Below are 57,671 nucleotides of genomic sequence, written 5' to 3'. Positions count from 1 at the left end.
GCCCGTGACCTCCGACAGCACGCTCTGTCGTAGAGCTGTCAGGTCCTGCACGTCGAGTTCGTGGAGCAGGGATCCCGAGGCGATCGTGCGGGAGTACACGTAGCGCGGGCCGCCCACCACCGCGTCGTAGGCGGAAAGGACGAAGGAGAAGAACTCCTCGTCCACGTTGTTGAAACCCGCACGCCCGGCGGACACGAAGCCCTCGCTCACGAACGCACCGAGCAGGAAAGCCTCGGTCGCCCCCGACACGGACCAGACCGCCGAGTCCTCCCGCGGGGTCCGCTGAAGTGCCACCCGGTCACCCGGACGGATCTCCTCCATCAGCTTCCACAGCAGCGTGGGCACGCCCAGCACGTCGACGAGGCAGAGCACCGGGTGGTTGTGCGTGCCGGTCAACTCGTAACCCTCGACCGTCGACACCCGTAGCGTCGGGTGCTCCCCGGAGTGGAAGAGCGTGTCGGCCCTGACCGGATCGCCACTACGGTCGAGCACCTTGAGGTCGATGGGGTTGTCAGTGTGCGGCGCGGCATCCGCAACGACGTCGCCGATGCGGACCGAGGAGCCGTCGGCCATCCGAACGCGGCTCTGGCTGACGACGCAGTACCGCATGGCGGCGGCCGGGTCGTTGCCCCGCGACCCGAAGTTGCCCTGCCCGTCGATCAGCGGGTAGCGCATCGACCAGGGCTGGGCCAGCCGCACGAGGGCGTCGTAGATCGAGCTGTCGCCGTGCGGGTGGTAGTTGCCCATCACCTCGCCGACCACGCGCGCGCACTTGACGTACGAGCGGTCGGGGCGGAAGCCGTTCTCCCCCATCGAGTACAGGACGCGCCGGTGCACCGGCTTGAGCCCGTCCTCGACCAGCGGCAGAGCGCGACCGACGATCACGCTCATCGCGTAGTCGATGTACGAGCGCTGCATCTCCTGCTGGATGTCGACCGGCTCGATCCGGTCGCCGCCGCCGGTGGCGGGGGGCGAGCCCGGTACGGGCGGCACGGGCGGGTCCAGGGTGTCCGTCACGAAGACCTTCTTCTTCTACGGGGGGAGCGAGGCGAGATCGGGGACCGGGACGTCAGACGTCCAGGAACCGCACGTCCTTGGCGTTGCGGGTGATGAACGACCGGCGCGAGTCGACGTCTTCCCCCATGAGGATCGAGAACAGCTCGTCCGCGGTGGCGGCGTCGTCCAGCGTGACCTGCAGGAGCACCCGGTTCGCCGGGTCCATCGTGGTCTCCCACAGCTCCTTGGCGTTCATCTCGCCGAGGCCCTTGTAGCGCTGGACGCCCTCTTCCTTGGGCAGCTTCTTGCCCGCGGCGCGGCCGGCCTCGATGAGACCGTCGCGCTCGCGGTCCGAGTAGGCGAACTCCGGCTCCGAACCCCGGCCACCCCACTTGATCTTGTACAGCGGGGGCTGGGCGAGGAACACGTGGCCGGCTTCGACCAGCGGACGCATGAAGCGGAACAGCAGCGTCAGCAGCAGGGTGCGGATGTGCTGGCCGTCGACGTCGGCGTCCGCCATCAGCACGATCTTGTGGTAGCGCAGCTTCGTCAGGTCGAACTCGTCGTGGATTCCGGTGCCCAGTGCCGTGATGATGGCCTGGACCTCGGTGTTCTTCAGTACGCGGTCGATCCGCGCCTTCTCGACATTGATGATCTTGCCGCGGATCGGCAGGATCGCCTGGTACATCGAGTCGCGGCCGGACTTGGCCGAGCCCCCTGCGGAGTCGCCCTCCACGATGTAGACCTCGGAGCGGACCGGGTCGCTGCTCCGGCAGTCGGCGAGCTTGCCGGGCAGGCCGCCCAGGTCGCCCGCACTCTTGCGACGGACCAGTTCGCGGGCCTTGCGCGCCGCCGCCCGAGCCTGCGCCGACTGCACCGACTTGTTGACGATCGTGCGGGCCTCGGTGGGGTTGCGCTCGAACCAGTCGGCCAGCCATTCGTTGCTGACCCGCTGCACGAACGACTTGACCTCGGTGTTGCCCAGCTTCGTCTTGGTCTGCCCCTCGAACTGGGGCTCCTTGACCTTGACCGAGACGATCGCGGCGAGGCCCTCACGGATGTCGTCGCCGGACAGCGCCGGGTCCTTGTCCTTGAGCAGCTTCTTGTCGCGCGCGTAGCGGTTCACCGTGGAGGTCAGCGCCGAGCGGAAGCCCTCCTCGTGGGTGCCGCCCTCGTGGGTGTTGATCGTGTTCGCGAACGTGTAGACCGACTCGGTGTAGCCGGAGTTCCACTGCATCGCGACCTCGACGGCGTGCCCCTTCTCCTCGCCCGAGAACGAGACGAGCTTCTTGTGGATGGGGTCCTTCGTCTTGTTGAGGTGCGCGACGAAGTCCTCCAGACCACCGGGGTAGCAGAAGACGTACTCCTTGATCTTCGCCACGAAGCCCGCCGCGTCCGGCTCCTCCGCCTCGGCGGTGTCGCCGTTGCGCTCGTCGCGCAGCACGATCGTGAGGCCCTTGTTGAGGAAGGCCATCTCCTGCAGCCGGCGCCGGATCGTCTCGAGGTTGAAGTCGAGCGTCTCGAAGATGTCGCCGTCCGGCCAGAACGTGACCGAGCTGCCGGTCTTCTTCGTCGCCTCACCCTTGCGCAGCGGGCCGGGCACCGAGCGGGCGTAGTGCTGGCGCCAGACGTGGCCGTCGGTGTGGATCTCCACGTCCACCGCGGCGGACAGCGCGTTCACCACGGAGACGCCGACGCCGTGCAGGCCGCCCGAGACCGCGTAGGAGTCGCTGTCGAACTTGCCACCCGCGTGCAGGACGGTCATGACGACCTCGACGGCGGGCTTCTTCTCCACGGGGTGCATCCCGACCGGGATGCCGCGGCCGTCGTCCACGACGCGCACGCCGCCGTCGTCCTGCAGCGTCACCTCGACGCGCGTGGCGTAACCGGCCATCGCCTCGTCGACGGCGTTGTCCACCACCTCCCAGATCAGGTGGTGCAGACCGCGCTCACCGGTGGAGCCGATGTACATGCCGGGGCGCTTGCGCACCGCCTCGAGACCCTCGAGAACGGTGATCGACGACGCACTGTAGGCGTTCTTCTGGGCAGCCACGGACAGCCTGTCTCCTCATCGAAGAGGGCGCCTCCGCACGACGCGGTGACGCTTGTCGGCCGGTCGGCAGTAGTCACTCCTGAGGGAGCCCGCTCCGGCGCACCCCTCCATGATACTGGTGCGCGCCGACAGAAGTGCAGGAAGGACACCCCCAGCGTCGTCGCTGGCGGCCGATCCGGGCCGAAATCAGGAGCGACCGGCCGATCGGGGGGTCACAGCGGGTTCAGCGGCAGTCATGGCGCGCTGTACGGCCGCCTGCCCGCTCGTGGACCGGAGGCACGTGTCGGAGAGCGGACCCGGGGGTCGTCAGCCGTACGTGTCGCGCGGGCCCCGTCCTCGGACGTGCCGCGGACCGTGCCGCCAGCTCGGCCCGCTGGGCCCGACCACCCGGATGCGCCGGACGACGTCCTTCCCGACGCCCACCGCCAGCCGGTGCAGCAGCTGGCGCGACAGGGTCCGCAGCTGGGTCGCCCACGCCGTCGACTCGGCCTGCAGCACCAGTTCACCGTCGCGCAGCGATAGAGGCGTGCAGTGGTCGGCGATGTCCGAGCCGACGAGCTGTGGCCAGCGTCCGAGCACCGTCGCGTCGGTCAGCCGGGGCGACCAGCCGCGATCCAGGGAGACCCGGGAGACGAGCCGACCGAACGGCTGGGGGTCGCGATCGTCCGGTCCGGGACCGGACCACCGGCGCCGCCTACCCTTCGCCCGGCGTGCGACGCCCGACCGTTCGGCGGCTCGCTCGGCGGCACGAGAAGACGACGCCTCGCGGGCGGCACGCAGCGCCTCACGGGCGAGATCCGCCCCTCGGGCGCCGCTGTTCGCCCGATCGGGCGTGGGGACAGGGTTTACGACTGCGTCCGAACGGGAATGCTGTCGGCCAACGGTCGACGCACCGCTGTCCCCAGGCCTGGGGACAACTGCCCCCGATTCGCCCGCGACGGGCGGTCGGCGAGGGTCGGCGGACGGTCGTCTCTGCTGCTCATCACCAGTCGGGCCGAAGTTATCCACAGTATCCACAACCTTGTCCACAACCGTGGGTGATCATGCTCGAGGCGCTGACGTGGTGCTCTGCGGCGGAACGTCCACGAGATGCTCGATCCGGCCGCCGTTCACCGCAAACCGGACACCGGTGAGGCCGGCCGGTACATCGTCGGCGACCGCGGCGGTGACCAGCACCTGCTCGGCGCGGGCGGCCACTCCGGCCAGAGCCCGGCGGCGCCGGTCGTCCAACTCCGCGAAGACGTCGTCGAGGATGAGTACCGGCTCGGCGCCGTCCGCGCAGAGCAGCCGGTAGGACGCCAGCCGCAGCGCCAGGGCCAGCGCCCACGACTCCCCGTGGCTCGCGTAGCCCTTCGCGGGCCCCTCGCCGAGGCGCAGGTCGAGGTCGTCGCGGTGCGGGCCGACCAGACACACGCCGCGCTCCACCTCCTGGCGGCGCACCCGCAGCAGGGCGTCGAGCAGCATCGGCTCCAGGTCGTCGGCATCCGCGGGCAGATCGCCCTCGAGGGAGGACCGGTAGACGAGCGCGATCGGCTCGGACGACGGCGCCACCTCGGCGAACGCGTCGACGGCCGGTGCTGCGAGACCGGCCACCAGCTCCAGGCGCCCGGCCAGCAGCGCGGCACCGTGCCGGGCGAGGTGGCCGTCCCACACGTCCAGGGTACGGAGATCCGCCCCCGTGGAGGACCGGGCGCCGTTGCGGGCGGTCTTGAGCAGCGCGGATCGCTGCCGGAGCACCCGGTCGTAGTCGGCGCGCACCGCCGCGAACCGTGGTCGGCGGGCCACCAGCAGGTCGTCGAGGAACCGGCGGCGCTCGGCCGGATCGCCGCGCACGAGTGCGAGATCCTCGGGGGCGAAGAGCACGGTGCGGAGGATGCCCAGGACGTCGCGGGGCCGGGCCACCGGTGCACGGTTCACCCGTGCGCGGTTGGCCCGGCCCGGCGCGATCTCCAACTCGACGGTCAGCTCCCGGCCCTCGTTCACCACGGTCGCGCGGACCACCGCGCGCTCGGCGCCCCGCCGGATCAGCGGGGCGTCGCCCGCGACCCGGTGCGACCCGAGCGTCGCCAGGTAGCCGACCGCCTCGACCAGGTTGGTCTTCCCGACCCCGTTGGGCCCGACGAGCACGGTGACGCCGGGCTCGAGATCGAGCTCGGCGCGCTGCCAGGACCGGAAGTCGGCGACCGCGAGACGGCGCAGGTGCACGCGTGGTTTCTACGCCGGGTTCGGGGTGGAGCCGGTACCGGAGCTCGGGCCGGCGAGCTGGCCCGGAGTGCCGGACGGGCCGACCTGGTGCACCGCGTGGCCGCCGAACTGGTGGCGCAGCGCGGCCACGGCACGCATCGCCGGCGACGACTCCTGCCGCGAGGTGAACCGGGCGAACAGCGCCGCGGAGATCACCGGCAGCGGGACGGCGTGCCGGATGGCCTCCTCGATCGTCCACCGACCCTCGCCGGAGTCGTCGACGTAGTCGCTCAGCTGGGTCAGCCCCGGGTCGTCCTTGAGCGCCAGCACCAGCAGGTCCAGCAGCCAGGAGCGCACGACGGTGCCGCGCGACCAGGCCTCCATCACCCCGGTCACGTTGGTGATCAGCTTGGTCGCGGCCATGAGCTCGTAGCCCTCGGCGTAGGCCTGCATGAGGCCGTACTCGATGCCGTTGTGCACCATCTTCGCGAAGTGCCCGGCGCCCACGGGGCCGGCATGGGCGAAGCCCTCCTCGCGCGGACCCTCCGGACGCAGTGCATCGAAGATCGGCAGGGCGCGCTCGATGTGCTCGTCCGCGCCTCCGGCCATCAGGCCGTAGCCGTTCTCCTTCCCCCAGATGCCACCCGAGACCCCGCAGTCGACGAAACCGATGCCGCGCTGGTCGAGCAGCACGGCGTTCGGCTCGTCGTCCGTGTAGCGGGAGTTGCCGCCGTCAATCACCAGGTCGCCGGGCGAGAGCACCTCGGCCAGCTTGCGGACGGTCTCGCGGGTCGGGTCGCCCGACGGCACCATCACCCAGACCACGCGCGGCGCCTCGAGGGCCTCGGCCAGAGCCTGCAGCGATTCGACGTCCGTGACCTCCGGCCGCGGGTCGTAGCCGATGACCTCGTGGCCGGCGGCGCGCACACGGTCGCGCATGTTGCCGCCCATACGGCCGAGGCCGATCAGTCCGAGTTGCACGCTCGCCCTCCAGGGGTGGGTAGGAGCCGGGCGCCGTCCACGACGACCACAGGTCAGCCGGGCAGGCGCACGGGCATCAGGAGGTGCAGGTACCCGGAATCCGGGGTCTCGTCACCAGTCTCCTGATCGATGTTTCCCGCCGCCTCGTCGCTCGACCCCGCGTCGGTCGCCGGCGGCGGGACGGGCCGCATCAGCGCGGGGCGGTTCGGCGTGGTGAAGGTCATCCGGGCCCGCGGGGTGTGCAGCGCGCCGAGCGCGTCGAGCAGGTAGCCGGGGTTGAACGCGATGACCAGGGGAGCACCGACGAGCTCACACGCGAGCTCCTCCTCGGCGCTGCCGACCTCGTCGCCGCCCGCGGACAGGCGCAGCCCGTCGTCACCGAACTCCATGCGCACCTGGGCGACCCGGTCCGTGACGAGCTGGACGCGCTTGATCGCCTCGACGAGCGCGGCGGACTCGAGGATCGCGGAGCTGGTGTGCTCGGTCGGGATGAGCTGGCGGAACCGCGGGAACTCGGCGTCGAGCAGGCGCGTGGTCGCCCGGCGGCCACCACCGGTGATGCCGAGCATGCCGTCGCCCGCCGAGAGCGCCAGCTCGACCGGCCCCGCGCCGGCGAGGGATTTCGCGACGTCGGCGAGGGTGCGTGCCGGGATCAGCACCGACGTGGTCAGGCCGGTGTCCTCCGGGCTCCACTCCAGCTCCCGCACCGCGAGGCGGAACCGGTCGGTCGCCGCGAGGGTCAGGCGGGGGCCGTCGATCTCCAGGCGGATCCCTGTGAGCATCGGCAGCGTGTCGTCACGCCCCGCGGCCACGGCGACCTGCTGGACGGCCTGGGCCAGGACGTCGCCCGGCACGATCCCGGCGACCTGCGGCATGGCCGGCAGCTGCGGGTAGTCCTCGACGGGCATCGTGGGCAGGCTGAACCGGCTGTTGCCGCACGAGATCGTCGCCCGCGCGCCGTCGACCACCACGTCGACGGGCTTGGCCGGCAGGGCCTTGGTGATGTCGGCCAGCAGCCGCCCGGAGACGAGCACCCGGCCGGGATCGCCGATCGTCGCGTCCAGTTCGACCCGGGCCGAGGTCTCGTAATCGAAGCCGGAGACGGTCAGGCGGTCGCCCGACGGGCCGGAGGTGGCCTCGAGGACCACGCCGCCCAGGACCGGAACCGGGGGACGGGCGGGCAAGCTGCGGGCCACCCACGCAGCTGCGTCGGCCAGGACGTCGCGTTCGACCCGGAACTTCATGGCGGGTGCTCCTGCCGGATGGACTCGTGCTGGGGCGGGGATCGTGCTCGTCGGGCTGGGGGTCAGCGGTCGGCGTATCGGCTCTGGGCACGGGCCGAGCTGGTCCGGTCACCGTAGAGCCTCGGCGCAACCAGGGCCATCCCAGGTCCGGGTCCCGGTCGGGGGGTTCCGGACGCCCCGCTCCGCTTCATCCACCGCCTTGTTCTTCTTCGTTCTTCTGAGAGAGAGACATCAAGCAGTAATAGAAGGGCCTGTGGATGGTGTGGATGGACGTCGTCCGGGCAGGTCGCAGGGCGTGGCGTGCTGTGGGTGGAGCTCGGGACCGGTCCGTGGACGGGTCGGTCCCGCGGTGGACAGCTCGGTTCCCCCGACAGTTGTCCCCGGACGGTCCACGAGTTGTCCACGGATCCGTCCCCGTTCATCCACCGCCCCTGAAGTAACTGTCCACAGAGTTGTCCCCAGATGTGGGTGAAGTGTGCGCGCACGACGACGCTGGGCGACCGATCGGTGACGTCGGGGTGGTGACTCGGGCGTCGGTCAGTCGTTGGACATTCCCCGCCGCAGGTAAGACCACACGCAGGGTCACCGGATCGGGGTCGATGACGATCACCGGGGTGGGTGGCGGTGCGTCGAGTGTCGCGGCGGACACGATGAACGGCTGCGTGTCGCAAGAGCTGTGGAAGATCGTGTCCTCGCGACGGACCGTCAGCAAGCCTGTGGACAACTCGGCGACGGCACGCGCCGACGTGTCGTGCGGACTTCGCTCGCCCTCCAGGGCGCCGCGCACGTTCTGACCCGTGTGCCGCACCTACGCCGCGCGATGTCGCCGACCCGTCGAGACGGGTCGTCAGTGTCGGGCGCGCTGCTTGATCCGCGCCGTCAGCTCCTGGACCTGTTCGAAGGTCTTGCGGCGCTGGGCGATCTCGTTGCGGATCTTCTTGTCGGCGTGCATCACGGTGGTGTGGTCGCGGCCGCCGAACGTCTGCCCGATCCGGGGCAGCGACAGGTCCGTCAGCTCACGACACAGATACATGGCGATCTGACGCGCCTGCGCGAGCGCCTTGGTCTTCCCCGGCCCGCACAGCTCGTCCATGGAGACGCTGAAGAAGTCGGACGTGACGGCCATGATCGTCGGGGCGGTGATCTCCGAGGCCGAGGAGTCGGGGATGAGGTCGCGGAGCACGATCTCCGCGAGCTGGGTGTCGACCGGCTGCCGGTTGAGCGAGGCGAAGGCCGTGACGCGGATCAGCGCGCCCTCCAGCTCGCGGATGTTGCGCTCGATCCGCTCGGCGATGAACTCCAGGACGTCGCCGGGGACGGCCAGCCGGTCCTGCGCGGCCTTCTTGCGCAGGATCGCGATCCGCGTCTCCAGCTCGGGCGGCTGGATGTCGGTGGTCAGGCCCCACTCGAAGCGGGTGCGCATCCGGTCTTCGAGGGTCTCCAGCCGCTTGGGTGGCCGGTCCGACGACACCACGATCTGCTTGTTCGCGTTGTGGAGGGTGTTGAAGGTGTGGAAGAACTCCTCCTGGGTGCCTTCCTTGCCCTCCAGGAACTGGATGTCGTCCACCAGCAGCACGTCGACGTCGCGGTAGCGGCGCTGGAACGCCACCTTGCGGTCGTCGCGCAGGCTGTTGATGAAGTCGTTGGTGAACTCCTCGGTGGAGACGTAGCGCACGCGCATGCCGGGATAGAGGCGCTGGGCGTAGTGCCCGACGGCGTGCAGCAGGTGCGTCTTGCCCAGGCCGGAGTCGCCCCAGATGAACAGCGGGTTGTAGGCACGCGCGGGCGCTTCGGCGACGGCGACGGCCGCGGCGTGGCTGAACCGGTTCGACGCCCCGATGACGAAGGTGTCGAAGATGTACTTCTCGTTGAGCCGGCTCTGCGAGGACTGCGAGGACTGCGAGGACTGCGAGGACTGCGAGGACTGCACGGCGTCGCCGCCACGCGGCGGGGTGGATGCCGCGGCATACCCCGGCCATGCCCCGTTGCCGTTCGAGCGCGGGTCGTCGGAGGCGTCGGCCGGCTGAGCGCCTGCGGGGACGAGCAGCTCCTCGTCCGTGGGCTCGGGGTCACCGGAGCGGGTGGCAGGGAACATCGCGCCGTCCGGTTCGGTGAAGCCCGGCGGGGCCGGGGCGGGTGCGGGTTGCGGCCGGACGGCGCCCGGCGGATCGGGCACCTCGGTACCACCTGAGGCGGCGTCGACGTCGACGACGACGGCCAGATTGACCGCGAAGCCGAGGTGACGGCCCAGCGCGTCGCTGATCGGCCTGCGCAGGATCCGCTCGATGGCGTCCTTGGCGAACTCGCTAGGGGCGGCGAGCAGCGCGGTGCCGTCGATCAGGCCGAGGGGGCGGGTCAGGCGGAGGAACGCGCGTTGCTGCGCCGACAGGGAGGTGCCGGACCCGGCCGAGGTGCCGGACAGGTCGGCGATCACCCGGTTCCACACGTACGCGAGCTCGCCGGGTTGGTCCGCCACGTCCGCACCCCCTTCGGCAACCCGGGCGGACAGCCGTGACGGACGCCGCGTTCTCGACAGGGCCCGGGGCGGCAACCATCCCCAGACCTGTCCACACCTGTGCGCAAACGGTACGCGGACGCGCGCGACGTTGAGGTCGCGGGGCCCGGCGGCTGCCGTACGGGCTGAAGATCCCCCCGGATCGAACTGTGAGGGGGCACGCTAACCGACATCGGCCTCCACTCACAAGCCGCCGACGGGCCGCAAGATGCAGGGGGGTGATCGGGTGGTGGCGTCGGCCACGGACGGCGATCGGCGGTTGCGCCACCGGGCTGTACAGGGGCGGTTTGACCCTCTCTCGCGGCGCTGCGTACCCTGATATGAATCGTGTCCGTCGACGGTCGCGCGCTGCGCGTGGACCGCCGAGCACCATCGCGGACCAGCATGTTCCGTCCAGAGCACATTCAGCAGACCGGCGGCCGGTTTCGTTCCGTGCCGTCGACCGGGAGAGTCGACCGTGAGCAAGGGCAAGCGCACCTTCCAGCCGAACAACCGCCGCCGGGCGCGCACGCACGGTTTCCGGCTGCGGATGCGCACCCGGGCCGGGCGCGCCATCCTCGCCGGTCGCCGCCGCAAGGGCCGCGAGCGGCTCTCGGCCTGACGCGGCCGCGCCGGTGCTGCCGGCCGGCTCCCGGCTCACCCGCCGGGACGAGTTCGCCTCGGCCGTGCGCCGGGGCCGACGCGTCGGCCGCCCTCGACTGGTCGTCCATCTCTTGGTGCCTGCCGCCGTCCCCGACCCCGCCGACGCTCCGCCGCGAGCGGGTTTCGTGGTGAGCCGGGCCGTCGGCGGCTCGGTCGTGCGACACCGCGTCGCCCGGCGCCTGCGCCACCTGGTCCGCCCGCATCTGGCGAGCCTGCCTCCGGGATCACGTCTGGTCGTCCGGGCGTTGCCGCCTGCCGCCGAGGCACCGTCGTCCGTCCTGGGCGACGACCTCGACTCCGGCCTGCGAGCGATCCTGCGCAGGACCGGACGACGGCCGTGAAGGACATGGCGACGGACGACGGTCCCCAGGGCCGCTCCGTCGGCGCCTCCTGGGGCGCGCGGCCGTTCATCGCCCTGGTGCGCGGCTACCAGCGCTGGATCTCTCCCGCCCTGCCGCCGACGTGCCGCTTCTACCCGTCCTGCAGCGCCTACGCCGTCGAGGCCCTGCAGGTCCACGGCCTGTTCCGGGGCGCGGCCCTGGCGGCGTGGCGGTTGCTGCGGTGCGCGCCGTGGCACCCTGGCGGTGTGGACGAGGTCCCGCCGGCGTCCCCTGCCCGTAGAACGTCTCCGGACGGGTCGCGCGCCGACCCCCGGACCCGCCCGGCCGAGAACCACGAGGAGCAAGCGCCGTGCTGAACTTCATCTACTACCCGGTGTCGGCCATCATGTGGTTCTGGCACAAGGCCTTCGGGTACGTGTTCGGCGAGGCCAGCGGAGCCGCGTGGGCGCTCTCGGTCGTCTTCCTCGTGTTCACCCTCCGCGCGCTGCTCTACAAGCCGTTCGTGCACCAGGTGCGTTCCATGCGCAAGATGCAGGAATTCGCGCCGGAGATGCAGAAGCTCAAGGCGAAGTACGGCAACGACCGGCAGAAGCTCACTGCCGAGATGCAGAAGCTGCAGAGCCAGCAGGGGGTCAACCCGCTGGGCGGCTGCCTGCCGGTACTGGTGCAGGTCCCGGTGTTCATCGGCCTGTTCCACGTCCTGCGCGAGTTCGAGCCGGGCAAGACCGAGAACTACATCTTCGGTGCGCGTGAGGTCGAGTCGTTCAACGCGGCCAGCCTGTTCGGGGCCAAGCTCGGCGCCTGGGTGACGATGGGCGCCGACCAGCTCGCGGCGCTGGGCACGTCGATCACCAGCATGCTCATCGTGATGATCCCGCTGATGATCGCGGCGGGCGTGTTCACCCACATCACGGCGCGACACTCGGTGGCGCGGCAGACCGAGGCCCAGGCGGCCAACCCGCAGTCGGCGATCATGAACAAGCTGATGCTGTACGTCTTCCCCATCGGTGTCGTCGTCGGAGCGCCGTTCCTGCCGTTGGCGGTGCTGCTCTACTGGGTGGCGAACAACCTCTGGACCCTCGGCCAGCAGTACGTCGTCTACAAGAAGATCGACGCCGAAGAGGCCGAGAAGAAGACGCAGGCCATCGCCGAGCGCCAGGCCCGTGCGCCCCGGCCCGGCCAGAAGCCGGCCCGTCCCGAGACCGTCGTGGCCCCCGAGAAGACCCCGGGTGGCAAGCCGATCGTCCGGCGCACCCCGGCGGCCGGCGGCGGGTCCGCCGGACAGGGCGACGCCACGACCACGAACGGCGAGGCGAAGCGCACCGACGTGCAGGGAACCGGTGCGAACGGATCGGGATCGAACGGAGCCGGAGCGAAAGGCGCGGGGACGAACGGCGCGGGGACGAACGGCGCGGGGACGAACGGCGCGGGAACGAGTCGCCCGGCGGCCGGCGGTTCCACCCGGCCTCCGGCCCGCCGTTCCCGGAAGCGGCGCTGAGCCCATCGACCACCGGCGGCCCCGATCGACGGCCGCCGCGGCGGGTGCCCGGGAGTGAACCGGAACCCGTCGACCCGAGAAAGGAGACGATCGTGGCCAAGGCTGCAGAAGACGGATCGGTGGACACCTCCGGCGGACGGTCGACGTCGGTCGAGGACCAGTTGGTCCGCGAGGGCGACGTGGCGGGCGACTACCTGGAGCGCCTCCTGGACGTGCTGGACTACGACGGCGACATCGACCTGGACGTCGAGGCCGGGCGCGCCATCGTGAGCATCGACGGCGGCGAAGACCTCGACAAGCTCGTCGGCGACCGCGGGGCGGTGCTGGAGGCGTTGCAGGAGCTGACGCGCCTGGCCGTCCAGCAGTCGCTCGGCAACCGCAGCCGGCTGATGCTCGACATCGCCGGATGGCGCCGGTCCCGCCGCGACGAGCTGACGGAGCTGGGCACGCGCACCGCCAAGGAGGTGCTCGACAGCGGCGAGCCCGTGCGCCTGCGGCCCATGACCCCCTTCGAGCGCAAGGTCGTGCACGACGCGGTCGCCGGCATCAAGGGCGTGGAGAGCGAGAGCGAGGGCGAGGAGCCGCGGCGCCAGGTCGTCGTCTCGCGCAGTGCCTGAGGTCATGGCAACGACGACGCAGAGCCTGATACAGAGTGTCTGACTCCACCGCTCCGGGCCCCGGTTCGCCGGGGCCCGACGTGTTTCACGTGAAACATGCGTCGGCCGAGGAGACCGACGTGGAACACGACATGTTTCACGTGGAACCACCGCCGGAGGCTGCAGCCGTCTTCGGCGACCGGCTCGCGCTCGCCCGGCGCTATGCGGTCCATCTCGTCGGCTCAGGGGTCGAGCGCGGCCTGCTCGGCCCACGGGAAGCGCCCCGGATCTGGGACCGCCACATTCTCAACTGCGCGGTCGTCGCGGAGTTGCTCCCGGACGGCGCACGGACGGTGGATCTCGGGTCCGGTGCCGGACTGCCCGGGATACCGTTGGCCCTCGCCCGACCGGATCTCTCGGTGGTACTCGTCGAACCGCTCGCGCGTCGCGTCGACTGGCTGCGCGAGGTCGTGGAGGATCTGGACCTGCCGGTGACGGTCGAGCGAGGACGGGCCGAGGAGCCGGGTGTCCGCGCGCGATGGGAGGGGGCCGACGTGGTGACCGCCCGGGCTGTCGCCCCGCTCGCGCGCCTCGCCGGCTGGGCACTCCCCCTGCTGCGGCCGGGTGGAGTGATGCTCGCCCTCAAGGGCGCGTCGGCGGACGCCGAGGTCGCCAGGGACGCGGTCGCCGTGCGCAAGCTCGGCGGAGGTGAGCCGCGGACGGTGCGGTGCGGCACAGACCTGATCGACCCCCCGAGCACGGTGGTGGTCGTTGAACGAGCGCGCGGTGCCACCGGGCCACGGCCCGGACGCCGGCGCCGTAGAGAGGAACGAAGCTGATGGCCGACGGCCGGACGCGCGACATCACATCGGACGAGGTCTCCAGCCCCGGTGTTCCACGAGCCGATGTTTCACGTGGAACATCGGCCTACGCCGACTGGACGCCGATCGCGGAGGAAGCTGCCCGCGCCGCCCGTGTGCTGCACCCCGACAAGCACCGCATGCCGAGGCCGCAGCAGCGTCGCGTGCTGACGGTCGCGAACCAGAAGGGCGGCGTCGGCAAGACCACCAGCACGGTCAACGTCGCCGCTGCGCTGGCCATGCACGGCGTCCGGGTCCTCGTCGTCGACCTCGACCCGCAGGGCAACGCCAGCACCGCACTGGACGTCGAGCACCGGTCGGGTACGCCCTCGGTGTACGAGCTGTTGCTCGGGGAGATCCCGCTCAGCGAGGCCGCGACGCAGAGCTCGGCGTCGGAGAACCTGTGGTGCGTGCCGGCCACGATCGACCTCGCGGGTGCGGAGATCGAGCTCGTGTCGATGGTCGCGCGCGAGCAGCGGCTCAAGCAGGCGCTGTCGCCTGCGGCGTTGGACGAGCTGGGCGTCGACTACGTGCTGATCGACTGCCCGCCCTCGCTCGGCCTGCTGACGGTCAACGCGCTCGTCGCGGCCGAGGAGGTGCTGATCCCGATCCAGTGCGAGTACTACGCGCTGGAGGGCCTCGGGCAGCTGCTGAGCAACATCGATCTGGTCCGTAGCCACCTCAACCGGGACCTGCACGTCTCGACGATCCTGCTGACGATGTACGACGGTCGCACCAAGCTCGCCGACCAGGTGACCAACGAGGTTCGCAAGCACTTCGGCGACACGGTGCTGCGCACGGTGATCCCGCGGAGCGTCAAGGTCTCGGAAGCGCCCGGCTACAGCAAGACGGTGCTCGGCTACGACCCCGGCTCCCGGGGTGCCATGAGCTACGTCGACGCGGCCCGGGAGATCGCCGACGCCGGAGCGCGACGCGGGCGGAACGGTCGACCGTGAAGAACGGAACCGGGGGGGCCGCGCATCCGTCTGTGTCGGCATGTTCAAGCGAGGAGCGGGCGTGATCGAGCGGAAGGTCGCCGAGCGGAGGGGCGGGCTCGGGCGTGGCCTCGCCGCCCTGATCCCGACCGGTCCCCCACCGACGGAGTCGGCACCTCCGCCGCCGCCCCCGCCCCCGCCGGTGCGCACGCCCGCACCGGACCCCACCGCCATCCTGTTCGGCGGACCCCGGCCGGCCCCGCGCCCACTCACGCCGGATGTTCCACGTGAAACAACGGCGCGCGCGGCCTACTACCGCGACATCGACGTCGACGCGATCGAGCCGAATCCACAGCAGCCGCGGACCGTCTTCGACGAGGAGGCGCTTGCGGAGCTCGAGCACTCGATCCGGGAGTTCGGGTTGCTGCAGCCGGTCGTCGTCCGTGAGGCGGGGGCCGGGCGGTACCAGCTCGTCATGGGCGAGCGGCGCTGGCGGGCATCGCAGCGGGCGGGTCTCGCGCGCATCCCTGCCATCGTGCGGCGGACGGGCGACGACATCCTGCTGCGCGACGCGCTGCTGGAGAACATCCACCGGGTCCAGCTCAACCCGTTGGAGGAGGCTGCCGCCTACGAGCAGCTGCTGGTCGAGTTCGGCGTGACGCACGCCGAGCTGGCCGACCGGCTCGGGCGCAGCCGTCCGGTCGTCACGAACACCATCCGGCTGCTCAAGTTGCCGGTGACCGTGCAGCGCCGCGTGGCGGCCGGAGTGCTCTCGGCCGGACACGCGCGCGCGCTCCTCGGCCTGGAAGACGCGGGGCAGCAGGAAGACCTCGCGATGCGGATCGTCGCGGAAGGGCTGTCCGTGCGGGCGACCGAAGAGGCGGTGCTCGTGGCCCGGCGCGAGGAGCCGGCCACTCCGCGCCCGCCACGCCGGAAGTCGCCGGCGGATCCGACGACACATGAGCTGGCCGAGCGCCTGTCCCACACGTTCGACACCCGGGTCCGGGTGGAGATGGGGCAGCGCAAGGGACGAATCGTGGTCGAGTTCGGGTCGGCGGACGACCTGGAGCGGATCGCCGGTCTCATGGGCGGCGCGCTCGGCTGAATCGACCCGTCGAACAACAGGGCCGGTGTTCCACGTGGAACACCGGCCCTGTTTCACGTGAAACACCGCCTCGCGCATGTTCCACGTGGAACATCGGGCGACTCAGCCGCGAGCGACCGCCCGGTCCACGAGCCGGGCGAACAGGGCGCCGAGGTCCGTGCCTTCCGTCGCCGCCGCGGTCGGGAGCAACGAGGTGTCGGTCAGGCCCGGGGAGACGTTGACCTCGAGGATCTGCACCCGCCCGGCGGCGTCCACGACGGCGTCCATCCTGGACACGTCGCGTAGGCCCAACAGGCGGTGCGCCGCGAGGGCGGTCTCCTGCAGCGTGGCCAGGACCGCGTCGTCGAGCCGTGCGGGGCAGTGGAAGGTGGTGGCGCCCGGCGTGTAGCGCGCGGTGTAGTCGTAGACGCCGCCTTTCGCCTCCACCTCGACGGGCGGAAGAGCACGCGCCTCCGCGCCGTCTTCCACGACGGACACCGCCACCTCGGTGCCCTCCACGAACCGCTCCGCGAGCACGGTGTCGGCGTAGGCCAGGCAGCTCACCATCGCGGCAGGAAGGTCCGCCGACTCCGTGACCACCTGCGCGCCGAGGGCCGAACCGCCCTGGTCCGGCTTGAGCATCAACGGCAGTCCGAGCCGCTCCACCATCGCGTCGAGCACTCCCCGGGCGCCCAGCTCGCGGAAGGTCGCGTGCGGGAGCGCCACCCAGTCCGGGGTGTCGAGCCCGGCACGGGCGAACTCGGCCTTCGCGGTCGGCTTGTCCCAGGCGCGTCGGCAGGCCGCAGCCGACGTTCCGACGAACGGCACTCCGAGCAGTTCCAGTACGGCCTGGACCGAGCCGTTCTCCCCCTCGCCCCCGTGCAGGGCGACGACGACGGCGTCCGGCCGGTCCGTCCGCAACCGCTCAATCAGTGCTGCGTCGGCGTCCCACTCCCGCACGGACATCCCCACGCCGCGCAGTGCGGCCGCGAGCCGCATCCCGGAGCGCAGCGACACCTCGCGCTCGTGCGACAGCCCACCGGCCAGCACGGCCACCGTCCGATCGGTCCGTGGCTCGGTCGTCGGACTCGGGAACGCGGGATCCGCGGGGTGGTTCGCCGGAGGGTTCACCACGGCATTCGACTCGGTCACCGGCGCATTGTCGCCGGGCTCAGTTGGTGTCCGGCGACGGGGCCTGCGGCCCGCGGAGCGACGGCCTCGGCCGTGACGCGCTGCCGAACGTGCGCATCACGTCCAGCTCGGCCTCCAGGACCGCCGCCAGCCGCCGCACGCCCTCGGTGATCCGCTCGGGCGTCGGGTAGCAGTACGACAGCCGCAGCTGCCGGCTACCGAACCCGTCGGCGTAGAACCCGGTACCCGATGCGTACGCCACGCGCGCCGTCACGGCCCGCGGCAACATCGCCTTCGTGTCGACGCCCTCGGGCACCGTCAGCCAGACGTAGAAGCCGCCGTCCGGGATGTTCCACGTGGAACCTTCGGGCAGGTACGTCTCCAGCGCCGCGAGCATCGCGTCGCGGCGCTCGCGGTAGACCTCGGTGAAGGTCTTGATCTGGCCACGCCAGTCGTGCGCCGTCAGGTAGCGCGACACCAGCAGCTGGTTGAAGGTCGGCGGGCACAGCGTCGCCGACTCGGCGGCCAGCACCAGTCGGTCGCGGACCGCGGGCGGCACGAGCGCCCAGCCGACCCGCAGGCCCGATGCGAACGTCTTGGAGAACGAGCCGAGGTAGAGCACGTTCGGGTCCATCGACCGCAACGCGGGATAGACGCGCCCGGTGAACCCGAGCAGGCCGTACGGGTTGTCTTCGAGCACGGGGACGCCGTACTCGGCGCAGATGTCGAGCACCTCGCGGCGACGCTCGACGGCCAGCGTCACCCCGGCCGGGTTGTGGAAGTTCGGGATCGTGTAGAGGTACTTCGGCACGACCCGCTGGGCCGCGAGCGTCCGCAGTGCCTCACGCAGCAGCTCAGGGACCAGCCCGTGGGCGTCCATCGCCACGTGCACGACCCGGGCCTGGTACGCGGCGAAGCTGCCCAGGGCACCCACGTAGGACGGTCCCTCGGCGAGCACGACGTCGCCCGGGTCGCAGAAGATCCGCGTGATCAGGTCCAGCGCCATCTGCGAGCCGACGGTGACCACGACGTCGTTCGGGTCGGCGTGGATCCCCTCGAGGGCCATCACCTCGCAGATCTGCTCGCGCAGCGCCGGCACACCCTGCGCCGAGCCGTACTGCAGCGCGACCTGGCCGTCGCGGGAGACGAGCTCGGCGACCTCGTGGGCGAGCGTGTCGAGCGGCAGAGCGGCGAGGTTCGGCATGCCTCCGGCGAGCGAGACCACCTCGGGACGGCTCGCCACGGCGAACAACGCCCGGATCTCGGATGCGGTCATGCCCGCCGTCCGCGCTGCGAACCGCTCGACCGGCCGCCCGTGTTCGACGTGGATCTCGGACGGCCGGAGCGGCTCCGGGACGGGCATGAAAGGTCCTCCGATGGGGGTGTCCGATGGCCGACCGCTGGGCGGACGGCCGCTGCAGCGACCGATCGAGTGTAGCCAGTTCGGTTGATCTTCCCGCCCTTCGTCGAGGCTGAGGCCCCGGTCGCAGCACAAAGGGTGTTTTCGCGAGCTGGATCGATCTATCGTCGTTCGTCGGCGGGAGCACCCGCCGCACGATCTGCACCGAGCCGTCCGCCGGAGGTTGCTCTTGTCCTGGCACATGGCGGCGATGACGCTGGACAACCTCGGCGACCTGCCGAAGCGCTGCCGCTCCTGCGTGTTCTGGGAGCTGTCGCAGCAGGCCGGCGAGCAGGCGACCCGGTTCGGCTCGCCCGAGCTGGAGAAGGAGGCGTGGGTCTCCGAGGTCCTGCTCGAGTGGGGCTCGTGCGGCCGGGTGGTCTACATGCGCGGCGCCCCTGCCGGTTATGTGATGTACGCCCCTCCGGATGCGGTGCCGCGGGCCGCCGAGATGCCGACCGGCCCCGTCAGCGCCGACGCCGTCCTGCTGACCACGATGCAGGTGATGCCCGAGTTCTCCGGCGAGGGCATCGGCCGCATGCTCGCCCAGGCCGTCGTGAAGGACCTCACCCGCCGCGGCGTCAAGGCCGTCGAGGTGTTCGGCGACGCCCGGCCGGGCACCGAGCCCAGCTGCATGATCCCGGCCGACTTCCTGCGCAGCGTCGGGTTCAAGACCGTCCGCCCGCACCCGCGGTGGCCGCGGCTGCGGATGGAACTGCGTTCGGCGATGACGTGGAAGGAGGACGTGGAGGCCGCGCTCGAGCAGCTGCTCGGCTCCATCAGCCTTCCGCTGCAGTCCACGGGTATCGGCGAGGTGGCCCGCCGTCCGGTACGTACCCCCGCTCCGACAGGCCTCAGCGGCGCGCTCAGGGCGCGCTCAGAAGGCCGCTGCCAGGTGATCAGGAGCGGGGCGGAGTAATCCCCTAGCTGCGGCGGGAAATCGCCGGAGCGGTGTCCTCGCGCGCCAGTTCGCGGGCGAGGACGTCCGAGAAGGTGAACGTTCCGGTCGGCTGGTCGTCCTGCCCCTGCAGGTACAGCCGCTTGACCCCGACGAGCACGCCTTCGGCCACCACATCGCGGAACGCGGGATCCAGCAGCCGACGCCGGTCGCCCAGGTTCGTCAGGTAGCCGATCTCCACCCGCACCGTCGGCATCCGGGTGAGCCGCAGCAGCTCCCAGGTGCGGGCCTGGGTGCCGAGGTCGAGCATCGCCGTCCGGCTGGTGAGCTCACGATGGATGAAGCCGGCGAGCGCCTCGCCGACCGTCGACGTGATGCCCGAGCCGTTGCCGAAGTGGAACGTCGCGAGCCCCTGGGCGTGCATGCTGCGGTTCGCGTCGACGTGCAGGGACAGCACGAGATCCGCCCCGGCGGCGTTCGCGAACGCCGCCCGCTCGGCCTCCGTGGGACAGGTGTCCTCGCGCCGGGTCAGAAGCGCCTCCATGCCGGTTGCGGCCATCCGGCCCTCGAGCCGGCGCGCGAGGTCCCACATGAGGTCCGCCTCGGTGACACCCGCGACGGTCACGCCGCGGTTCGGGCCGCCGTGCGCCGCGTCGATCACGATCCGCTTGCCGCGCAGCCGGGGGCCGGCCTGGCGGAGCAGCTCCTGCTCGCGCAGCAGGTGCGGGCGACCGCCCTTCACCCGGCGCGCACCGAGCTGGCGCAGCGCCCGCAACGTCGACGGCCCGCAGACGCCGTCCGAGATGTCGCAGTAGTCGCGCTGGAAGGCGCGCAGGCCCCGCTCGGTCTGCTCGTCGAACACGCCGCTGGGACGGCCGGTGTCGTAGCCGAGCTCGAGCAGCTGCTCCTGCAGCGCCACGACGTCGTCACCGCTCATCGGCGTCGAGATCAGCAGAGCGAGCATGCGGTCGCCGAGCGTCCAGCCGGCCTCGCGCAGGGCGCGGTAGGTGGCAGGCCCGACGATGCCGTCCGTGATCAGCCCACGCTGCTGCTGGAAGGCGCGCACCGCGTGCTCGACGACCTGGTCGAAGTGGTCCGCAGGCCCGTCCGTCGCGTCGCCCAGCAGCCCGAACTGGCTGAGCATCCTGTGGATCTCGACGACCGCCGGACCGGTGTCCCCTCGGCGCAGCGGCTGCATGCACTCCTCGCTCGATCTGCTCGTCTGACGGTCGACCGGGCCGCTGGGCGGCGCAGGGTGATCGACGCAGAAGGTCATTGTGCCCTGTCGCCACCCGACCGGGGGTCGGAGGGCGCACCCGGGCGTGTCCCCCTGCGTGACAGCTACGTTATCCCGTGCAGCGATCTGCTCCGGTCGGACCCCGACCGGAGCAGATGGTGTGCTGGTCAGCCCAGGTAGTCGGCGAGGTCGCGGAGCAGCGCGGCCTTCGGCTTGGCGCCGCGGATCTCCTTGACCACCTCGCCCTTCTGGAAGACCATCAGCGTCGGCACCGCCATGATCCCGTACTTGCGCATGGCGTCCGGGTTGCGGTCGATGTCGACCTTGGCGACGGTGATCGTGTCCTTGTTCTCGCCGGCGATCTCGTCGAGGACGGGGGCGACCATCTTGCAGGGGCCGCACCACTCCGCCCAGAAGTCGACCAGCACGGTCTTGTCGCTCTCCAGCACGTCCGTGCTGAAGCTGGCATCGGTCACGTCGACGGTGTTCTTACCCATGAGAAATCTCCTGTTCGCGCGAAAGGGACGGGGTGTCAGTGGAAGACGGCCGCGACCTCGTCCGCGGCGGTGCCGTAGCCGCCGCCCGCGAGCTCGGGCTCGACCGGGCCGTCGGCGAGCCAGCGCTCGGCGTCGATGGCGGCCGCACATCCGGAGCCCGCGGCCGTGATGGCCTGACGGTAGGTGTGGTCGACGAGATCGCCACAGGCGAAGACACCAGGGATGTTCGTCTGCGTGCCGGGCGCCTGCGTCAGCACGTAGCCGGCGTCGTCCGTGTCGACCTGACCGTGGACCAGCGCGCTGCGCGGGTCGTGCCCGATCGCGACGAACATGCCGGTGACGTCCAGCGTCGACTCCTCGCCGGTCTTCGTGTCACGAAGACGCAAACCGGAGACACTGCCGTTGCCGAGCACCTCGCTGACCGTGGCGTTCGTCCGCCAATGCATCTTCGGGTCGTTCTTCGCGCGCTCGATCATGATCTTCGAGGCGCGGAAGTCGTCGCGGCGGTGGACGACCGTGACGGAGCGGGCGAACCGGGTGAGGAAGGTCGCCTCCTCCATCGCGGAGTCGCCGCCGCCGACCACCGCGATGTCCTGGTTGCGGAAGAAGAACCCGTCACAGGTCGCACAAGCACTCACACCGCGGCCGAGCAGCTGCTGCTCGCCGGGGACGTCGAGGTACCGCGCGGCCGCGCCCATCGCGAGGATCACGGCGCGGGCCCGGTAGGTGCGCCCGTGCGCCGTCACCGTCTTCACGGGGCCGGTCAGCGACACCTCCTCGACGTCTTCGCTGCGCAGCTCCGCACCGAAGCGGATCGCCTGGTTGCGCATCTGCTCCATGAGCTCGGGGCCCATGATGCCGTCGGTGAAGCCCGGGTAGTTCTCCACCTCCGTGGTGGTCATCAGGGCTCCGCCGAACTGCGTGCCCTCGAACACCAGCGGCCGCAGCTGCGCCCGGGCCGCATAGACCGCTGCCGTGTAGCCGGCCGGCCCCGACCCGATGATGATCAGCTCGCGCACCTCGTCGGTGGTCACCGTGGTCCGTCCTCCTTCATGAAGCCTCTCTGACCCGTGGAACACGATCCCATCAGCAGTCATTCCCGGCGTCGCCGACCTCACTTCCGGCTGGTCAGCCAACCGTCACCCGCGCGAGCAGGGTTCCTCCGGCAGGCCCGCACCCCGGATCGACGGTGACGACGTCCAGGCCGCCGCGCGTGCCCGTGGCGAGCACGAGCAGCACCCCGGGACGCCCGTCGAGAACCACGCGGCGGCCCCCCAGCAGCCGCAGGCCCGCGGCGTCGGGCAGAACGGCGCGCAGACAGGCCTGCCGGCGGTCGGGATCGGCGAGAGCGCCGACGTCGACGGTGCCGACCGCCGCGGTCGCGACGGCGACGAGGTCGACCCGGCCGACGGTGAGCACGGGCGGCCCGGGACGCGGGGCGCCGACGACGACCACGGCGACGGCGGCGGCCGCGGCCAGCACGGCGAGCAGGACCCGGGAACGGGACCGCCGTCCTGAGGGCCGGCTGGAGAACTGCTCCGGGTGCTCCGCCGCCACCGCGGCCGCCCACCGCGCGGCCACCGCCGGGGGCACCTCCGGCTCCGGGAGCGCGGCCAGATCCGCGCGCGTCGTCGAGAGGGCGTCGAGCACCTCCGCCGCGCGGGGGTCGGTCCGCGCGGCCCGGCGCCGCTCCGCCGCCTCGGCCGCGTCGGGCAGGTCCGCATCCAGTGCGGCGAGTGCGGGGACGTCGACGGGATCGGACGGCCGCTCGTTCATCGGCTCTCCTCCCTGAGGTGCCCGAGCAGCACGGCCAGTCGCGCCCGGCCCCGCGCACAGCGGCTCTTCACGGTGCCGACGGGGATCTCCAGGATCGCCGCGGCCTCGGCCACGGGATAGCCCTGCACGTCGACGAGCACCACCGCGACCCGTTGTTCCACCGGCACCATCGCCAGCGCCTCGCCGACCGCCAGCCGGGTGACCAGCTCGACGGCCGGGTCGGGGCGCCGGGACGGGAGGTCGCGCTCCGGCCACGGCACCGTCCGGCGCACCCGCTCGTGCCGGATCCGATCGATGCAGGCGTTGACGACGATCCGGCGCAGCCACGTGCGCACCGCAGCGTCGCCACGGAACGTCGAGGCCCGCCGGTAGGCGGACACGAGCGCCTCCTGCACGGCGTCAGCGGCGTCGTCCGGGTCGCCCAGCGTCCGCAGCGCGATCGCCCACAGCTCGCGCGAGTGCCGCTCCGCCAGCTGCCCGAAGGCGTCGGCGTCGCCGGCGCGATGGGCCGCGAGCAGTTCCGCATCGGAGGGTGGGGCGGCGGACACGCCCGGACACTAGGTCGGGGCCCGGTCCGCCCGAGGCCGTTTGGTGAAGTTGCCCCGCAGCCGACGGAAACCGGATGGATCAGTCGGCGACGCGGCGGAACGAGACCTCGCGGATCTCGGTGCTGTTGTCGCTCCCACCGCCGCCGAGGTGCGTGATCCACAGCAGCACGTACTGGACGGGCTGGCTGTCGGTCAGCGCCACCGTCGTGTCGCCGTCGTCGAGCGTGGTGCGGGTGAGCAGCACGGTGTCGCCGAGCCGCGCGTCCGACGACGGTGCGGAGCGGATCTCGATCTCGGTCCCGGGGCTCGGCGACTCGATCACCAGGCTCGACAGCTGCACCGGCGACGCGAACGACGTCATGATGCCGACGCCCGGCTTGAGCGCAGGAAACTGCTGCTTGTAGTTGAAGGTCTTCCAACCCGTGTCCGGATTGCCGTCGATGACCCGCGATACCCGACCGGCGTTGTCGCGGTCCCCCGCGTCGTCGTAGACGTCCGCCCCGACGGCCTTGACCGCCGCGTCCGTCACCGGCGCCCCGGACCCGTCGCCCGACTGCTGCGGCGCGGCCTGACCGCCTCCCGCGCTGCTGCCGACCACGATGCGCGGGGTGGGATCGCCGAACAGCTCGCCGAGCTGCACGCTCATGTACCCGGCGACGGCGAGCACGCACAGGGCCAGACCCGCCAACCCGATGGTCAGCTTGCGCCGCCTGCGCGGGTCGGGCTGCTTGGCCAGCGCGCCGCGCGGCTGCCAGACGTCGCCCGGCTCCGGGGGCACCCCGTCGTGCTCGGGCGGGAACAGGACGACGCGGTCCGCCTCGGCCACGACCTCGTCGACGACGCTGCGCACCGCGGCCGCGGTGCGGACGCGGCCCGTGTCGGAACCGGTGCCGAGGGTGCCCACGACCAGCGTCTCCAGCTCCACCGGCACGCCGGGGCGGACGACCGACGGTGGCAGCGGCGCCCCGTCAGGACCGCGGTCGGCGGCCCGGAGCCCGGCGCGGGCGGCATCGGATGCCGAGAGCGGCCACAGCCCGGTGAGCAGCGTGTACAGCGCGGCACCGAGGCCACGTACGTCGTCCGCCGGGGTCAGCTCCGGGCGTGGCAGTGCGAAACCGAGCTGCAGGCGGCCGTCGTGGTTCAGCCGGATCCGCTGCGGGTGGTCGCAGCCCAGCACGTGGCCGTGCCGGTGCGCCGCTTCGGCGGCGGCCGCCAGCGGCTGCAGGGCGCGGGCTGAGGCCAAGGGCTTGAGCATGCCGTCCGCGACGGCCTCGGCCAGGCTGCGACCGGGAACCCATTCGGCCACGGCGGCGCCCAGCACCCCGTCCGGCAGGCCGGGAGCGCCTGGGGCGAGCACGTCCAGCAGTCGTGCGCAGCCGGGATGCTCGAAGCTGCCCGACCGCAGCGCTCTCGCGATGATGTCCTGGGCGCGGCCGGCGCCCCCGTCGTCGTCGGGATCGGTGCCCGCGCCGAAGCGACGGAGCACCGTGGCGGCGACGTCGCGGCGCAGCACGGTGTCTTCCGCGCGCCAGAACTCCGCCCCGGCGGCGGCGTCGGAGCCCACGCGGCTCCCCAGCCTGTACCGGCCGGCCAGCAGGGAACCCGCGGCGGTGGTGGTCTCCGCGTGGCCGTCGGAGTCGGCGGCGGGGCCGGGTTGCGCGGGGACGAACGGCGCGGGCTCGACGAGCCGCGGCTCGGTCTGACCGGTCACGAGACACCGCCGCACGCCGCGACCGCCGGTGCCGTGCCGAACGCGGATTCCGCGCGCTCAGTCACGTCGCCTCCTCGATCACGACGCGACCTCCCCCGGGCCGATGAAAATGACCCCTGCAGGACGCCGAGCCTACGGCAGGGGAAGGCCTACCGCCCGGATTCGCCCCGCTCGGTGGGGTGCGCCACCTTACCCGTCACCCGACGGCGCAGAGCCGCCACCTCCGGTATCCGGAGCGCCAGCATCACCGCGACGACGACGGGCCCGCCGATCACCGCCGCGATCGCCAGTTCGATCCACGACCCTGCCACGGGACCGACGGCGGGCAGCGCCGGGCCGACCAGCAGCACCACCCCGAAGGCGAGCCCGGCGCCGACCACCGAGGCGACGGCCATCCGGAGCAGCGCTCCCAGCACGGGGCCGGTGCCCAGCGGACCCAGCCGCCGCCGCAGCAGCACCTGGCCCAGGACCCAGCCCACCAGGAACGACAGCCCGTTCGCCGCCGCCAGCCCCAGCACGACCCACTCCGGAGGAAGCACGAACGGGGCGGCGAGGAGCAGGGGGATCTTCACCACGACGATCACCAGCTGCAGCAGCGTGGGCGTGCGGCTGTCCTTCAGCGCGTAGAACATGCGCGCCTGCAACATCATCACCGCGAACGGCAGCAGGCCGAACGCGGACGCAGCCAGGGTGGCACCCAACCGGGTCGAGCCCTCGCCGGCCGATCCCGCGCCGAAGGAGAACAGGGCCACGCCGAGCTGGGTGCCGAAGAGCGTCAGCAGTGCACTGACGGGCAACAACACGACCGCGGACAGCCGTGTGCCCAGTGCGAGGTCGGCGACGACGTCGGTGATCCGTCCCTCTGCGGCCGCCCGGCTCATGCGTGGCATCAGCGCGGTCAGCAGCGAGACGCCGAGGACGCCGTAAGGCACCTGGAGCAGCAACCAGGCGTTGGCGTAGATCGCCACGCTGCCCGGCGCGGCGTCGGCGGCCACGCGGGTGGTCACGATGTAGCCGGCCTGCCCGATCAGGACGTACGCGACGACCCAGACGGCGAGGCCGCCGGTCTCGGAGAGGCGCCGGTCCCAACCCCACAGCGGCCGGTAGCGGAAGCCGGTGCGGCGCACCGACGGGATCAGGATCAGCGCCTGGACGACGATGCCGAGCGTCGTGCCGATCCCGAGGACCAGCAGCTTCGGGTCGCTCAACCGGACGGGCTCCAGGCTGATCTCGCCGGGGACGGCGACGAAGGCCGCCAGCACGCCGAGCACGACGACGTTGTTGAGCACCGGCGCCCAGGCGAACGGCCCGAACACCCCGCGGGTGTTCAGCAGCGCGCCGAGCATCGCGCCGACACCGTAGAAGAAGATCTGCGGCAGCAGCAGCCAGGCGAAGGCCGTCGCGAGCTGTGCGTGCGCCGATCCGCTGCCGCCGAGGTAGAGCCGGGTGAGCAGCGCCGCGGTGGCCATCGCCACGAGGGTCGCGACGGCGAGTGCGGCACCCGCCATCGTGAGCAGGCGACGGGTGTACGCCTCGCCCCCGTCCGCGTCCTCGGTCTGCGCGCGGATCAGCAGGGGCACCATCACGCTGGTCAGCACGCCGCCGAGCAGCAGCTCGTAGACGATGTTCGGCAGGGTGTTCGCGACCGTGTAGGAGTCGTTGACCACGCCCAGGCCGAGCACGGCGACGAGCGCGAGCTGGCGGAGGAACCCGGTGATGCGGCTCACCAGGCTCGCGACCGCCATGAGGCTGCTCGCCCGACCCAGCGACGGACCGCGGCGGGGCCGGTCCGGGTTGGTCACGGGCGGCGGGCCGGTACCGGACGCGTCGGGGGCTCCGGGTCGCGCGGCGTGCCGAGCGGTGTCGTCGGCGGCTCCGGCACGGGCGCCGGGGGGTTCGTCGCGACCGGCGGTGGGGGGTCCCGTTCCACGGTCCGGGAGTCCGAGGTCGGGGGTTCGGGCACCGGCGGACCGAGGGTGGCCGGGGGGCCCACCGAGGGACCCGTCCGGTCGCGCGGGCTCGGTTCGCCGCGGATCCGGCGCACCACCCGGTACGCCGCCAGCACGACGAGGAGCACCGCCGCGGATCCCGTCAACCACACCGTGATCGTGCCGTAGGCGGTGGAGCGCACCTGCAGGCGGCTCGGCGGACCGAGCGCCCGGCCCGCCGGGCTGTGCACCGTCGCCTCGACGGAGAACTGCCCCGACCGCACGACCTCCGCGCTGACCTGCACCTGCCGTCTGCCCAGCGGGGGGATCCGCTGCGGCGGGATCGGTGCGACCCGCAGACCGGTCGTGCTCGAGATGCTCAGGCGCACCTCCATCGTCACCGGGAGCCCGTTCGCCACCGTCAGGAGCAGCGGCGCGTCGGTCGTCCCGAGCGAGTACGGGCTGGGCGGAGGCAGTACCCGGATCGACTCACGCAGCTCCTCGATCCGGGCGGCCGCCGCCGTGGCCGCCGCCGTCGCGAGATCCGGGCGGCCGTGCCAGGTCGCCGACGCGGGCCGCAGCACGGCCTGCAGCAGCGGCGTGAACGTCGCGTCGACCGAGGCGCCGACCCCGGTCTCGGGCACGGCGGCCGAGCGCAGGTCGAGAACGTCGGCACGCATCTCGCGCACCGACTCGAGGACGGTCGGCGGGATGTCGCGGCTGCCGGCCTGCAGCGGGTCCGCCGCCTGCCGCGCGGGGCCGGGCGTCGTGGGTCCGGCGGAGACGACGTCGGCGAGCCCGCGTGCCCGCAGCCGACCGGAGTCGAGCAGGAGGTCGACCGTGGCGAGCAGCGCACGGGCGCCCGTCTCGTCGGTGTTCCAGACGTGCGGAGGAGCGAGGACGATCGGGGGACCGCCGCTGACCGGCTGCCCCTGACGGGCCAGGGCGCGGAACACGAGGGTGGCGGCCGCGTCCTGGGTGGCGAGCGGAGGGCTCGTCGCAGCAGCGGAGACCGTGGTTGCGGTGCCGCCTCCCATCGAGGCGGGCGTGTCCGGGGCGGCCGTCGCCCGCGTCAGCAGGGTGTCGGTGAGCACGGCGACCAGCGAGGTCGGGCCGACGGTCACGGGGACCGCACCGCCCGTCTCCCCGGCTTCACCGCCGGCCACGGCGTCGGCGTCCAGCACCACGGTGCGCGTGCCGGCGGCGGCGACACCGGCCAGCGCCGCCTCGTCGAGCACACCGCCGCTCGGCCAGGTGGTGGCGTCGAGCACCGGTGTGCCGAGGATCTCCGCGACGACAGCCCGCCCGTCGGCGACCGCCGGCCCGGTGAGGTCGGTGAGCTTCCCGCGGGCGAGCGCGACGAGGTCCGCGTCGGCGAAGGGCAGGGCGACGACACAGCCGCCGCGCGCGGCGGCCGACAGCGTGTCCAGCCAGGTGCCTGCCACCTCGGCGCCCGTGCCCGGCACCGTCCCGTCCGGCCCGCGCACCGCGTAGCCCTGCCGCATCGCGGCGGCGGTGGCGACGAGGTCGGGATCCACGGCCAGGCAGGTCGCCCCGCGAACGGCCGAGCCCGACGGGGCCTCCTTGCCGAACGCTGTCAGCAGGCCGCCGAGGCGGCCGTCGGGTGCCAGCGATCGGGCGAGGTCGTCGTCGGTGAGGAGCGTCTGCTCCCCGGGGACCGCCGGCAGCCGGTGCGGGCTGTCGACCAGCGGGTAGAGCACGGTGACACCGGCGGGGCCGCCCGGCTTCGGGGGATCGACCGGGACGTCGGCGGGACCCGGACCGGCCGGCAGCGACAGCACCGGCAGCAGCAGCCGGGCGGCGGCGACGCGGGCACGCAGGCCGTCGCGCGGCACCCCGTTCACGTTGACGAGCACCTCGTACACGCCCGGCTGGGCGAGCGCGAGGCCGTCGGTCGGGGCGCCGCGCAGCGGAACGGTGAGTTCGACGGGCAGCGATCCGCCCGGGGCGAGCGTGCCGGGCAGCGGGGTGAACGCGGGGGTGGCGGCGTCGACGCGGCCGTCGCCGGCCAGGGCGTCGCGCACGTCGCCGTCGGTGCGCAGCGCCTCCCCACGCTGCAGCCGGACCTCCAGGTCGTCGACCGGGCGGTCGCCGGTGTTGCGCAGGGTTCCGGTCACGGTGACGGTCGACGGGCTGTCGGAGGTGACGACACGGGGCGTCAGACCGGCCAGCTCGAGCCGCAGCGGCCCGGACGCTGCCGGGGCGGGAACGGTGGCGGCCGGCTGCGCCGCCGCGGTGCCCGGAGCGGAGAAGAGGCCCGCGAGCACGAGGAACAGAACGGCGAGCAGGGCCGCGAGTGGCCGGCCTGCCACCGCGGGCGGCCGTGTGGCGACGGCCGCGGCACGGGTCACGCGCTGTCCGCCAACAGTTCGGTGGCGCGCCGGATCAGCCGCCGTTCGTCCGCGTAGGCGAGCCGCGACTCCAGCTCGCCGAGGGGCACCCACGCGACCTCGGCGACCTCGACGTCGTCGTCGCACAGCTCCCCGCCCAGCGCACGCAGCAGGAAGTGGTGCACGGTCTTGTGCACGCGACGGTCTTCGGCGACGAACCAGAAGTCGATGGTGCCCAGCGGCGCGACCACGCGACCGATGATGCCCGTCTCCTCCTCGACCTCGCGCACCGCGGCCTGCTCGGCGGTCTCCCCCACTTCGATGTGCCCCTTGGGTAGCGACCACAGGAGCCGGCCGCGCCGGTCGAGACGGCCGATCAGCGCGGCCCGGCGACGGAGGTGGTCCACCACGAGGCCTCCCGCGGAGGTCTCGTCGACGGTGCGCAACCGGCGTCGACGTTCGACCGAACGGCCCGCGCGGCGCCCGCCGGAGCGACCGCGGGAGGTGGACATGCGGCGATGGTAACGATGCGGCCACCTCGCGGCCGGGTGCACGTCACGCGCGCGCCACCGGGCCCCGGTCGCGGCCCGCGGGCGCCGCCTAAACTGGTTCGCCGTGCCTGTCCCCGTCGTCCCCCCCGATCTCGTGCGCGCCCAGGAGAATGCGGCGGTGGACCTCGTCCCGATCCACCCCGTGGCCGACGAGCTCGCCGTCCGGTTCGCCGCCGCCGGCCACCGGCTCTACCTCGTCGGCGGCAGCGTCCGCGACGCGCTGCTCAGCCAGATCTCCTCGAGGGCCACCGAGCAGACCGACCTCGACTTCACCACCGACGCGCACCCGCCCGCGGTCCTCGCGGTGCTCGAGGGCTGGGCCGAGGCGGTGTGGGACACCGGCATCGCGTTCGGCACGGTCGGCGCGCGTCGGCACGGCACGACCGTCGAGATCACCACGTTCCGGGCCGACGCCTACGACCGCGTGAGCCGCAATCCGGTCGTGGCGTTCGGCGAGACGATCGACGACGACCTGGTCCGCCGCGACTTCACCGTGAACGCGATGGCCGTCGAGCTGACGGGTGGTGAGCAGGGCCGCGACCGGCGGTTCGTCGACCCGCACGGCGGCCTCGCCGCCCTGGCCGCCGGAACGCTCGACACGCCGGCCACGCCCGAGGAGTCGTTCGCCGACGACCCGCTGCGGATGCTGCGCGCGGCCCGCTTCGTCTCCCAGCTCGGGCTGACCCCCGCGCCGCGGGTGGTCGCGGCGATGACGGCGATGGCCGGGGAGCTGGCGCGCATCACGAAGGAGCGGGTGCAGGTCGAGCTCACCAAACTCGTCCTCGGCCGGCATCCGCGGCGCGGGATCGAGCTGCTCGTCGACACCGGCCTGTGCGAGTACGTGCTGCCCGAGGTCCCCGCGATGCGCCTGGCCATCGACGAGCACATGCAGCACAAGGACGTCTACACCCACTCGCTTGTGGTGCTGGAGCAGGCGATCGACCGGGAGACCGCGGGGCCCGACCTCGTGCTCCGGCTCGCGGCGCTGCTGCACGACATCGGCAAGCCCGCGACAAGGCGCAAGGAGTCCGACGGGCGGGTGAGCTTCCACCACCACGAGGTCGTCGGCGCGAAGCTCACGCGTAAGCGGCTGCGCGACCTGCGCTACTCCAAGGCCGTGATCGACGAGGTCACGCAGCTGGTGTTCCTGCACCTGCGCTTCCACGGCTACGGCACCGGCGAGTGGACGGACTCGGCGGTGCGCCGCTACGTCACGGACGCGGGCCCGCTGCTGGACCGGCTGCACGCGCTCGTGCGCTCCGACTCGACCACGCGCAACCGGCGGCGGGCGGCGGCGCTGCAGCGCAGCTACGACTCGCTCGAGCAGCGCATCGCGGCCCTGCGTGCGCAGGAGGAGCTCGACGCGATCCGTCCCGACCTCGACGGCAACGCCATCATGCAGCTGCTGGGCGTCCCGCCGGGCCCGCTCGTGGGGAAGGCCTACAGGTACATGCTCGCGCTGCGGATGGAGCGCGGCCCGCTCGGTGCGGAGGAGGCGGAGGCCGAGCTCCGACGGTGGGCGGCGGAGAACGGGATCGGATAGGCCCCCTCATCGGACGAGTGGGCCGTCGTCGGAACCTATGCGGCGAGCGGCCCGCTCGTCCGGTCCTCGTCGGGTTCCGTCCGGCGGCGGCGGGCGCGGCGGAGCACCCGGTCGTGGGCGAGCAGGCCGAGCAGGTACACGCCCGCCGTCGCGGCGATCAGCAGCGGGGCGACGCCGGTCGGCGGGGCGAGCAGCGCGGCGACCGCGATCGCGAGCACGTAGCAGACGTTGAACACCGCGTCGTAGAGCGCGAAGACCCGGCCGCGGACCTCGTCGCCGACCTCGCTCTGCACCCCCGCGTCGGCGCAGAGCTTCACCACCTGCCCTGCGGCGCCGAGCAGGAAGGCCGCCCCGAGCACGGCGGGGAGCGTCAGCCACGCCGCGAGCGCCACCTGGGTCCCGGCGGCCGCGAGCAGCGCGATCCGCACCGTCCACGGCCGCCCCAGCCGGTGCACCAGCCACGGGGTGAGCAGCGCGGCGACGCCGAGCCCGGCCGCGGTCAGCACGACCGCTTCCCCCACGCCGCCCATCCCGCCGCGCAGCACTCCCGTGCCGGTGAACGTGTGCCGGAACAGCATCAGCATCAGCAGGGTCGACACACCGAACGCCAGCCGGTGTGCGGCCAGCGCGAGGAACGACGCCGCGACCGTCGGTGTGCGCGCGGTGGCCCGGGCACCGTCGACGAGGCCGTGGGCGACGGCGACGAGCGTGCGGTCCGGCTCGTCGGTGCGGTCCGGACCGAGCAGCCGGGCCGCGAAGCCCGCGGCGAGCACCGCGGCCAGGACCGATCCCACCGCGGCCACCGCAGTGGTCAGTGCCGAACCCGCGTCGCCCGCACCGAGCAGCGCGCGGGCACCGATCGCGGTGGCCCCGCCCAGCGCGGCCACCCCGGCCCCGGCCGTGGCGGCGACGACGTTGGCCTCCACGAGGTGGCGTCGGGTGACGACGTGCGGCAGCGCCGCGGACAGCCCGGCCAGCACGAACCGGCTCACCCCGGCGACGGTCAGCGCGGCGAGGTACAGCGGCGCGCCGGCCACGCCCGCGAACACGATCACGGCGACGACCAGCGTCAGCACCGCACGCAGGCAGTTCGCCACGAGCAGCACCCGGCGGCGGTCCCACCGATCCAGCAGGGCCCCGGCGAAGGGCCCCACCAGCGAGTACGGCAGCAGGATCACGGCGAGCCCGGCGGCGACGGCCAGCGGATCGGCCTCCCGTTCCGGGTTGAACAACACCGCCCCGCCCAGCGCGGCCTGGAACATGCCGTCGCCCCACTGCGCCGCGAAGCGCACGGCCAGCAGCCGCCGGAAACCCCTCTCCCGGAGCAGCCGCAGCCAGCCCAGCCGCTCGGTACCCACCGCCGTCGGCGAAGCCGGCGGGGTCGTCGACGGCTCCTGGAGCCGTCCGGGTGGCGGGGTCGACACGGCTACGAGGCTACGACAGGACGATCACGGCACGGGCGCACGCCGGTGGGCCCGGTACCCGGTCGCGGATGCGACGATGGAGCCGTGGACGACCGCTCTGCGACCCGGGTGGGCCCGGGCGCGCTGCTCGTGGCGGCGCCGGGGCTGCTCGACTCGAACTTCCGTCGCACCGTCGTCTACCTCATCGAGCACCGCGAGCGGGGCAGCCTCGGCGTGGTGCTGAACCGGCCGAGCGAGGTGGCGCTGAACGACGTGCTGCCGGGCTGGGCGCCGTTGTCGTCGCGGCCGCCGTCGGTGTTCGTCGGCGGTCCGGTCGACGGCAAGACCGCCCTGTGCCTGGCCGCCCTCCGCACCGGGCACCGCGCCGACGGGATCTCGGGGCTGGTCGCGGTGAACGGCCCCGTCGCCCTGGTCGACCTGGACGGCGATCCCGAGGCCCTGGCACCGCGGCTGCGCGGTCTGCGCGTGTTCGCCGGCTACGCAGGCTGGGACGCCGGCCAGCTGGCCGGGGAGATCGCGCGCGGCGACTGGTTCGTCGTCCCCGCACTGCCGGACGACGTGCTGGCCGGCCAGGGCCAGGACCTGTGGTCGCGGGTGCTGCGGCGCCAGGGCGTCCCGCTCGCCCTGCTGGCGACGTTCCCGGTGGACGCGCGGCACAACTGAGCGCTCGTCAGGCGGGCTGGGCGGGGCTCTCCGGCACGTCCGCCGCGGGGCGGCACCCGGCCACGAGGTCGCATCCCGCACACGTCCCCGCGCATCCCGACGTCGGGGCCTCCACGCGGGCCGCCGCCCGGTCGCCCACCGCGCCGCCGAGGCCGGTGAGCCCCAGCATCCCGGCCGTGGCCACCAGGAGCACCGTCCAGACGACCGCAGCCGGGCCGCCCACGATCAGGCTGACGCCGCCCAGCAGGGCGACCAGTCCGGCGGCTCCGAGGGGGGCTGCCGCCACCCGGTTCGCCATGGTGAACGCCTCGTCCGAGGCCAGGGTCCGGCTCGTCCGCACGCCCGCCCAGGGGTTGCGGCGGAGCCGGCCGCGTGCCCCGAGCACGGCGACGGTCAGCAGCACGGCGGCGGCGAGCAGCAGCGCGCAGCCGAGGACGAGACGCGGGGCGGCGGACACCGCTCCAGCGTAGGTCAACCCCGGTGCGGGGCTCCTCCCTGCGGGGCTACGCTGGCCGCATGGCCCGCGAGCTGCTTCTCGCGTAGCCGCGCCGGTCGACGACCAGCGTCCCGGCGCGGCGACCCCTCCTGCCCGAGCGGCGCGAGGGGTCGGTTGTTTTCCGGGCCCCGAGCACCAGAGGTGAAGTATGAGCACGGACACCGGCGCGGAGACGCGAGACGCGGCGCGGAGCACGGAGACCCCGTTCCGCTACGGCGCGGCGCTGGCCGAGGAGATCGAGCTGCGCTGGCAGGACCGCTGGGAGCAGGAGGGGACGTTCCGCGCGCCCGACCCCGGCGAGCCGGGCAGCGAGCGCGAGAAGGTGTACCTGCTCGACATGTTCCCCTACCCGTCGGGTGCCGGGCTGCACGTCGGCCACCCGCTGGGCTTCATCGGCACGGACGTGCTGGGCCGCTACCTGCGGATGACCGGCCGCAACGTGCTGCACGCGATGGGATTCGACGCCTTCGGCCTGCCCGCCGAGCAGTACGCGGTGCAGACCGGCACGCACCCGCGTGCCACCACCGAGGCCAACATCGCCCGCTACAAGGCGCAGCTGCGCCGGCTGGGCCTGGCGCACGACGACCGCCGCTCGGTCGCGACCACGGACGTCGACTTCTACCGCTGGACCCAGTGGATCTTCTTGAAGATCTACGGCTCCTTCTACGACGAGCAGCAGCGGCGCGCGCGGCCGGTCGAGGAGCTGGAGGCCGAGTTCGCCTCCGGCACCCGCCCCACCCCGGACGGGCGGCCGTGGGCGGAGCTGTCGAAGGTCGAGCGGCGCGACGTCGTCGACTCGTTCCGGCTGGCCTACATCTCGGAGGCGCCGGTCAACTGGTGCCCCGGGCTGGGCACCGTGCTGGCGAACGAGGAGGTCACCGCGGACGGACGCAGCGAGCGCGGGAACTTCCCCGTGTTCCGCCGCAACCTCAAGCAGTGGAAGATGCGGATCACCGCGTACGCGGACCGCCTGGCGGCGGACCTGGACCGGCTCGACTGGCCCGACTCGGTCAAGGCCATGCAGCGCAACTGGATCGGCCGGTCCGAGGGCGCGCGGGTCCGGTTCGACGTCGTCGGCGCCCGAATCGAATCCTCTCAGGCCGCGATCGAGGTCTTCACCACCCGCCCGGACACGCTGTTCGGCGCCACCTACATGGTCCTGGCACCCGAGCACCCGCTGGTCGAGCAGATCGTCCCCGGCGCCTGGCCGATGGACACCGACCCCCGCTGGGCCGGCGGTGCCACGACACCTGCCGACGCGGTGGCCGCATACCGCGCCGCCGCCGTGCGGAAGTCGGAGCTGGACCGCCAGGAGAACAAGGACAAGACCGGCGTCTTCACCGGCGCCCTGGCCGTCAACCCCGTGAACGGCCAGGCCGTGCCGGTGTTCGTCGCCGACTACGTGCTGATGGGCTACGGCACCGGCGCCATCATGGCCGTGCCCGCGCAGGACCAGCGCGACTGGGACTTCGCCACCACGTACGGCCTGCCGATCGTGCGCACGGTGGCACCGCCGGAGGGCTGGGACGGCGAGGCGTACACGGGCGACGGACCGGCGATCAACTCGCACAACGACGAGATCAGCCTGGAGGGCCTGGGCGTCGCGGAGGCCAAGCGGGCGATCACGGACTGGCTGGTCGGCAGGGGCGCAGGCGAGGCCGTCGTCCAGTACAAGCTGCGCGACTGGCTGTTCTCCCGGCAGCGCTACTGGGGCGAGCCGTTCCCGATCGTCTGGGACGACCACGGCCCGGTGCCGCTGCCCGACGACCAGCTGCCGGTCGAGCTGCCCGACATCGCGGACTACGCGCCGAAGGCGTACGACCCGAACGACGCCGACACCGAACCCGAGCCGCCCCTGTCGCGCGCGTCGGAGTGGGTGAACGTCGAACTGGACCTGGGCGACGGCCTGCGGACCTACCGGCGCGAGACCAACACGATGCCGCAGTGGGCCGGCTCGTGCTGGTACTACCTGCGCTACCTGGACCCGCACGACGACAAGTACTTCTGCGCGCCCGAGATCGAGCAGTACTGGATGGCGAAGGACCCTGCTCGTCCGGGCGACCCCGGCGGGGTCGACCTGTACGTCGGGGGTGTCGAGCACGCCGTGCTGCACCTGCTGTACGCCCGGTTCTGGCACAAGGTGCTCTACGACCTGGGCGAGGTGACGTCGGAGGAGCCCTTCCGCCGGCTGTTCAACCAGGGCTACATCCAGGCCTTCGCCTACACCGACGCCCGTGGCAGCTACGTGCCGGCCGAGGAGGTGGTCGAGGCTCCCGGCGGTGGTTTCACGTGGAACACCGAACCCGTCACCCAGGAGTACGGGAAGATGGGCAAGTCACTGAAGAACGTGGTGACCCCGGACGAGATCTGCGAGCGCTACGGCGCCGACACCTTCCGCCTGTACGAGATGTCGACCGGGCCGATGGACGTCTCCCGGCCGTGGTCGACCCGCGACGTCGTCGGGTCGCAGCGCTTCCTGCAGCGGGTCTGGCGCAACCTGGTCGATGAGACCACCGGCGCGTCACGGGTCTCGGACGACGAGCCGGACGACGCGACGCTGCGGCTGCTGCACCGCACCATCGACGGGGTGCACACGGACCTGCAGGCCCTGCACTACAACACGGCCGCCGCGAAGCTGATCGAGCTGAACAACCACCTGACCAAGCGCGGCGGCGCGGTCTCGCGCTTGGTCGCCGAGCCGCTGGTGCAGATGCTCGCCCCGCTGGCTCCGCACGTCGCCGAGGAGCTGTGGTCCCGGCTGGGGCACGACGCCTCGTTGGCGCACGGCCCGTTCCCGGTGGCGGACGAGCGGTGGCTGGTCGCGGAGACGGTCGAGTACCCGATCCAGGTCAACGGCAAGGTCCGATCGCGGGTGACGGTGCCCGCCGACGCGGACGCCGCCGCCGTGCAGGCCGCCGCGTTGGCGGACGAGAAGATCGTCGCGGCCCTGGACGGCCGCGATCCGCGGAAGCTGATCGTGGTGCCCGGCCGGTTGGTGAACGTCGTCGTCTGACGCCGGTCGAGCAGGCGGCCGCCCGGCCTCACCGGGCGGCCGCCTGCTCGGAACTGACGGGCTAGACGCGGCGGGCGGAGTTGAACGGCATCCGGCTGATGTCGGAGATCTTCACCGGGCTCTTGCGGCTGCTCGCGTGAACGACCTTGCCGTTGCCGATGTAGATGCCCACGTGGCTCACCGGCTTGTAGAAGAACACCAGGTCGCCGGGCTGCAGGGCCGACTTCGACACCGGGCTGCCGACGCGCGACATGGCGTTGCTGGTGCGGGGCAGCGACTTGCCCGAGCTCTTGAAGGCCCACGTGACGAGGCCGGAGCAGTCGAAGGCGTTGGGGCCCGTGGCGCCGTAGCGGTAGGGCGAACCGATCTTGCCGAGGGCCTTCTGCATCGCCGACCTGCGCGCGGCGGCGGGCGCGGCGGCGGCGACGGCCTGCGGGTCGAGCGTGATGGTGGCCGACCTCGCGGCGAGCGGCACCACGGTGGTGCTGACGGTGACTGTCGGGCTCGCGGGCGGGGCCGCCGGTGCGGCGGCCGGAGCTGCCGGCACCGTGGCGAACAGGGCGGCGGCCGCGGCGGACCCGGCGACGACGGCGGCGCGGCGGGTCAGCGCGGGCCGCAGGGACACGGGTTTGGGGGACACAGCGTCGTCCTTCGTGAGCACCGCCGTCCCGACTGATGCGTCGGATCGGAGGGCGGCGCAGGATGCGCTCGCACTCCCGTGCGGTGACCCCATGCCCGCCGCTCCGGGTGAGCTGCGGTCCATCGGGGCCGCCTACAACATTACGAACGCATTTCGATGCTTTGCCATGATGTAGATAACAGAAAGGTCTACTTCTTTTAGTGAGCCTCTTCACGGTAAATCATGCCCCGAGTGGTGGAGTCACACGCTTGTTGTTCCGGATAGTGGCAGCGGATATGGGACTCATCAGAGTGAGCGCGGTCACCAAACCCGCGATTCGGGGCGAGATCGGGTCGTGATTGAGCCGGTGGAGTGAAACACCTTCCAGACCGGAACTGTGCAAGCGTTTCCGCACTGGAAGGAGTTCTGCGGGCGAAAGCATTTCCAGAACGGAAAGGAATCCACAGTGGAACGAGCGTCGGCGCAGGCAGGCGGCCACGAAAAAAATCGGCCCCGGATACGGTGGATACCGTGCCCGGGGCCGACGACCGATGAACGACCTAGTTCTCTCGCTCCCCGCGGATGAACTCCTCGACGGCACGCCGTGCCTCGTCGTCGCTGTACTGCTCCGGAGGCGACTTCATGAAGTAACTCGACGCCGACAGGATCGGGCCGCCGATTCCCCGGTCCTTGGCGATCTTTGCGGCCCGAACGGCGTCGATGATGATGCCGGCCGAGTTCGGTGAATCCCAGACCTCGAGCTTGTACTCCAGGTTGAGCGGGACGTCGCCGAACGCCCGGCCCTCCAGCCGCACGTAGGCCCACTTGCGGTCGTCGAGCCAGGCGACGTAGTCCGACGGCCCGATGTGCACGTTGTCCCGGCCGATGGGATTCTGCCGGTCGCGGTCGACCTGTGAGGTGACGGCCTGGGTCTTCGAGACCTTCTTCGACTCGAGCCGCTCGAGCTCCTTCATGTTGAGGAAGTCCATGTTCCCGCCCACGTTGAGCTGCATCGTGCGGTCGAGCTGCACGCCGCGGTCCTCGAACAGCCGGGCCAGCACCCGGTGCGTGATGGTCGCGCCGACCTGGCTCTTGATGTCGTCGCCGACAATCGGCACGCTGGCGGCCCGGAACTTCTCCGCCCACACGGGATCCGACGCGATGAACACCGGCAGCGCATTGACGAAGGCGACCCCGGCGTCCAGCGCGGCCTGGGCGTAGAAGCGGTCGGCCGCCTCGCTGCCCACCGGCAGGTACGACACGAGCACGTCGGCGTGGCTGTCGCGCAGCACCTGGGCGACGTCGACCGGCTCGTCGTCCGACTCGGTGATCGTCGCCCGGTAGAAGCGGCCCAGTCCGTCGAGGGTGTGGCCGCGCTGCACCGGCACGTCCAGCGGCGGCACGTCGGCGATCTTGATGGTGTTGTTCTCGCTGGCGGAGATCGCCTCGGCCAGGTCGCGGCCGACCTTCTTCGCGTCGACGTCGAACGCCGCGACGAAAGTGATGTCGCGGACGTGGTAGCCGCCGAAGTCGACGTGCATCAGGCCGGGGACCCGGACCGCTGGGTCCGCGTCGCGGTAGTACTGGACGCCCTGCACGAGCGACGCGGCACAGTTGCCGACGCCGACGACGGCCACCCTGACCTGATGGTGGCGTGTGGTCGGTTCGCTGGTCATATTTCTCCCGGGTTCTCATTCGTGGGTTCGGTCCGGATCGTCCGGTCGTTCGCCGCCCGCTCCTGCTGGATCAGCTCGTTGAGCCACCGCACCTCGCGCTCGCTGGTGTCGAGGCCGAGCTGGTGCAGCTCGCGGGTGTAGCGGTCGATCTGCTCGCCCGCCCGGGCGAGCACCGCACGCAGGCCCTCCCTGCGCTCCTCGACGGCACGCCTGCGGCCCTCGAGGATCCGCATCCGGATCTCGGCGGGCGTGCGGGAGAAGAAGGCGAGGTGCACGCCGAAGCCGTCGTCGTCGAACGACTGGGGGCCGGAGTCGGCGAGCAGTTCGGCGAAGCGCTCCTTGCCCTCGGCGGTGATGCGGTACACGCGCCGGGCGCGCCGGGACCAGGAGGCGTCGGCGGCCGGGGCGGTGTCCTCCACGATCAGCCCGGCTCTGGTCAGCCGACGCAGCGCTGGGTACAGGGAGCCGTAGGAGATCACCCGCAGGCCGCCGAGCCGCGTGCTGAGCTGCTTGCGGAGCTCGTAGCCGTGCTCGGGGGCCTCGTACAGCAGGCCGAGGATCGCCAGCTCGAGCATCGGGACCCTTCCTGCCGCACTCCGATGGGTGACGTCAGCATATCGATCCGATACATCCGGAAGAGGGACGGCAGGCGTCGTCACCCACCTGGCGGCAGGACGCGCAGGCGGTCCGGGCCGGGGCAGGTGCCACCCCGCGTACCCTGACGCGGGTGCGTACCCAGCGACAGGTGGTCGACTACGCGTTGCAGCGCCGTGCGCTGCTCGCGGACGTCCACGCCGGTCGCGTCGCCGTGGAGGAGGTCTGCGATGCGGGGCCCTACCTGCTCCGCGCCGCCCGCTTCCACGGTGAGCCGACGGAGCAGGCCTGCCCGGTCTGCCGCAAGGAGCGGCTCACGCTCGTCTCGTGGGTCTTCGGCGATGCGCTGCGGCATGCGGCCGGCAGTGCCAGGCGACCCGACGAGCTCGAGCGTCTCGCCGCGCTGCACGCCGACTTCTCCGTCCACGTCGTGGAGGTCTGCAACAGCTGCCGGTGGAACCACCTGGTGCTCTCCTACGTCATGGGTAGCGGCGGCGATCCCGACACCGGCACCGGCCGTGCCCGCGAGCGACGCCGGACCGTCGCCGAGTGAACCCCGACCTTCCGGCTCCCCCCGGATCGACTCCCCCCGGAGAGTGCGTTGACTGACCAGCGCGAGTACCCCCCCGGCCCGGAGCATCCGGTCGGCCGTCCGCCGGCGGCGGTGCCGCCCGGTCGTCCCGTAGCCCGCCCGGTCCCGCCTGTCTCGCCACCCTGGCCGGCGCCGATCCGGCAGCCGGGGCCACGCCCCCAGCCCGCCGGCGGCGTTCCCCTGCTCACGCACGACGCCACGGGCGGCGGGTGGACGACGGCGGGCTACCCGCCCGAGCCGGTCGCGGCGCCCGGTCCGGTCGGTGCCGCCGCTCGCCAGGCCGCACCGCCCCGCAGGGGTTACGGCCCACCGCCGGGACCCCCGCCCCCGGGACGCGGCCCCACCCCACCCGACGACCGTCCCGGTCCGTCCGCGGGCGACGGCTCGGGAGGCGGCCGCCGCTGGTCGCGCCGGGTGCTGTGGACGTCCGTGGGGCTGGTCGGCCTGGGCCTGCTCGCGCCGGTGGTGGCGTTCCTCGTGGGCTGGGTGGTGTTCGACGTGCCGTCGGCGAACCAGACCGCCGTCACGCAGGTGGCCACGTTCAAGTACGCCAACGGCCCCGCGCTGGCCACCATCCGGCCCGACAACGTCAACCGCACGATCGTCACGCTCGACCAGGTCCCCGAGCACGTGCGGCAGTCCGTGCTGTCGGCCGAAGACCGGTCGTTCTACTCCAACCCGGGCTTCGACCTCACGGGTATCGGCCGCGCGCTGTGGAACCAGGCCACGGGCGGGGTCGGCGGCGGCTCGACCATCACGCAGCAGTACGTGAAGGTCTCGACCGGGCAGGACTCCGTGTCGCTGCTGCGCAAGTACAAGGAGATCGTCCTCGCGGTCAAGATCTCCCAGGAGCAGAGCAAGGACCAGATCCTCGAGAACTACCTGAACGTCATCTACCTGGGCCGCGGTGCGTACGGGATCCAGGCGGCGAGCCAGGCGTACTTCGGCAAGGACGTCAAGGACCTCACGGTGTCCGAGGGCGCGATGCTCGCCGGCACCATCCAGTCGCCGTCGCGGTGGGACCCCGCGAAGAACCTCGAGAAGTCGACCGAGCGGTGGAACTTCGTCCTCGACGGCATGGTCGCCCAGGGCTGGCTGCCGGCCGCTGACCGGGCCCAGGAGCAGTTCCCGAAGTTCCTGCCGGAGGCGCCACAGGCCGGAGGCATTCCCGGCGACGCGGGCGGCCACGTCTACAAGCTGGCGATGGACGAGCTCGCAGCCCGCGGGATCACCGACCAGGAGATCAACACCGCGGGCCTCACCATCGACCTGACGATCGACTCCAAGCGCCAGGAGCAGGCCGTCGCCGCGGTGACGAAGGTGCTCAAGGGGCAGCCGGCCAACCTGCGGGGCGCGCTGGTGTCGGTCGATCCGAAGACCGGGGCGATCCTGGCGTACTACGGCGGCTCGAACGGGGTCGGCGTCGACTACGCCCAGGCCCGGCGGCAGCCCGGCTCGTCGTTCAAGCCGTTCGTGCTCTCGGCGGCGCTGCAGGACTCCCGCCAGGACGTCGGGCTGGGCAGCACCTACGACGGGTCGTCACCGCAGGACTTCCTCGGGGTGCGGGTCGGCAACTCCGAAGGGTTCAGCTGCAACCCCTGCACGGTTCAGCAGGCGATGACGAAGTCGGTCAACACCGTCTTCTACAAGATGGGCATCGACACCGGTCCGCAGCGCGTGGTCGACGCCGCCCACCAGGCCGGGATCCCAGGCGACGAGCTGCCGAACCCGACGGCGGGCATCTCGCTGGGCGACAAGGAGGTCCGCCCGGTCGACATGGCCTCGGCGTTCGCCACGTTCGCGGCCGACGGGATCCGGCACGACCCGTACGTGGTCGCGAAGGTGACGGCGGCCGACGGCCGGGTGATCTACGACCGCGGCACCGAGACCGGCCAGCAGGTCGTGCCGCAGCCGGTGGCACGCAACGTCACCGAGGCGATGGTCGACGTGGCCGCCTCCGGCGGGATCGCCCCGGCCGGGCGGCCGGTCGCCGGCAAGACCGGCACCGTCCAGCACCCGACGCTGAACGGGCAGAACAAGGACGCGTGGATGGTCGGCTACACCCCGTCGGTGTCCACGGCCGTCTGGGTCGGCACCGACCAGAGCGATCCGATCAAGAACTCGGCCGGGCGCCCCGTGTTCGGGCGGATGCTGCCCGGCTCGATCTGGCAGACGTTCATGACCGGAGCGCTGCGCGGCACCCCCGTCGAGCAGTTCTCCCCCTTCGTCGCGCTCGGCGCGCCGCCGGTCGTCGTGACGGAGTCCGACGGCTCCGACGACGAGGACTCCGACGAGAAGTCGGACGAGGACAAGGACAAGAAGGACTCCGACTCCGACAGCGACTCCTCGAGCAGCGGATCGGGTAGCTCGAGCGACTCCGACAGCTCGGGCGACTCGCGCGGGAGCGGCTCGGACAGCGGGTCCGACGGCCGCTCGAGCAGCGACGACTCCTCCGACGAGGGGGCTGCGTTCGACCAGAGCCCGTTCGACGTTCCGGGTCTGCGCAGCAGCAGCCAGCCGGTGTCGCGGACGTCGGGCCGGCAGCCCCTCACCGCCGGGACACCGTAGACGGGATGAGCCGCCCGCCGGGACCGCACGCCTCCCCGGAGCCCGTGGGCCGGGTGATCCCGACCTGGACGGAGCCGCTCGCGGCTGCCGCGAGCCGGGTCGTCGGTGGCCCGCTGGGGGCGCACGCGGTCGTCGGGCGCAGCCGGTTCTGGACGCCGCTGCGCGCGATGCTCCTCGTCGCGGTCGCCCTCCTGGCACTCGGCTGGCTGGGCAAGGCGCCGTGCCTCCAGCAGTACAAGACGGACGACGGGCTCGCGCTGGACTGGCGCAACAACCGCCAGTACGTCGCGATGTGCTACTCGGACACCGTGCCGCTCTACGGCATCGAGCGCCTCGACAGCGGGGCCGTGCCGTACCGCGACTCGTGGGTGCAGGACCCGGGCACGGCCACCGAACAGGTCCAGTACATGGAGTACCCGGTGCTGACGGGCTTCTTCCAGTACGCGAACGCGCGGCTGACCGCCGGATGGCTTGCGCTGGTCGCGCAGCACCCGTGGCTGCCGAGCGGGCTCCCGGTCGTCGTCTACTTCACCGTCGGCGCGTTCTGGCTGGCGTCGTCCTGGCTGGTCACCGTCTGGGCGGTGTGCCGGCTGCGTCCCGCGCGGCCGTGGGACGCCGTGCTCGTCGCCGGCTCGCCGCTGGTGGCGGTGCACGTGTTCACCAACTTCGACGCGCTCGCCGTCGCGTTCGCGACCGCCGGGCTGCTCGCGTTCCCCCGACGCCGGCCGGTGCTCGCCGGGGTGCTGCTGGGTGTGGGCGGCGCCCTCAAGCTCTACCCGTTGCTCCTGCTGGTGCCGCTGGTGCTGCTGGGCATGCGCCGCCGCGATCCGGGCACGGTGGTGCGCACCACCGTGGCGGCGCTCGGGACCTGGGCGGTGGTCAACGTGCCGGTCGCGCTGGTCTGGACCGCGGGCTGGTGGGAGTTCTTCCAGCTCAACAACAGCCGGACCGCGGATCCCGACTCGCTGTGGTACGTCGTCTCCTACTTCACCGGCTGGCCTGGGTTTGACGGCGATCTCGCGTCGGGGGAGATCCCGACGCTGCTCAACGCCGTCGTCCTTGCACTGTTCGTGGCGACGTGCGCGGGGGTGGCCCTGCTCGTGCGCCGCGCCCCGCGGCCCCCGCGGCTCGCGTCGCTGGCCTTTCTCGTCGTCGCAGCGTTCCTGCTGGTCAACAAGGTGTGGAGCCCGCAGTACTCACTGTGGCTGGTGCCGCTGGCCGTGCTCGCGCTGCCCCGCTGGCGCCTGCTGCTGGCGTGGATGACGCTCGACGCGCTCGTGTGGGTGCCGCGGATGTTCTACTACGTCGGGCCCGCCGCGCGGGGGCTCCCGCCCGACTGGTTCCTCGGCGCCGTCGTCGCCCGCGACGCTCTGGTGGTGGTGCTGATGGTGCTGGTGGTGCGCAGCATCCTGCGACCGGACACGGACCCGGTCCGCGCGGCCGTCGGCCCGGCTGCGCCAGGTGTGGACGACCCGGAGTGGCCGGCCCCGCCGTCCGGGAGCGGGCAGCTCGTCGCCCGCCGACCGGTGCTCAGCTCGTCCGCACCGCGGTAGCGGGGGCGAGCCGATCGCTGACCATCGTCGTCGGCACCTTCAGCATCACGATGAACAGCCCCACCAGCAGGGCGGCGCGGCCCCACACCCCGATGGCCACGGCCTGGGCGGCGAACCCGCCCCCGACGCCGACGTCCATCCCGGCGTTGAGCAGGTAGAACAGGCGGAAGATGCCGACGTACATCGCGAGGTCGGCCAGCAGGTAGGCGACGATCCACCCCCAGCGCACCCGCAGCAGCACGAAGAACGGCAGCAGCCACAGGGTGTACTGCGGCGAGTGCACCTTGTGCAGCAGCAGGAAGCCGCACAGCATCGCGGCACTGACCCCGATCCACGGGTAGTGGCTGTCGCCGCGTCGCCACCGCCGCCAGCCCACCGCCAGCGCGATCGTGAACGACGCCAGCACGAGGACCGGCGAGAGCCGGTCGACCGTCGCCTGGAAGTCGAGGTTCGTCGGCTCCGACCAGGGCCGGAAGCCCCAGTACCAGACCGAGTTCGTGGTGATGTCGACCTTCCGCAGCTCCTGGAAGGTGAACGACGCGCGCCAGCCCTCGTAGCCCGCGATCGCGAACGGCAGGTTCACCAGCACGACCGTGAGCACGGCGGCCGCGACGACCCGCGCGGCGCCCCGCCAGTCCGGTGGCGCGCCGCGTCCGGGTGCGGTGAGCACCAGCAGCGCGAGCGGGGCGACGAACGCGCCGGGGTAGAGCTTGAACGCGAAACCGAGCCCGAGCAGCACCGAGGCGACCACGGCCCGGTCGGCCAGCGGGCGCGGGGTGCGCCAGCAGTGCACCGCGTACACCGCTCCCACCGCGCAGGCCACCACCGGGAGGTCCCAGTTGTGGAAGGCGTAGAGCACCAGCGGTGGCCCGAGCGCCCACAGCAGCGCCCGCCAGCGGGCCATGCGACCCAGCATCCAGCCCGTCAGTAGCCCGAACGGCGCCATGAGCAGCGCCGACCAGACCAGGAACTCCCCGTCGGTGTGCGACGGTACGGCCGCGACCCACATGAGCAGCCCGGAGAGCACCGGGTACTCGACGGTGCCGCCGCGCAGCTCGCCCTCCGGCGTGATCGACCCCGTGAGGTAGGGGAACACGTGCAGGTCGATGTCGCGGCCCAGCCACAGCTTCTGGATGTCCGAGTAGCAGACGTCGCGGTTCGCCCGGACCGTGAAGTCGGGGGCGCTGCGGCCCTGCGCGTCGAACTCCGGGCCCACGCAGCGCGCCTTGTTCGCGTACCCGGCGACCAGGGTGAGCCCGGTGAGTATGACGACGACCGCGAGCAGCAGTCGGCCGGGCCCGGGCGCGCGCCCCCTCGACGCCCGGGCGTCGCCTGCGACGTCCGGGGTCAGGCCGGCGGCCACGCCCGTCACGGGGTCACGAACCGAGCCGCTCGCGCAGGAACGCGATGTCCGCCGCCTGGCCCTCCGCCGGGGTCTCGACCACGACGGGCGCGCCCGCCGCGGCGCAGACCGCCACGAGGACGTCCGGCTCGATCGTGCCGTCGCCGATGTTCGCGTGCCGGTCGCGGGCCGAACCGAACTCGTCGCGCGAGTCGTTGAGGTGCACCAGGTCGATCCGTCCCGTGATCGCCTTGATCCGGTCGACCGCGTCGGTGAGGTCCTCCCCGGCGGCGAACGCGTGGCAGGTGTCGAGGCAGAAGCCCACGTCGAACTCGGCGACGGCGTCCCAGAGGCGGGCCAGCGCGTCGAACCGCCGGGCCATCGCGAAGTCGCCGCCCGCGGTGTTCTCGATCAGTACGGGCACCGGGAAGCCGCCCTCGTCCGCCTGGCGGGCGAGGAACTTGCGCCAGTTCTCCACGCCGTCCGCGGGGTCGTCCTTCGCGGTGACGTGCCCGCCGTGCACCACGAGCCCGATGGCGCCGACCTCGGCCGCGCCCACGGCGTGCTGCGTCACCAGCTTGCGGGAGGGGATGCGGATCCGGTTGTTCGGCGAGGCCAGGTTGACCACGTAGGGCGCGTGCACGACGACCGCCAGGGGGCCCTCGCGCAGCTCCGCCGCCTGCGGGTGCGCCGGGGGCTTCTTCCACCCCTGCGGGTCGGCGAGGAACATCTGCACGATCCCTGCGCCACGCTCGGCCGCCGAGGCGACCGGGTCTGCCTCTCGTACGTGGGCACCGATGAGCATGGCCCTTAGAGTAGTGACCTCCCCCGACGGTTTCCGGCGCCGCCTCGGGACCGCCCGGTCGGAGCGGTCTCACCCGGTTGGTACTCTGTGGTACCGCCCCGATCGGCCGCGTTCCCGTGGCCGCCGACGTCCGCCCTCGCGGCGAGCCGTTCTTGTCGGGGCTAGGTGAGAACCTCCTGCCGCGGACCGACCGTGGCCGCTACCAGTCCATAGGAGGTGATTGGTTCTCATGCGTCACTACGAGCTGTTGGTCATTCTCGACCCGAGCCTCGACGAGCGTACGGTGCAGCCGTCGCTGGAGACCTTCCTGAACGTCATCCGCACGGATGGCGGGTCGGTGGAGAAGATCGAGATCTGGGGCAAGCGCCGCCTGGCCTACGAGATCGAGAAGAACGCCGAGGGCATCTACGCGCTCCTCGAGGTCACCTGCGAACCGGCGACCGTCTCCGAGCTCGACCGCCAGCTGGGGCTCAACGAGTCCGTGCTGCGCACCAAGGTCCTGCGCCTCGAGCGCAAGCGCGTCCCCGCGGCTGCGAGCTGATCATGGCTGGCGAGACTGTCATCACCGTGGTCGGCAACCTGACGGCCGACCCCGAGCTGCGCTTCACCCCGTCGGGTGCGGCCGTCGCGAACTTCACCGTGGCCTCCACCCCGCGCACTTTCGACCGCCAGTCCGGCGAGTGGAAGGACGGCGAGGCGCTGTTCATGCGCTGCAACGTGTGGCGGCAGCCGGCGGAGAACGTCGCCGAGTCGCTCACCCGCGGCATGCGGGTCATGGTGTCCGGCCGGCTGCGGCAGCGGTCGTTCGAGACGCGGGAGGGCGAGAAGCGCACCGTCGTCGAGCTCGAGGTCGACGAGGTCGGGCCCTCGCTGCGCTATGCCACGGCGAAGGTGAACAAGGTCGCCCGCAGTGGTGGGAGCGGCGGCTACGGCGGCGGCGGCGGAGGTGGCGGCGGTGGGTCCGCCCCGGCCGGCGGCTACGACGACCCGTGGGGCTCGGCACCGGCTGCCGGCAGTGGCCCCGCTGCGGACGACGAGCCTCCGTTCTAAGCCCCCACACCAGAACCACCCAGGAGCACCCCATGCCCAAACCCATCTTGCGTAAGGTCAAGAAGAAGGTCTGTGCGTTCTGCAAGGACACGGACCAGGACATCGACTACAAGGACACAGGCCTGCTGCGGAAGTTCATCTCCGACCGCGGCAAGATCCGGGCCCGTCGGGTCAGCGGCAACTGCCGCCAGCACCAGCGTGACGTCGCGGTCGCAGTGAAGAACTCGCGCGAGGTCGCCCTGTTGCCCTACACCTCGACCGCGCGCTGAGCGGAGGGAACATCGTGAAGCTCATTCTCACCGGTGACGTGCCCAATCTTGGTGCGCCCGGCGACATCGTCGAGGTCAAGGACGGCTACGGCCGCAACTACCTGCTTCCGCGTGGGCTGGCCGTGGTGGCCACCCGCGGCGCGGAGAAGCAGGTCGACGCGATCCGTCGGGCCCGCAAGTCGCGCGAGATCCGCGACCTCGGGCACGCCCGCGAGGTCGCAGCCCAGCTGGGCGGCCTCTCGGTCACCGTCAAGGCGAAGGCCGCCGGCGAATCGGGTCGGCTGTTCGGCTCGGTGACGTCCGCGGACGTCGTCGACGCGGTCCGGGCCGCGGGTGGCCCGGCCCTCGACCGCCGGGCGGTCGACGTACCGGCCCAGATCAAGACCGTCGGCAAGCACCCTGTCACGGTGCGCCTCCACCCGGAGGTCACCACCGAGCTGGACGTCGCGGTGGTCGCCGGCTGACGCCAGTCGTCACCCAGCGTAAGGGGCGGGTGCCGAGCTTCGAGCTCGGTACCCGCCCCTTCGTCGTTTCCGGGTGAGTCCGGAGCCGGTGAGTGAGCGGCGCTCGACCGCAACTTCCGGGACACGTGCAGGTTGCGCTGCCGTCGCCGAACGGACTTGTGGACGCGCCGTGTGGACAGGCGTCCCGGGAGGGCGACACGCCGAACGACGATCTTCTCGGCGTGTCGTACCCCCAATCTTGTCCACATCTCACTTACCTTCTCTGAGCTGCGGAAACTGCCTAAATCCGCGAGTTGTCCCCACGGTGTCCACAGGATGGTCGGGACAGCATGCTGGGCCTTTACCGGTCATCCCCATGCTGTCCACAGACCCGGCCGCGGGCATGCTCGACGGCCCGCCCCGCGACGCCTAACCTCCCGGCACGAGGGGTCGCGCGAGACGTGCGTGCCGCCTGCCGTTCATCGGTGGGACACCGGTGAACTCCCCGAGCACATCGAACGCATGTTCGATACACTGACGACCGGGGGTGACGCTGCGTATGGCCGTGACGGACGATCGAGCAGCGGGCCGGCCGCGTCCGGTGCGCTCCGCCGACGCGCCGGGGTCCGGCGCGGACATGTCGCCGTTCGACCGCCAGCCCCCGCAGGACCTCACCGCTGAACAGTCGGTGCTCGGCGGCATGCTGCTGAGCAAGGACGCGATCGCAGACGTCGTCGAGGTCCTGCGGCCCGACGACTTCTACCGCCCCGCGCACCAGACCGTCTACGAGTGCATCCTCGACCTCTACGGCCGCGGCGAGCCCGCCGACGCGGTCACCGTCTCCGCGGAGCTGCAGCGCCGGGGCGACCTGATCCGGCTCGGTGGCGCCCCGTACCTGCACACGCTCATCGCGACCGTCCCCACGGCCGCGAACGCCGCCTACTACGCCGAGATCGTCGCCGAGAAGGCCACGCTGCGCCGGCTCGTCGAAGCCGGCACGCGGATCGTCCAGCTCGGCTACCACGGCGCCGACGGTGCCGAGGTCAACGACGTCGTGGACCGCGCCCAGGCGGCCATCTACGAGGTCACCGAGCGCAGCACGAGCGAGGACTACGTCGCCCTCGAGGAGCTGCTGCAGCCCACGATGGACGAGATCGACGCCATCGCCTCGCGGGGCGGGGTGTCGCTGGGCGTCCCCACCGGCTTCGCCGACCTCGACGCCGCCACGAACGGCCTGCACCCGGGTCAGATGATCGTCGTGGCGGCTCGCCCGGGGCTCGGGAAGGCGCTCGCGCTCGACACCCCGCTGCCCACCCCGCACGGTTGGACCACGATGGGGGAGGTCCTGGCGGGTGATCTCCTGCTCGGGGCCGACGGGCACCCGACCCGGGTCCTCGCGAGAACCGAGGTGATGCTCGGCCGTCCTTGCTACGATGTCGTGTTCTCCGACGGAACCGTCATCGTCGCGGATGCGCAGCACCAGTGGCTCACCGCGGACCGCGCCGGGCGTCGGTGCGTGTGGACCACCCGAGCGTTGGCCCGCACTCTCCTCGGCGCCGACGGTCGGCCGAACCACGTCGTCGACATCGAGCAGTCCGCCCTCATCGGGGCGGGCCGGACGGCAGGGTGGGGTCGGGCCCCCGGGCGGGACATGCTGCGGGCCCCACAGCCGCGCTGGGTCGTCGACGTGCGAGCCGTGGCGAGCGTTCCGGTCCGGTGCGTCGAGGTCGACGCCGCAGACCATCTTTACCTCGCCGGTCCCTCCATGGTGCCGACCCACAACTCCACCCTGGGGCTGGACTTCGCCCGCTCCTGCTCCGTCAAGCACGGCATGACCAGCGCCGTGTTCTCGCTCGAGATGAGCAAGAGCGAGATCGTCATGCGGCTGCTGTCGGCCGAGGCGCGGATCCGGCTGTCGGACATGCGTGCCGGCCGGATGAGCGACGACGACTGGACGCGCATGGCGCGGCGGATGAGCGAGATCAGCGAGGCGCCGATCTTCATCGACGACTCGCCGAACCTCACGCTCATGGAGATCCGCGCAAAGGCGCGCCGGCTCAAGCAACGCAACGACCTCAAGCTGGTCATCCTGGACTATCTGCAGCTCATGACCTCAGGGCGCAAGGTCGAGTCGCGTCAGCAGGAGGTCAGCGAGTTCTCCCGGCAGATCAAGCTCCTGGCCAAGGAGCTCGAGGTGCCGGTGGTGGCCATCAGTCAGCTGAACCGCGGACCGGAGCAGCGCACCGACAAGCGGCCGATGATCTCGGATCTACGTGAGTCGGGCTGTGTGACCGCCGGTACCCGGCTTCTGCGCGCCGACACCGGTGCCGAGATCACCATCGGCGAACTGCTCTCCTCGGGGGAGCGGGGTGTGCGCCTGTGGTCGGTGGACGAGCGGATGCGGATGGTGGCCCGCGAGGTCACCTCGGTGTTCTCGAGCGGTGTCAAGGAGGTGTTCCGCGTCCGCCTGGCCTCCGGCCGAGAGGTCGAGGCCACCGCGAACCACCCCTTCCTCACCGTCGACGGCTGGTGCGCACTCGGTGATCTCGCCGTCGGCGACCGTGTTGCCACTCCGCGCCGTGTCCCGGCCCCGGTCCAGATGGTGGCGATGCCCGACGAGCGGGTGGTGCTACTGGCACACCTCATCGGCGACGGGTCGTTCGTCAAGCGTCAGCCGCTCCGGTACGCGAGCACGGACGAGGCGAATCTCGAGGCTGTCGAGGCAGCCGCGTCACATGAGTTCGGGATCACCGCGGTCCGCGACGAGTACGCAGCCGCCCGGGTCACGACCATGCGGCTGCCTGCTCCGTACCACCTCACTCACGGCCGGCGGAACCCGATTGCCGAGTGGCTCGACGGGCTGGGCCTGTTCGGCCTGCGCAGCTACGAGAAGTTCGTGCCGGCGCAGGTGTTCTCCCTGTCGGACGAGCAGGTGGCGCTGTTCCTGCGGCATCTGTGGGCGACCGACGGGTCGGTGAGCTGGGACGACCCCAACGGAATCGGGCGCATCTACTACTCGTCCACGAGTCGACGGTTGGTCGACGACGTGTCGCGGCTGCTCCTGCGCTTCGGCGTGCTCAGCCGAATCAAGCGGATCAAGAACCCGGGGTACCGAGACGGCTGGCACCTGCACGTCACCGGTTCGGAGCACCAGCGTGTCTTCGTCGACGTCATCGGCGTGCACGGGGCGCGTGGCGAGGCTGCTCGCGCCGTCGGCGAACGTCTGCGTGACATCGCCGCGAACACGAATCTCGACACCGTTCCGCGTGAGGTCTGGGGTCGGGTGCGGGAACTTCTCACCGAGCAGCACATGACCCACCGCAGCTTCGCTGCGGCGATGGGTTCCAGATTCTGCGGATCGACGATGTGGAAGCACGCTCCGAGTCGGTCCCGGTTGGCCAGGGCGGCCGCGGTTCTGCACGATTGCGATCTGGACATGTTCGCGACGAACGACGTCTTCTGGGACGGCATCGTCGAGATCCAGAGCCTCGGCGATCAGGAAGTGTTCGACGCCACCGTGCCCGGGACACACAGCTTCATCGCCGAGGGGATTGTCCTGCACAACTCGATCGAGCAGGACGCAGACATGGTCATCCTGCTGCACCGGCCCGACGCCTTCGAACGCGACGACCCCCGTGCCGGCGAGGCCGACCTGATCCTCGCCAAGCACAGGAACGGTCCGACCAGCACCATCACCGTCGCGCACCAGCTGCACTACAGCCGCTTCGCCGACCTCGCCCACGGCTGAGCCACCGAGGACGGCGGCGGCCGGCCCACGGTGGCGGTCATGACGACCGCCGCGAGGGTTCATCCAAGTCGGTCGGCGGTTCCCGAGGGGAAGTTGCCTAGGCCGTGTTCTAGCAGTGCCAGCGCTTCGACGGTGTGTGCGCGCACATCAGCGGCGATCGTCCGGGGGCTTTCGGCGGCGGCCAGGCGTTCGCGGGCGTAGTCGAGGAGGGCGGTGTGCACTCCCAGCAGGGCATTCGCCACGGCGTGCCGGACCGGACCTGCCGTCCGGCCATCGAGAGCGCCCGCCAGGGCGGTGGCGATGCCGGCCAGGACCTGCCGTTCCCGGGTTTGCAGGGCCGGGCTGGCCAGCACGACCCGCGCGTTCGCGCTGGCGTGTTCGAGTGCGACCTGGTCGTTGGCGATGCGGTCGAGCTGCTCGGCCTCGCCGAGCAGGAAGGTCCGGAACGCCACCAGCGCCGGCTCCCCGGCCGGCCGCTGCCGCACCGCCTCGACCAGCCGCGCGCCGAACTCCTCCAACCCGGAGTAGAACAGGTCCTCCTTGGTCGGGAAGTAGTTGAACAACGTGGCCTCGGCCACGTCGGCCTCCCGCGCGACCTCGGCCACCGTCACCTGCTGGAAGCCGCGCTCGCCGAACAGCCGGTGCGCGGTGTCCGCGATCCGCTGCCTCGTCTGTGCCTTCTTGCGCTCCCGCAACCCCACACGAACAGGGTAGCAATAATCGTCTTGCTGCCCTATGTTTGGGGTCACTGCAAGTTGCAGGAGGGGCAGATGACCGACAACGACGTACTCGATCTGGTGACCAGCATCGGTGACCGCGACGTCTCGGGCCGCTACCGGCTCACCCTCACAGCCGTCCGTTCCGGCGGGGCATGGAAGGTCGCAGCCGTGCACGTCGGCGCTCTGCAGGCCGCCGCGTCCTCGCCACCCGGGGAGCCCCGGTGAAGGCGGGCGGCCGGGCTGTCGGCCAGCCGCTGCGGCCTTCGTCCGAAAGGGGCCACCGGTGAGACTGAGCCTGAGCATCACCAACTTCTCGTGGCGCGACACCGACATCGCCCCCGCCCTGTCCCGCATCGTGCAAGCCGCCGACCAGGGCGGCCTCTACGGGGTGTGGGTCGCCGACCACCTGCTGCAGGCCGATCCCTACGGCGCCCGCCCGGGCGAGACCGAGATGCTGGAGGCCTACACCACCCTCGGGTTCCTCGCCGCGCACACCCGACAGGTACGGCTGGGCACCCTGGTCACCGGCGTCACGTTCCGGCCACCCGCACTGCTGGTCAAGGCGGTCACCACGCTGGACGTCCTGTCCTCAGGCCGAGCACTGTTCGGAGTAGGCGCCGGCTACGAGGCCGCCGAGGCCACGGCGATGGGGCTGCCGCTGCCGCACGTCGCGGAACGGTTCGAGCGGCTGGAGGAGACCCTGCGGATCGCCCGGCACCTGTGGTCCGGCGACCAGACGCCCTTCCACGGCGAGCACTACCAGCTTGCGGCGCCGGTGCACAGCCCGCCGACGATGTCCCGGCCGCACCCGCCGATCCTGATCGGCGGCACCGGCGAACGCCGCACCCTGCCATTGGTCGCCCGCTACGCCGACATGTGCAACGTCTTCGACATCCCCGACGGCGGCGCTACCGCCCGCCACAAGCTCGGCGTCCTGGCAGAGCTCTGCGCCGCGATCGGCCGCCCGTACGAGGAGATCGAGAAGACCATCTCCACCCGCCTCGACCCCGGCGAGACCCCGGCGTCGTTCGTCGAACGCTGCCAGGCGTTCGGCGAGCTGGGCATCGACCACGTCGCCGTGGTCACCACCGGGCCCTGGACGGTCGAGGCCGTCGCCACCCTCGCCGCCGCCGTCCCCGACCTCGCCCACGGCTGAGCCACCCCGCAGACAGCACGAGCGGGTCACCAGTCGGGCTCGGACTCGACTGGCGACCCGCTCACGACCGATCGATCGCTTGCCGGGCGGCTACCCCGGGTGCAGCCCGGACAGGTGGTGCTGGAGATCCTTCGTCGCCGGGTACAGATCCAGGTAGTGCCCGAACAGGTCGTCGTAGATCTGCTTGTTGTCCGGGTTCGGCCGGACCGTGTGCGCGATCTGTGCCCAGTTCGTCGACTCGTCGGCCAAGCCGGCGACCTGCGCGGCGAGGAGCGCGTCGCCGTAAGCGGCACCGATGGCGTACTTCGGCAGGTCCTGCTCGATGCCGCACACGTCGGACATGATCTGGGTCCAGACCCCGCCCTTCGTGCCGCCGCCCACCGCGACGCAGCGCTTCCCGGCCGCACCGGCCTCCGCCATCGACTGCAGCAGGTGCCGGGTGCCGAACGCGGTGGCCTCGAGCAGGGCCCGGTACAGCTCACCGCGTGTGGTGCTCAGCGTCAGCCCGGCGATGACGCCGCGCGCGTGCGGGTCGCTGATCGGTGTCCGCTCGCCGGCGAAGTAGGGCAGCGCCAACAGGCCGTTCGAGCCGGGCGCGACCTCCTCGGCCTCTTCGGTGAGGACCGCGTACTCGACCCCGCCGACGATGTCGCGCAGCCACGTGGTCAGCGCTCCACTGGCCGACAGGCCGCCGGCCAGGGAGAACGTGTTCTCGTACGTCCCGGTGAGCGACCACAGTGCCGGGTGCGGGACCGCGCGTTCGGTGATCAGGTCGGCCACGATCGTCGAGCCGTACATCAGCATGATCTGGCCGGGATCCTTCACCCCGACGCTGAGCGCCTCGGAGAACGCGTCGATGGTGCCGACGGCCACCGGAATCCCCTCGGGCAGTCCGGTCCTCCGGGCGCCCTCGGGGGTGATGTGCCCCGCGACCTGGTTGGAGTACATGAGCCGGGGCAGCGGCAGACCCGGGGCGACGTCTTCGCACCACTCCGGGATCCAGTCGCGGGCCGCCGGCGAGTACATCGGCTCGCACATCGACGCTGAGAGGTGGTCGAGCACGTACTCCCCGGTCAGCCGGAACACCGTGAAGGTGTGCGACATGAAGAAGTACCGGGTCTTCTCGTAGATCCACGGCTGGTTGCGCACCAGCCACAGCCACTTCGCGCCCTGCGACTGCGCGGTCAGCGAGTTGCCGCACCGCCGTACCACCTCGTCGTCGCCGTACTTCTCGGTGAGCTCGGCGACCTCCTTGTACGCACGGGTGTCGACGCCGTAGAGGATGGCCGGGCGCAACGGCTGACCGTCGGCGTCGGCCGGCAGCTGGCACGGTCCGATGCCGGACGTGCACACCCCGACGATCGGTCCGTCGGCCTTGGCCAGCAGCGCCTCGACGATCGAGGTGAAGTCGTGCCACCACACGTCTTCGGCGTCGTGCTCGAAGAAGCCCGGTCGCGGGTTGGACGTGCGGTGCTCGCGCGCCTCCTGGGCGACCATCTCCCCGTTCGGCCGCACGAGGACGCCCTTGGAGCTCCCCGTGCCGAAGTCGATGCCGATCAGCAGTCCGTTGTCAGCCACGTTGGCTCCTTCTCGGTCTGGCCCTGCTCAACTGTTCGGGAGGACGGCGACCTTGATGCCTTCGCCGCCGGCCACGGAGGTGATCGCTTCGGCGGCCTGGTCGAGGGGGAACCGGTGGGTCACCATCCGGCCGGCGTCGATGCGGCCCGACGAGATCAGCGCGACCGCCCGCTCGTAGTCGGCCGTCCCGGAGTTCGCCGCGCCGAGAAGGCTGATCTCCTTGTAGTGGATGAGGTTGGCCTCGATCTCGGCCCAGCCCTTGTCGGCGAGGCCGGCGAAGACCGACACCCGGCCGCGCTTGCCGACCAGGTTCAGGGCGTCGTTGACCAGCTGCGGGCGGCCGATGCAGACGACGGCGACCTGCGCGCCGAACCCGCCGGTGGCGTCCGCGACGACCGCGGCGAGGTCCTCGCTCGTCGGGTCGACGGTGGCGCCTGCACCCAGCTCGGCGGCCACCTTCCGCCGTGACTCCGACGGGTCGGAGACGATCACCGTGCGGGCGCCGGCGATCACGGCGAGCTGCAGGTGGAACAGCCCGATCGGGCCGGCACCGAGGATGACGCCGACGTCGCCGACGTCGACGCGGTACTGGTCGATGCCGTTGAGGCAGCAGGCCAGCGGCTCGGCCAGCGAGAGCTGCTCGGGCGGGAGCCCGTCCGGCGCGGCCACAAGCCGTCCGGCGCGGACGCCGATCTCCGGGATGACCATCCACTCGCCGAGGCCACCGTCGACGTCGTAGCCGACCACCAGGGCGTTCTCACAGAGGTTCTGCAGCCCGTTCTGGCAGTACCGGCAGATGCCGCAGGCGAAGATCGGGCTCACGCCGCAGAGCTGGCCGACCTGGTAGCCCTCGACGCCGTCGCCGAGTGCGGCGATCGTGCCGCTCGCCTCGTGGCCGAGCACCACACCGTGGCGAACGCCTTTCGTCTTCTCCCCGCGCATGATCCGCAGGTCGGTGCCGCAGACGGTGTTCGCCTCGACCTTGAGCAGGATCTCGCCGGGACCCGGTTCGGGATCGGGAAGCTCGGTGAGTTCTGCCTTGCCGGGTCCCTGGAACGTGAAGCCGCGCATTGCTCCCCTTCGTGCTCGAACCGAGGCGGTCAGACCGCGCCGTGGACGATGTCCAACAGGTTCTTGGTGGTGGTGATCGGATCGTCGGCGGCCCAGACGTTGCGGCCGAAGATCAGGCCTTTCGCGCCGGCGGTGATCGCGTCGCGGGCGGCGGCCTCGACCGCGTCCGCGGCCCCCCGCGCGCCGCCGAGGGTCAGCACCGGCACCCCGACCGACCCGATCACCTGCCGCATCGACTCGACGTCGCCGGTGAACTCGGTCTTGATCGCGTGGGCACCGAGCTCGTAGGCGATCCGGCACATGTGCTGGACGGCTTCCGGATCCTTCTTGTCGGTGTGCCTGCTGCCCCAGAGGGTCGCCTCGACGATCAGCGGTATCCCGACGCGGTCGGCCTCGTGGGCCGCCTTCGCGACCGCGGCGACGTTGCCCGCGAACATCTCGCCCGTGGCCGGACCGCCGATGAGGTACATGCAGATCGCTCCGGCCCCCATCGCCGCGGCCTCGGCCGGCGTGACGACGACCCGGTGGAACTCGCCGGAATCGGCCTTCCAGTCCTCGTCGATGACGGTCCAGTCGGCCCGGACGACCGGTACCGGAGCGCCGCGCCGGGCGAACAGGTCGGTGTTCGTCGCCAGCATGCCGGCCGACAGCAGGACCCCGTCGGGGCCGCTGTCGACGATGGTGGACAGGACCTCGCGCGGTCCGGGGCCGGACATCGGCATGCGCAGCGTGGTGCCGTGGTCGAACGCCGTGACGAACGCCCGGCCGCTCGAGCGGAACAGGCGCCCGAGGC

Annotated in this window: 52 protein-coding genes (2 of these 52 cut by a window edge); 23 read left to right on the top strand and 29 right to left on the bottom strand. The window is 71.9% G+C overall.

Features of this window, described 5'->3' with window-relative positions; translation table 11 throughout:
• The 6 genes from gyrA to dnaN all read right to left on the bottom strand — a co-directional run.
• Nucleotides 1–918, bottom strand: partial view of an intein-containing DNA gyrase subunit A gene (gene gyrA, locus RM445_RS02160; protein ID WP_311554394.1) — the start only. Its footprint begins 2,772 nt before the window's first position; only the first 918 of its 3,690 coding nucleotides appear in the window; the start codon lies at nt 916–918; the stop codon falls past the left edge of the window.
• Nucleotides 919–1,069: 151 nt separating this feature from the next.
• Nucleotides 1,070–3,049, bottom strand: coding sequence for a DNA topoisomerase (ATP-hydrolyzing) subunit B (gyrB, locus tag RM445_RS02155; RefSeq protein WP_311554218.1), 1,980 nt, complete (start codon nt 3,047–3,049; stop codon nt 1,070–1,072).
• 306 nt (nt 3,050–3,355) lie between these two features.
• Complete coding sequence (locus tag RM445_RS02150; RefSeq protein WP_311554393.1) at nt 3,356–4,057, bottom strand: DciA family protein; 702 nt, start codon at nt 4,055–4,057, stop codon at nt 3,356–3,358.
• Between the two features lie 33 nt (nt 4,058–4,090).
• Nucleotides 4,091–5,254 (bottom strand): DNA replication/repair protein RecF, encoded by a 1,164-nt coding sequence (gene recF / locus RM445_RS02145; RefSeq protein WP_311554217.1) that lies wholly within the window; start codon nt 5,252–5,254, stop codon nt 4,091–4,093.
• 9 nt (nt 5,255–5,263) lie between these two features.
• A complete protein-coding gene (gene gnd, locus RM445_RS02140) occupies nt 5,264–6,214 on the bottom strand; it encodes a phosphogluconate dehydrogenase (NAD(+)-dependent, decarboxylating) (protein ID WP_311554216.1) in 951 nt (316 codons plus the stop codon).
• A 53-nt stretch (nt 6,215–6,267) separates the two neighbouring features.
• Nucleotides 6,268–7,458 (bottom strand): DNA polymerase III subunit beta, encoded by a 1,191-nt coding sequence (dnaN, locus tag RM445_RS02135; protein WP_311554215.1) that lies wholly within the window; start codon nt 7,456–7,458, stop codon nt 6,268–6,270.
• A 599-nt stretch (nt 7,459–8,057) separates the two neighbouring features.
• On the opposite strand from dnaN, the gene RM445_RS02130 reads away from it, so the two are divergent.
• Nucleotides 8,058–8,252, top strand: coding sequence for a hypothetical protein (locus RM445_RS02130; RefSeq protein ID WP_311554214.1), 195 nt, complete (start codon nt 8,058–8,060; stop codon nt 8,250–8,252).
• A gap of 53 nt (nt 8,253–8,305) precedes the next feature.
• On the opposite strand, the gene dnaA is transcribed toward RM445_RS02130, so the two are convergent.
• On the bottom strand, nt 8,306–9,892 hold the full coding sequence (dnaA, locus tag RM445_RS02125) for a chromosomal replication initiator protein DnaA (protein WP_397469210.1): 1,587 nt from the start codon (nt 9,890–9,892) through the stop codon (nt 8,306–8,308).
• Between the two features lie 538 nt (nt 9,893–10,430).
• On the opposite strand from dnaA, the gene rpmH reads away from it, so the two are divergent.
• The 8 genes from rpmH to RM445_RS02085 all read left to right on the top strand — a co-directional run bounded on the left by rpmH (nt 10,431) and on the right by RM445_RS02085 (nt 15,950).
• A complete protein-coding gene (gene rpmH / locus RM445_RS02120) occupies nt 10,431–10,574 on the top strand; it encodes a 50S ribosomal protein L34 (RefSeq protein ID WP_311554212.1) in 144 nt (47 codons plus the stop codon).
• A 13-nt stretch (nt 10,575–10,587) separates the two neighbouring features.
• On the top strand, nt 10,588–10,956 hold the full coding sequence (gene rnpA, locus RM445_RS02115; protein WP_311554211.1) for a ribonuclease P protein component: 369 nt from the start codon (nt 10,588–10,590) through the stop codon (nt 10,954–10,956).
• 5 nt (nt 10,957–10,961) lie between these two features.
• Nucleotides 10,962–11,312 carry a membrane protein insertion efficiency factor YidD gene (yidD, locus tag RM445_RS02110; RefSeq protein ID WP_311554210.1) on the top strand — a complete coding sequence of 117 codons (351 nt, stop codon included), beginning with the start codon at nt 10,962–10,964 and terminating at the stop codon, nt 11,310–11,312.
• Complete coding sequence (gene yidC / locus RM445_RS02105; protein WP_311554209.1) at nt 11,306–12,454, top strand: membrane protein insertase YidC; 1,149 nt, start codon at nt 11,306–11,308, stop codon at nt 12,452–12,454. Before yidD ends, yidC begins: the two co-directional genes overlap by 7 nt.
• A gap of 92 nt (nt 12,455–12,546) precedes the next feature.
• Entirely contained in the window at nt 12,547–13,071 is a 525-nt protein-coding gene (locus RM445_RS02100; RefSeq protein WP_311554208.1) for a Jag family protein, read from the top strand.
• Nucleotides 13,072–13,202: 131 nt separating this feature from the next.
• On the top strand, nt 13,203–13,889 hold the full coding sequence (gene rsmG / locus RM445_RS02095; protein WP_311554392.1) for a 16S rRNA (guanine(527)-N(7))-methyltransferase RsmG: 687 nt from the start codon (nt 13,203–13,205) through the stop codon (nt 13,887–13,889).
• The gene (locus tag RM445_RS02090) at nt 13,889–14,866 is read left to right on the top strand and encodes a ParA family protein (protein WP_397469202.1); all 978 of its coding nucleotides are present in this window, start codon (nt 13,889–13,891) and stop codon (nt 14,864–14,866) included. The genes rsmG and RM445_RS02090 overlap by 1 nt, the downstream gene beginning before the upstream one ends.
• Nucleotides 14,867–14,927: 61 nt before the next feature.
• Entirely contained in the window at nt 14,928–15,950 is a 1,023-nt protein-coding gene (locus RM445_RS02085; RefSeq protein ID WP_311554207.1) for a ParB/RepB/Spo0J family partition protein, read from the top strand.
• Nucleotides 15,951–16,052: 102 nt separating this feature from the next.
• On the opposite strand, the gene RM445_RS02080 is transcribed toward RM445_RS02085, so the two are convergent.
• Together RM445_RS02080 and RM445_RS02075 are read right to left on the bottom strand one after the other, a co-directional pair.
• Nucleotides 16,053–16,985, bottom strand: a complete 933-nt coding sequence (locus tag RM445_RS02080; RefSeq protein ID WP_311554390.1) for a D-alanine--D-alanine ligase family protein — start codon at nt 16,983–16,985, stop codon at nt 16,053–16,055.
• A 115-nt stretch (nt 16,986–17,100) separates the two neighbouring features.
• Nucleotides 17,101–18,423 carry an aminotransferase-like domain-containing protein gene (locus RM445_RS02075; protein WP_311554206.1) on the bottom strand — a complete coding sequence of 441 codons (1,323 nt, stop codon included), beginning with the start codon at nt 18,421–18,423 and terminating at the stop codon, nt 17,101–17,103.
• 226 nt (nt 18,424–18,649) lie between these two features.
• Here RM445_RS02075 and RM445_RS02070 point away from each other — a divergent pair, with 226 nt between their 5' ends.
• Nucleotides 18,650–19,378 (top strand): GNAT family N-acetyltransferase, encoded by a 729-nt coding sequence (locus tag RM445_RS02070; protein WP_397469201.1) that lies wholly within the window; start codon nt 18,650–18,652, stop codon nt 19,376–19,378.
• Between the two features lie 4 nt (nt 19,379–19,382).
• Here the strand turns inward: RM445_RS02070 and RM445_RS02065 are convergent, their stop codons facing one another.
• From RM445_RS02065 to RM445_RS02025, 9 genes are all read right to left on the bottom strand, one after another.
• On the bottom strand, nt 19,383–20,555 hold the full coding sequence (locus tag RM445_RS02065; protein ID WP_311554205.1) for an N-acetylmuramoyl-L-alanine amidase: 1,173 nt from the start codon (nt 20,553–20,555) through the stop codon (nt 19,383–19,385).
• A 206-nt stretch (nt 20,556–20,761) separates the two neighbouring features.
• On the bottom strand, nt 20,762–21,091 hold the full coding sequence (trxA, locus tag RM445_RS02060) for a thioredoxin (protein ID WP_311554204.1): 330 nt from the start codon (nt 21,089–21,091) through the stop codon (nt 20,762–20,764).
• Between the two features lie 35 nt (nt 21,092–21,126).
• Nucleotides 21,127–22,125 carry a thioredoxin-disulfide reductase gene (trxB, locus tag RM445_RS02055; protein WP_311554203.1) on the bottom strand — a complete coding sequence of 333 codons (999 nt, stop codon included), beginning with the start codon at nt 22,123–22,125 and terminating at the stop codon, nt 21,127–21,129.
• A 94-nt stretch (nt 22,126–22,219) separates the two neighbouring features.
• Nucleotides 22,220–22,867 carry a hypothetical protein gene (locus RM445_RS02050; RefSeq protein ID WP_311554202.1) on the bottom strand — a complete coding sequence of 216 codons (648 nt, stop codon included), beginning with the start codon at nt 22,865–22,867 and terminating at the stop codon, nt 22,220–22,222.
• Nucleotides 22,864–23,415 (bottom strand): RNA polymerase sigma factor SigM, encoded by a 552-nt coding sequence (sigM, locus tag RM445_RS02045; RefSeq protein WP_311554201.1) that lies wholly within the window; start codon nt 23,413–23,415, stop codon nt 22,864–22,866. Before sigM ends, RM445_RS02050 begins: the two co-directional genes overlap by 4 nt.
• A gap of 79 nt (nt 23,416–23,494) precedes the next feature.
• Complete coding sequence (locus RM445_RS02040; RefSeq protein WP_311554200.1) at nt 23,495–25,126, bottom strand: protein kinase family protein; 1,632 nt, start codon at nt 25,124–25,126, stop codon at nt 23,495–23,497.
• A 149-nt stretch (nt 25,127–25,275) separates the two neighbouring features.
• Nucleotides 25,276–26,871: a murein biosynthesis integral membrane protein MurJ gene (gene murJ, locus RM445_RS02035; protein WP_311554199.1), complete on the bottom strand. Its 1,596-nt coding sequence runs from the start codon at nt 26,869–26,871 to the stop codon at nt 25,276–25,278.
• Between the two features lie 53 nt (nt 26,872–26,924).
• Nucleotides 26,925–29,426, bottom strand: coding sequence for a DUF6049 family protein (locus tag RM445_RS02030; RefSeq protein WP_311554198.1), 2,502 nt, complete (start codon nt 29,424–29,426; stop codon nt 26,925–26,927).
• Nucleotides 29,423–29,917: an NUDIX hydrolase gene (locus RM445_RS02025; protein WP_311554197.1), complete on the bottom strand. Its 495-nt coding sequence runs from the start codon at nt 29,915–29,917 to the stop codon at nt 29,423–29,425. Before RM445_RS02025 ends, RM445_RS02030 begins: the two co-directional genes overlap by 4 nt.
• A gap of 103 nt (nt 29,918–30,020) precedes the next feature.
• Here RM445_RS02025 and RM445_RS02020 point away from each other — a divergent pair, with 103 nt between their 5' ends.
• The gene (locus RM445_RS02020) at nt 30,021–31,499 is read left to right on the top strand and encodes a CCA tRNA nucleotidyltransferase (RefSeq protein ID WP_311554196.1); all 1,479 of its coding nucleotides are present in this window, start codon (nt 30,021–30,023) and stop codon (nt 31,497–31,499) included.
• A 35-nt stretch (nt 31,500–31,534) separates the two neighbouring features.
• Here RM445_RS02020 and RM445_RS02015 read toward each other — a convergent pair whose 3' ends face one another.
• Nucleotides 31,535–32,923, bottom strand: coding sequence for an MFS transporter (locus RM445_RS02015; protein WP_311554195.1), 1,389 nt, complete (start codon nt 32,921–32,923; stop codon nt 31,535–31,537).
• An 84-nt stretch (nt 32,924–33,007) separates the two neighbouring features.
• On the opposite strand from RM445_RS02015, the gene RM445_RS02010 reads away from it, so the two are divergent.
• Nucleotides 33,008–33,586, top strand: a complete 579-nt coding sequence (locus RM445_RS02010) for a YqgE/AlgH family protein (RefSeq protein ID WP_311554194.1) — start codon at nt 33,008–33,010, stop codon at nt 33,584–33,586.
• A 7-nt stretch (nt 33,587–33,593) separates the two neighbouring features.
• Here RM445_RS02010 and RM445_RS02005 read toward each other — a convergent pair whose 3' ends face one another.
• Nucleotides 33,594–34,043 carry an SdpI family protein gene (locus RM445_RS02005; protein ID WP_311554193.1) on the bottom strand — a complete coding sequence of 150 codons (450 nt, stop codon included), beginning with the start codon at nt 34,041–34,043 and terminating at the stop codon, nt 33,594–33,596.
• 187 nt (nt 34,044–34,230) lie between these two features.
• On the opposite strand from RM445_RS02005, the gene leuS reads away from it, so the two are divergent.
• Entirely contained in the window at nt 34,231–37,095 is a 2,865-nt protein-coding gene (gene leuS / locus RM445_RS02000) for a leucine--tRNA ligase (protein ID WP_311554192.1), read from the top strand.
• 61 nt (nt 37,096–37,156) lie between these two features.
• Here leuS and RM445_RS01995 read toward each other — a convergent pair whose 3' ends face one another.
• The 3 genes from RM445_RS01995 to RM445_RS01985 all read right to left on the bottom strand — a co-directional run bounded on the left by RM445_RS01995 (nt 37,157) and on the right by RM445_RS01985 (nt 39,965).
• Nucleotides 37,157–37,735 (bottom strand): NlpC/P60 family protein, encoded by a 579-nt coding sequence (locus tag RM445_RS01995; RefSeq protein ID WP_311554191.1) that lies wholly within the window; start codon nt 37,733–37,735, stop codon nt 37,157–37,159.
• Nucleotides 37,736–38,274: 539 nt separating this feature from the next.
• Complete coding sequence (locus RM445_RS01990; RefSeq protein ID WP_311554190.1) at nt 38,275–39,390, bottom strand: inositol-3-phosphate synthase; 1,116 nt, start codon at nt 39,388–39,390, stop codon at nt 38,275–38,277.
• Complete coding sequence (locus tag RM445_RS01985; RefSeq protein ID WP_311554189.1) at nt 39,387–39,965, bottom strand: PadR family transcriptional regulator; 579 nt, start codon at nt 39,963–39,965, stop codon at nt 39,387–39,389. The genes RM445_RS01990 and RM445_RS01985 overlap by 4 nt, the downstream gene beginning before the upstream one ends.
• Before the next feature lie 152 nt (nt 39,966–40,117).
• On the opposite strand from RM445_RS01985, the gene RM445_RS01980 reads away from it, so the two are divergent.
• From RM445_RS01980 to RM445_RS01970, 3 genes are read left to right on the top strand one after another with little or no spacing between them, the layout of a single operon-like run.
• Nucleotides 40,118–40,537 (top strand): DUF5318 family protein, encoded by a 420-nt coding sequence (locus RM445_RS01980; RefSeq protein ID WP_311554188.1) that lies wholly within the window; start codon nt 40,118–40,120, stop codon nt 40,535–40,537.
• Nucleotides 40,538–40,585: 48 nt separating this feature from the next.
• On the top strand, nt 40,586–43,144 hold the full coding sequence (locus RM445_RS01975) for a transglycosylase domain-containing protein (protein ID WP_311554187.1): 2,559 nt from the start codon (nt 40,586–40,588) through the stop codon (nt 43,142–43,144).
• A 5-nt stretch (nt 43,145–43,149) separates the two neighbouring features.
• Nucleotides 43,150–44,697 (top strand): glycosyltransferase family 87 protein, encoded by a 1,548-nt coding sequence (locus RM445_RS01970; protein ID WP_311554186.1) that lies wholly within the window; start codon nt 43,150–43,152, stop codon nt 44,695–44,697.
• Here RM445_RS01970 and RM445_RS01965 read toward each other — a convergent pair.
• Together RM445_RS01965 and RM445_RS01960 are read right to left on the bottom strand one after the other, a co-directional pair.
• Nucleotides 44,675–46,069: a glycosyltransferase family 87 protein gene (locus RM445_RS01965; protein ID WP_311554184.1), complete on the bottom strand. Its 1,395-nt coding sequence runs from the start codon at nt 46,067–46,069 to the stop codon at nt 44,675–44,677. The two genes, RM445_RS01970 and RM445_RS01965, sit on opposite strands and share 23 nt — an antisense overlap.
• A 4-nt stretch (nt 46,070–46,073) precedes the next feature.
• Nucleotides 46,074–46,844 (bottom strand): deoxyribonuclease IV, encoded by a 771-nt coding sequence (locus RM445_RS01960; protein WP_311554183.1) that lies wholly within the window; start codon nt 46,842–46,844, stop codon nt 46,074–46,076.
• A 229-nt stretch (nt 46,845–47,073) separates the two neighbouring features.
• Here RM445_RS01960 and rpsF point away from each other — a divergent pair, with 229 nt between their 5' ends.
• The 5 genes from rpsF to RM445_RS01935 all read left to right on the top strand — a co-directional run bounded on the left by rpsF (nt 47,074) and on the right by RM445_RS01935 (nt 52,354).
• The gene (gene rpsF / locus RM445_RS01955) at nt 47,074–47,385 is read left to right on the top strand and encodes a 30S ribosomal protein S6 (RefSeq protein WP_311554182.1); all 312 of its coding nucleotides are present in this window, start codon (nt 47,074–47,076) and stop codon (nt 47,383–47,385) included.
• A 2-nt stretch (nt 47,386–47,387) separates the two neighbouring features.
• Nucleotides 47,388–47,894: a single-stranded DNA-binding protein gene (locus RM445_RS01950; RefSeq protein ID WP_311554181.1), complete on the top strand. Its 507-nt coding sequence runs from the start codon at nt 47,388–47,390 to the stop codon at nt 47,892–47,894.
• A 32-nt stretch (nt 47,895–47,926) separates the two neighbouring features.
• Entirely contained in the window at nt 47,927–48,163 is a 237-nt protein-coding gene (gene rpsR / locus RM445_RS01945) for a 30S ribosomal protein S18 (RefSeq protein ID WP_311554180.1), read from the top strand.
• A gap of 14 nt (nt 48,164–48,177) precedes the next feature.
• Complete coding sequence (rplI, locus tag RM445_RS01940; RefSeq protein WP_311554179.1) at nt 48,178–48,627, top strand: 50S ribosomal protein L9; 450 nt, start codon at nt 48,178–48,180, stop codon at nt 48,625–48,627.
• 538 nt (nt 48,628–49,165) lie between these two features.
• A complete protein-coding gene (locus RM445_RS01935; protein WP_311554178.1) occupies nt 49,166–52,354 on the top strand; it encodes a replicative DNA helicase in 3,189 nt (1,062 codons plus the stop codon).
• 59 nt (nt 52,355–52,413) lie between these two features.
• Here the strand turns inward: RM445_RS01935 and RM445_RS01930 are convergent, their stop codons facing one another.
• Nucleotides 52,414–53,055 (bottom strand): TetR/AcrR family transcriptional regulator, encoded by a 642-nt coding sequence (locus RM445_RS01930; RefSeq protein ID WP_311554177.1) that lies wholly within the window; start codon nt 53,053–53,055, stop codon nt 52,414–52,416.
• A gap of 69 nt (nt 53,056–53,124) precedes the next feature.
• On the opposite strand from RM445_RS01930, the gene RM445_RS01925 reads away from it, so the two are divergent.
• The gene (locus tag RM445_RS01925) at nt 53,125–53,298 is read left to right on the top strand and encodes a hypothetical protein (protein WP_311554176.1); all 174 of its coding nucleotides are present in this window, start codon (nt 53,125–53,127) and stop codon (nt 53,296–53,298) included.
• A 58-nt stretch (nt 53,299–53,356) separates the two neighbouring features.
• Complete coding sequence (locus RM445_RS01920) at nt 53,357–54,229, top strand: TIGR03560 family F420-dependent LLM class oxidoreductase (RefSeq protein ID WP_311554175.1); 873 nt, start codon at nt 53,357–53,359, stop codon at nt 54,227–54,229.
• 90 nt (nt 54,230–54,319) lie between these two features.
• Here the strand turns inward: RM445_RS01920 and RM445_RS01915 are convergent, their stop codons facing one another.
• The 3 genes in view from RM445_RS01915 to RM445_RS01905 are tightly spaced (at most 29 nt apart) and all read right to left on the bottom strand, a layout consistent with a single transcriptional unit that may run on beyond the window.
• Entirely contained in the window at nt 54,320–55,807 is a 1,488-nt protein-coding gene (locus RM445_RS01915; RefSeq protein ID WP_311554174.1) for an FGGY-family carbohydrate kinase, read from the bottom strand.
• Nucleotides 55,808–55,834: 27 nt separating this feature from the next.
• On the bottom strand, nt 55,835–56,878 hold the full coding sequence (locus RM445_RS01910; protein WP_311554173.1) for a zinc-binding dehydrogenase: 1,044 nt from the start codon (nt 56,876–56,878) through the stop codon (nt 55,835–55,837).
• Between the two features lie 29 nt (nt 56,879–56,907).
• On the bottom strand, nt 56,908–57,671 hold the 3' portion of the coding sequence (locus RM445_RS01905) for a class I fructose-bisphosphate aldolase (RefSeq protein ID WP_311554172.1). Its footprint extends 19 nt past the window's final position; only the last 764 of its 783 coding nucleotides appear in the window; its start codon lies beyond the right edge, outside the window — the gene reads right to left on this strand; its stop codon occupies nt 56,908–56,910.

The organism is Pseudonocardia charpentierae, assembly GCF_031845345.1.
GTDB lineage: Bacteria > Actinomycetota > Actinomycetes > Mycobacteriales > Pseudonocardiaceae > Pseudonocardia > Pseudonocardia charpentierae.
Note: the sequence above shows the minus strand (reverse complement) of the source record. Positions and strands in the feature narration are given on the sequence as shown.

Coding starts and splice junctions, on each gene's coding strand:
- dnaN (WP_311554215.1), bottom strand. CDS start 7,458: ATGAAGTTCCGGGTCGAACGCGACGTCCTGGCCGACGCAGCTGCGTGG.
- RM445_RS02130 (WP_311554214.1), top strand. CDS start 8,058: ATGACGATCACCGGGGTGGGTGGCGGTGCGTCGAGTGTCGCGGCGGAC.
- yidD (WP_311554210.1), top strand. CDS start 10,962: ATGGCGACGGACGACGGTCCCCAGGGCCGCTCCGTCGGCGCCTCCTGG.
- rsmG (WP_311554392.1), top strand. CDS start 13,203: ATGTTTCACGTGGAACCACCGCCGGAGGCTGCAGCCGTCTTCGGCGAC.
- RM445_RS02090 (WP_397469202.1), top strand. CDS start 13,889: ATGGCCGACGGCCGGACGCGCGACATCACATCGGACGAGGTCTCCAGC.
- RM445_RS02075 (WP_311554206.1), bottom strand. CDS start 18,423: ATGCCCGTCCCGGAGCCGCTCCGGCCGTCCGAGATCCACGTCGAACAC.
- RM445_RS02065 (WP_311554205.1), bottom strand. CDS start 20,555: ATGCAGCCGCTGCGCCGAGGGGACACCGGTCCGGCGGTCGTCGAGATC.
- trxA (WP_311554204.1), bottom strand. CDS start 21,091: ATGGGTAAGAACACCGTCGACGTGACCGATGCCAGCTTCAGCACGGAC.
- RM445_RS02050 (WP_311554202.1), bottom strand. CDS start 22,867: ATGAACGAGCGGCCGTCCGATCCCGTCGACGTCCCCGCACTCGCCGCA.
- murJ (WP_311554199.1), bottom strand. CDS start 26,871: ATGGCGGTCGCGAGCCTGGTGAGCCGCATCACCGGGTTCCTCCGCCAG.
- RM445_RS02025 (WP_311554197.1), bottom strand. CDS start 29,917: ATGTCCACCTCCCGCGGTCGCTCCGGCGGGCGCCGCGCGGGCCGTTCG.
- leuS (WP_311554192.1), top strand. CDS start 34,231: ATGAGCACGGACACCGGCGCGGAGACGCGAGACGCGGCGCGGAGCACG.
- RM445_RS01990 (WP_311554190.1), bottom strand. CDS start 39,390: ATGACCAGCGAACCGACCACACGCCACCATCAGGTCAGGGTGGCCGTC.
- RM445_RS01985 (WP_311554189.1), bottom strand. CDS start 39,965: ATGCTCGAGCTGGCGATCCTCGGCCTGCTGTACGAGGCCCCCGAGCAC.
- RM445_RS01970 (WP_311554186.1), top strand. CDS start 43,150: ATGAGCCGCCCGCCGGGACCGCACGCCTCCCCGGAGCCCGTGGGCCGG.
- RM445_RS01960 (WP_311554183.1), bottom strand. CDS start 46,844: ATGCTCATCGGTGCCCACGTACGAGAGGCAGACCCGGTCGCCTCGGCG.
- rpsF (WP_311554182.1), top strand. CDS start 47,074: ATGCGTCACTACGAGCTGTTGGTCATTCTCGACCCGAGCCTCGACGAG.
- RM445_RS01950 (WP_311554181.1), top strand. CDS start 47,388: ATGGCTGGCGAGACTGTCATCACCGTGGTCGGCAACCTGACGGCCGAC.
- rpsR (WP_311554180.1), top strand. CDS start 47,927: ATGCCCAAACCCATCTTGCGTAAGGTCAAGAAGAAGGTCTGTGCGTTC.
- RM445_RS01935 (WP_311554178.1), top strand. CDS start 49,166: ATGGCCGTGACGGACGATCGAGCAGCGGGCCGGCCGCGTCCGGTGCGC.
- RM445_RS01925 (WP_311554176.1), top strand. CDS start 53,125: ATGACCGACAACGACGTACTCGATCTGGTGACCAGCATCGGTGACCGC.
- RM445_RS01910 (WP_311554173.1), bottom strand. CDS start 56,878: ATGCGCGGCTTCACGTTCCAGGGACCCGGCAAGGCAGAACTCACCGAG.